The organism is Alphaproteobacteria bacterium (assembly GCA_040905865.1).
Classification (GTDB): Bacteria; Pseudomonadota; Alphaproteobacteria; order UBA8366.
In genome coordinates this window covers 169703-210255 of record JBBDQU010000085.1, presented here as the reverse complement: position 1 = coordinate 210255, position 40553 = coordinate 169703, and the positions used below count along the sequence as shown (strand labels likewise).

The 40553-nt window shown below is 62.0% G+C and carries 42 protein-coding genes (1 of these 42 cut by a window edge); 6 read left to right on the top strand and 36 right to left on the bottom strand.

The annotated features are described in order from the left end of the window. Positions 1-92 precede the first annotated feature (92 nt). The 21 genes from pnp to WD767_20935 form a co-directional block, all read right to left on the bottom strand. Positions 93-2234, bottom strand: a complete 2142-nt coding sequence (pnp, locus tag WD767_21035; GenBank protein MEX2618578.1) for a polyribonucleotide nucleotidyltransferase — start codon at positions 2232-2234, stop codon at positions 93-95. 195 nt (positions 2235-2429) lie between these two features. Next, positions 2430-2699: a 30S ribosomal protein S15 gene (rpsO, locus tag WD767_21030; protein MEX2618577.1), complete on the bottom strand. Its 270-nt coding sequence runs from the start codon at positions 2697-2699 to the stop codon at positions 2430-2432. A 16-nt stretch (positions 2700-2715) separates the two neighbouring features. Further along, positions 2716-3642 carry a tRNA pseudouridine(55) synthase TruB gene (truB, locus tag WD767_21025; GenBank protein ID MEX2618576.1) on the bottom strand — a complete coding sequence of 309 codons (927 nt, stop codon included), beginning with the start codon at positions 3640-3642 and terminating at the stop codon, positions 2716-2718. Then, positions 3632-4033 (bottom strand): 30S ribosome-binding factor RbfA, encoded by a 402-nt coding sequence (gene rbfA, locus WD767_21020; protein ID MEX2618575.1) that lies wholly within the window; start codon positions 4031-4033, stop codon positions 3632-3634. The genes truB and rbfA overlap by 11 nt, the downstream gene beginning before the upstream one ends. A 70-nt stretch (positions 4034-4103) precedes the next feature. Then, on the bottom strand, positions 4104-6638 hold the full coding sequence (infB, locus tag WD767_21015; protein ID MEX2618574.1) for a translation initiation factor IF-2: 2535 nt from the start codon (positions 6636-6638) through the stop codon (positions 4104-4106). Beyond that, on the bottom strand, positions 6631-7275 hold the full coding sequence (locus tag WD767_21010) for an RNA-binding protein (protein ID MEX2618573.1): 645 nt from the start codon (positions 7273-7275) through the stop codon (positions 6631-6633). Before WD767_21010 ends, infB begins: the two co-directional genes overlap by 8 nt. 16 nt (positions 7276-7291) lie before the next feature. Then, positions 7292-8902 carry a transcription termination factor NusA gene (gene nusA / locus WD767_21005; protein MEX2618572.1) on the bottom strand — a complete coding sequence of 537 codons (1611 nt, stop codon included), beginning with the start codon at positions 8900-8902 and terminating at the stop codon, positions 7292-7294. A 27-nt stretch (positions 8903-8929) separates the two neighbouring features. Then, complete coding sequence (rimP, locus tag WD767_21000) at positions 8930-9424, bottom strand: ribosome maturation factor RimP (protein MEX2618571.1); 495 nt, start codon at positions 9422-9424, stop codon at positions 8930-8932. Positions 9425-9547: 123 nt separating this feature from the next. Then, positions 9548-10174, bottom strand: coding sequence for a tRNA (guanine(46)-N(7))-methyltransferase TrmB (locus WD767_20995; protein MEX2618570.1), 627 nt, complete (start codon positions 10172-10174; stop codon positions 9548-9550). 96 nt (positions 10175-10270) lie between these two features. Beyond that, on the bottom strand, positions 10271-11461 hold the full coding sequence (metK, locus tag WD767_20990; protein MEX2618569.1) for a methionine adenosyltransferase: 1191 nt from the start codon (positions 11459-11461) through the stop codon (positions 10271-10273). Positions 11462-11611: 150 nt separating this feature from the next. Further along, on the bottom strand, positions 11612-12073 hold the full coding sequence (locus WD767_20985; protein ID MEX2618568.1) for a helix-turn-helix transcriptional regulator: 462 nt from the start codon (positions 12071-12073) through the stop codon (positions 11612-11614). An 89-nt stretch (positions 12074-12162) separates the two neighbouring features. Next, positions 12163-13737: an apolipoprotein N-acyltransferase gene (gene lnt, locus WD767_20980; GenBank protein MEX2618567.1), complete on the bottom strand. Its 1575-nt coding sequence runs from the start codon at positions 13735-13737 to the stop codon at positions 12163-12165. Further along, on the bottom strand, positions 13730-14662 hold the full coding sequence (locus WD767_20975; GenBank protein MEX2618566.1) for a hemolysin family protein: 933 nt from the start codon (positions 14660-14662) through the stop codon (positions 13730-13732). Before WD767_20975 ends, lnt begins: the two co-directional genes overlap by 8 nt. A gap of 3 nt (positions 14663-14665) precedes the next feature. Beyond that, the gene (gene ybeY / locus WD767_20970) at positions 14666-15166 is read right to left on the bottom strand and encodes an rRNA maturation RNase YbeY (protein ID MEX2618565.1); all 501 of its coding nucleotides are present in this window, start codon (positions 15164-15166) and stop codon (positions 14666-14668) included. Beyond that, on the bottom strand, positions 15163-16128 hold the full coding sequence (locus tag WD767_20965) for a PhoH family protein (protein MEX2618564.1): 966 nt from the start codon (positions 16126-16128) through the stop codon (positions 15163-15165). The genes ybeY and WD767_20965 overlap by 4 nt, the downstream gene beginning before the upstream one ends. Before the next feature lie 14 nt (positions 16129-16142). Then, positions 16143-17513 (bottom strand): tRNA (N6-isopentenyl adenosine(37)-C2)-methylthiotransferase MiaB, encoded by a 1371-nt coding sequence (gene miaB / locus WD767_20960; GenBank protein MEX2618563.1) that lies wholly within the window; start codon positions 17511-17513, stop codon positions 16143-16145. A gap of 259 nt (positions 17514-17772) precedes the next feature. Further along, positions 17773-18183: a Fur family transcriptional regulator gene (locus WD767_20955; GenBank protein ID MEX2618562.1), complete on the bottom strand. Its 411-nt coding sequence runs from the start codon at positions 18181-18183 to the stop codon at positions 17773-17775. Between the two features lie 180 nt (positions 18184-18363). Further along, positions 18364-18786, bottom strand: a complete 423-nt coding sequence (locus WD767_20950; protein ID MEX2618561.1) for a MucR family transcriptional regulator — start codon at positions 18784-18786, stop codon at positions 18364-18366. A 208-nt stretch (positions 18787-18994) separates the two neighbouring features. Next, positions 18995-19492: a GNAT family N-acetyltransferase gene (locus WD767_20945; GenBank protein MEX2618560.1), complete on the bottom strand. Its 498-nt coding sequence runs from the start codon at positions 19490-19492 to the stop codon at positions 18995-18997. After that, entirely contained in the window at positions 19489-20169 is a 681-nt protein-coding gene (gene tsaB / locus WD767_20940) for a tRNA (adenosine(37)-N6)-threonylcarbamoyltransferase complex dimerization subunit type 1 TsaB (GenBank protein ID MEX2618559.1), read from the bottom strand. The genes WD767_20945 and tsaB overlap by 4 nt, the downstream gene beginning before the upstream one ends. Then, on the bottom strand, positions 20166-20771 hold the full coding sequence (locus WD767_20935) for a malonic semialdehyde reductase (GenBank protein MEX2618558.1): 606 nt from the start codon (positions 20769-20771) through the stop codon (positions 20166-20168). Before WD767_20935 ends, tsaB begins: the two co-directional genes overlap by 4 nt. A gap of 76 nt (positions 20772-20847) precedes the next feature. Between WD767_20935 and WD767_20930 the strand changes: the two genes are divergently transcribed. Further along, on the top strand, positions 20848-21909 hold the full coding sequence (locus WD767_20930) for a polysaccharide deacetylase family protein (protein ID MEX2618557.1): 1062 nt from the start codon (positions 20848-20850) through the stop codon (positions 21907-21909). A gap of 31 nt (positions 21910-21940) precedes the next feature. Here the strand turns inward: WD767_20930 and WD767_20925 are convergent, their stop codons facing one another. The 3 genes from WD767_20925 to WD767_20915 all read right to left on the bottom strand — a co-directional run bounded on the left by WD767_20925 (position 21941) and on the right by WD767_20915 (position 24467). Continuing rightward, positions 21941-23008: a glucosaminidase domain-containing protein gene (locus WD767_20925; protein ID MEX2618556.1), complete on the bottom strand. Its 1068-nt coding sequence runs from the start codon at positions 23006-23008 to the stop codon at positions 21941-21943. Between the two features lie 90 nt (positions 23009-23098). Next, a complete protein-coding gene (locus WD767_20920; protein MEX2618555.1) occupies positions 23099-23659 on the bottom strand; it encodes a NifU family protein in 561 nt (186 codons plus the stop codon). A gap of 304 nt (positions 23660-23963) precedes the next feature. Beyond that, on the bottom strand, positions 23964-24467 hold the full coding sequence (locus WD767_20915) for a universal stress protein (protein MEX2618554.1): 504 nt from the start codon (positions 24465-24467) through the stop codon (positions 23964-23966). A 220-nt stretch (positions 24468-24687) separates the two neighbouring features. On the opposite strand from WD767_20915, the gene WD767_20910 reads away from it, so the two are divergent. After that, positions 24688-25020 carry a metalloregulator ArsR/SmtB family transcription factor gene (locus tag WD767_20910; protein MEX2618553.1) on the top strand — a complete coding sequence of 111 codons (333 nt, stop codon included), beginning with the start codon at positions 24688-24690 and terminating at the stop codon, positions 25018-25020. 10 nt (positions 25021-25030) lie between these two features. On the opposite strand, the gene WD767_20905 is transcribed toward WD767_20910, so the two are convergent. The 4 genes from WD767_20905 to WD767_20890 all read right to left on the bottom strand — a co-directional run bounded on the left by WD767_20905 (position 25031) and on the right by WD767_20890 (position 29977). After that, positions 25031-26203 (bottom strand): MFS transporter, encoded by a 1173-nt coding sequence (locus WD767_20905; protein MEX2618552.1) that lies wholly within the window; start codon positions 26201-26203, stop codon positions 25031-25033. Positions 26204-26344: 141 nt separating this feature from the next. Continuing rightward, entirely contained in the window at positions 26345-27916 is a 1572-nt protein-coding gene (locus WD767_20900) for a DUF87 domain-containing protein (GenBank protein MEX2618551.1), read from the bottom strand. 115 nt (positions 27917-28031) lie between these two features. Next, on the bottom strand, positions 28032-28556 hold the full coding sequence (locus WD767_20895) for a UGSC family (seleno)protein (GenBank protein ID MEX2618550.1): 525 nt from the start codon (positions 28554-28556) through the stop codon (positions 28032-28034). Next, positions 28553-29977 carry a thioredoxin family protein gene (locus WD767_20890; protein ID MEX2618549.1) on the bottom strand — a complete coding sequence of 475 codons (1425 nt, stop codon included), beginning with the start codon at positions 29975-29977 and terminating at the stop codon, positions 28553-28555. Before WD767_20890 ends, WD767_20895 begins: the two co-directional genes overlap by 4 nt. A gap of 237 nt (positions 29978-30214) precedes the next feature. Between WD767_20890 and WD767_20885 the strand changes: the two genes are divergently transcribed. After that, positions 30215-32173, top strand: a complete 1959-nt coding sequence (locus WD767_20885; GenBank protein ID MEX2618548.1) for a PAS domain-containing protein — start codon at positions 30215-30217, stop codon at positions 32171-32173. A gap of 149 nt (positions 32174-32322) precedes the next feature. Here WD767_20885 and acs read toward each other — a convergent pair whose 3' ends face one another. The 8 genes from acs to WD767_20845 form a co-directional block, all read right to left on the bottom strand. After that, entirely contained in the window at positions 32323-34263 is a 1941-nt protein-coding gene (gene acs, locus WD767_20880; GenBank protein MEX2618547.1) for an acetate--CoA ligase, read from the bottom strand. Positions 34264-34349: 86 nt separating this feature from the next. Next, positions 34350-34700, bottom strand: coding sequence for a Rieske (2Fe-2S) protein (locus WD767_20875; GenBank protein ID MEX2618546.1), 351 nt, complete (start codon positions 34698-34700; stop codon positions 34350-34352). A 3-nt stretch (positions 34701-34703) separates the two neighbouring features. Next, positions 34704-35117, bottom strand: a complete 414-nt coding sequence (locus WD767_20870) for an EVE domain-containing protein (GenBank protein MEX2618545.1) — start codon at positions 35115-35117, stop codon at positions 34704-34706. A 13-nt stretch (positions 35118-35130) separates the two neighbouring features. Further along, positions 35131-35424 (bottom strand): YciI family protein, encoded by a 294-nt coding sequence (locus tag WD767_20865; protein MEX2618544.1) that lies wholly within the window; start codon positions 35422-35424, stop codon positions 35131-35133. Positions 35425-35448: 24 nt separating this feature from the next. After that, on the bottom strand, positions 35449-35751 hold the full coding sequence (locus WD767_20860; GenBank protein ID MEX2618543.1) for a YciI family protein: 303 nt from the start codon (positions 35749-35751) through the stop codon (positions 35449-35451). Positions 35752-35942: 191 nt separating this feature from the next. Further along, positions 35943-36947, bottom strand: coding sequence for an NAD(P)H-dependent glycerol-3-phosphate dehydrogenase (locus WD767_20855; GenBank protein ID MEX2618542.1), 1005 nt, complete (start codon positions 36945-36947; stop codon positions 35943-35945). Next, positions 36944-37987 (bottom strand): tRNA (adenosine(37)-N6)-threonylcarbamoyltransferase complex transferase subunit TsaD, encoded by a 1044-nt coding sequence (tsaD, locus tag WD767_20850; GenBank protein ID MEX2618541.1) that lies wholly within the window; start codon positions 37985-37987, stop codon positions 36944-36946. The genes WD767_20855 and tsaD overlap by 4 nt, the downstream gene beginning before the upstream one ends. Beyond that, the gene (locus tag WD767_20845; protein MEX2618540.1) at positions 37984-38307 is read right to left on the bottom strand and encodes a hypothetical protein; all 324 of its coding nucleotides are present in this window, start codon (positions 38305-38307) and stop codon (positions 37984-37986) included. Before WD767_20845 ends, tsaD begins: the two co-directional genes overlap by 4 nt. A gap of 140 nt (positions 38308-38447) precedes the next feature. Here WD767_20845 and hemC point away from each other — a divergent pair, with 140 nt between their 5' ends. The 3 genes in view from hemC to WD767_20830 are tightly spaced (each overlapping or abutting the next) and all read left to right on the top strand, a layout consistent with a single transcriptional unit that may run on beyond the window. After that, positions 38448-39362 carry a hydroxymethylbilane synthase gene (hemC, locus tag WD767_20840; GenBank protein MEX2618539.1) on the top strand — a complete coding sequence of 305 codons (915 nt, stop codon included), beginning with the start codon at positions 38448-38450 and terminating at the stop codon, positions 39360-39362. Next, the gene (locus WD767_20835) at positions 39362-40111 is read left to right on the top strand and encodes a uroporphyrinogen-III synthase (GenBank protein ID MEX2618538.1); all 750 of its coding nucleotides are present in this window, start codon (positions 39362-39364) and stop codon (positions 40109-40111) included. The genes hemC and WD767_20835 overlap by 1 nt, the downstream gene beginning before the upstream one ends. Further along, positions 40108-40553, top strand: the 5' portion of a protein-coding gene (locus WD767_20830) for a mitofilin family membrane protein (GenBank protein ID MEX2618537.1). 928 nt of this gene lie beyond the right edge of the window; only the first 446 of its 1374 coding nucleotides appear in the window; its start codon is at positions 40108-40110; its stop codon lies beyond the right edge, outside the window. Before WD767_20835 ends, WD767_20830 begins: the two co-directional genes overlap by 4 nt.

Sequence of the window (40553 nt, the reverse complement as noted above, 5' to 3'; positions counted from 1 at the left end):
TCAAAAGGAAAACCCCGCCGGAAATCCGACGGGGTTTGTCAGCGGTCTGGGCGGCGAGAAATCTCGCCGCCCTTTGATCTTGCGATTTCAGCCTATCGCCGGCCGCCGCCTTCGCGCGGCGTCTCGCCCAGGTCTTCGCCGGTTTCCTGGTTGACGGCGCGCATCGACAGCTTGACCTTGCCCCGGTCGTCGATCGCGAGGACCTTGACCTTGACCGTCTGGCCTTCGCTGACGACATCGCCGACCGAACCGACGCGTTCCTTCGCCAGTTCGGAAATATGAACCAGGCCATCGCGGGCGCCGAAGAAGTTAACGAAGGCGCCGAAATCCATGATCTTGACGATCTTGCCGTCATAGATGACGCCGACTTCCGGTTCGGCAACGATGGAGTGAATCCACTTCATCGCCTTTTCGCCCGCTTCCGCATCGACGGCGGCAACCTTGATGGTGCCGTCATCCTCGATATCGATCTTGGCGCCGGTCACTTCGCAGATTTCGCGAATAACCTTGCCGCCCGCCCCGATGATGTCGCGGATCTTGTCGCGCGGCACGGTCATGGTCGTGATGCGCGGCGCATGTTCCGACACGCCCTGCCGGACCGACGTGATCCCGGACTCCATTTCATTCAGGATGTGTATGCGGCCCTGCTTCGCCTGCGCCAGGGCAATCTTCATGATCTCCTCGGTGATCGAGGTGATCTTGATGTCCATTTGCAGGGCGGTAATGCCGAGTTCCGTACCCGCGACCTTGAAATCCATGTCGCCCAGGTGATCCTCATCGCCCAGGATATCCGACAGGACGGCGAATTCGTCGCCTTCCTTGATCAGGCCCATGGCGATACCCGCACAGGATCGCACCAGCGGCACACCCGCATCCATCAGGGACATGGACGACCCGCAAACGGTTGCCATCGAGGAGGAGCCGTTCGATTCGGTAACTTCCGAAACGACGCGGAGCGTATAGGGGAAATCCGCCTTGGACGGCAGCAGCGGGTGAATGGCCCGCCATGCCAGCTTGCCATGCCCGATCTCGCGGCGTCCCGGCGTCCGCAGGAACGATGCCTCGCCCACCGAATACGGCGGGAAGTTGTAATGCATCATGAAATGCTCGCGGTATTCCCCTTCGAGCGCATCGATAATCTGCTCGTCCTGGCCGGTGCCCAGCGTGGTGACGACGAGCGCCTGGGTTTCGCCGCGGGTAAACAGCGCCGAACCATGGGCGCGATCCAGAATGCCGACTTCGGCTGCAATCGGCCGGACGGACCTGGTATCGCGACCGTCGATCCGCATGCCGGTTTTCAGGATGTTGCCGCGAACGACGTCTTTCTCCAGCTTCTTCATCAGCCCGCCGGCAAGCTGGGCGTCGTAATCGTCGCCCATTTCGTTGGCCAACGCCTTGAAGGCGGTTTCCTTGGCCGCGGACAACGCCTCAACCCGGTCCTGTTTGACCGTGATGGCATATGCATCGCGGATGGATGCTTCCGCCAGTTCCTTCAGGCGGGACTTGACCGAGGCTTCGGCGTCCGCCGGCGGCGGCACGTTCCAGGGTTCCTTGGCGCAGGTTTCGGCCAGCTGGATAATCAGGTCGATGACCTTCTGGAATTCGCGGTAACCGAACATGACGGCGCCGAGCATCACGTCCTCGTCGAGTTCGGATGCCTCTGATTCGACCATCAGCACGCCTTCCTGCGTACCGGCGACAAGGAGGTCCAGCGTGCTGTCCGGCAACTGGTCGGCGAGCGGGTTCAGGACATATTGCCCGTCGATATATCCGACACGGGCGCCGCCAAGCGGGCCCAGGAACGGAATACCGGAAATCGTCAGCGCCGCGGCGGCGCCGATCAGCGCGGGAACATCCGGGTCGTTTTCGAGGTCATGCGCCAGAACGGTGCAGATCACCTGGGTTTCATTGTGAAACCCTTCGGCGAACAGCGGCCGGATCGGCCGGTCGATCAGCCGGGAGGTGAGCGTTTCCTTTTCGCTCGGTCGGCCTTCGCGCTTGAAAAATCCGCCGGGAATCTTGCCGGCCGCGAATGTCTTTTCCTGGTAATTGATTGTCAGCGGGAAAAAATCGATCCCGACTTTCGGCTGTTTCTGGGCAACGGCGGTGCACAGCACCTTAGTGTCGCCATAGGTTACCAGCACGGCGCCATCGGCCTGACGGGCAATCTTGCCGGTTTCGAGAACGAGGCGCCTGCCGCCCCACATCATTTCCTTCTTCTTCACATCAAACATCTATCGTCCTTCACATACGGTCATACGAGAACCGCGACCACGGACCCATGCCCATGGCCGGTTTACCAATGGCGCCCCGCCGCGAAAGCGCGACGGTGTGGCGCCAGGGGTCTGGTTCCCGAAACTGGTTCATGCATTCTTTCTGGAACGGGCGACATAGCGCATGACATATTTGCGCCCGTCCTGCCGGCGCTGTTAACGGCGCAGCCCCAGCCGGTTAATGAGCGCTTCATAGCGCTCCTGACTCTTGCGTCTGGTATAGTCAAGCAGACGGCGCCGTTGTCCGACCATGATCAACAGGCCGCGGCGGGAATGAAAATCCTTTTTATGCGTCTGCAGGTGTTCCGTCAGATTGCGGATCCGTTCCGTCAGAACGGCAATCTGCACTTCGGGCGACCCGGTGTCGCCAGATTTCGTTGCGAACTCGCCAATGAGTTCCTGTTTCTTTTCAGCCGTAATCGACATCGATTACTCCTTGAAATTAGAGGTTCAACACGCGGAAGGGCTTCACCTCACCAGCCGCATAATGTGCAAGCGCCACCGGTTTGGTTTTTGTTTTGGCCAAGACCGTATCGCCCTGATTGAAATCGGCGATACGCTGAAGGTCCACCTTCTGCAACAGGGATACCGCCCGGCCGTTACGCAGCAGGGCGGCTTCCGATTCGGTTACAACCAGCGCCGGGATGTCGTCCAGCGCGGTTTCAACCGGTAATAGCTTTTCGTCACGGGCGGCAATTTGCCCAAATGACTCCAGTTCGTCCAGCGAAATCGCATCCGCCTCGGTAAACGGCCCGACCGCCGTGCGGCGCAGGGCGGATACATGCCCGACGGAGCCGACGGCACGGGCGATATCGCGGGCCAGGGCGCGCATATAGGCGCCCTTGCCGCTGGTGACGGAAAAAACCGTATGGTCCCCGTCCGGCATATCCGCGATATGGATGTCGAAAATGTCGATAGGCCGCGGCGCGAGGTCGACCGGCCTGTTATCGCGGGCAAGATCGTATGCCCGGTTGCCATTGATCTTGATGGCGGAAAATTTCGGCGGCGTTTGCTGGATTCGCCCCCTGAAGGCGGAAAGGGCCCGTTCGACATCGGCATGGGCCGGCCGGACATCGCTGTATTCGATCGGGTCGCCCTCGATATCGTCGGTATCGGTTTCAATGCCCCAGCGCAGGGTGAAATGGTACGATTTCGTACCGTCCATGACATGGGAAACGGTCTTTGTCGCTTCGCCGAACGCAATCGGCAGCAACCCGGTCGCAATCGGGTCCAGCGTGCCGCCATGACCGGCCTTGCGCGCGTCGAAAAGCCACTTTGCCCGGTTGACCGCGCCGGTGGAGGTAATGCCGCAGGTCTTGTCGAGGATGAGCCAGCCGTTGACGATCCGGCCCTTCTGCCTACGACCCATCGTCGTCCCTCTCCCGCTGCAAATCCTGCGCGACCTTCGGATGCCGCAGCAGGGCGTCGATACTGGTCGCCCGATTGAAACTCTGGTCGAGTTCGAAGGACAGGCGCGGCGCATGCTTCAACCGGGTCTCGGCGGCCAGGGCGCTGCGCAGGAAGGGCGCGGCGCGGCGCAGGGCCGACACGATTTCATCGGCTTCGTCGCCGCCAAGCGGCATGACATAGGCCGTCGCATTCTTGAGGTCCGGGCTGACCCGGATTTCGCTGACCGTGATGGAGACGTCCTGCAGAACCGGATCGCGCAGCACGCCGCGCGCGAGCACGTCGACGAGCGCATGACGCAGGGATTCGCCTACGCGCAACTGCCGTTGTGATGGGGATCTGTTTTTGCGCATATTATCCAAACCCGCGCGCCCCGAAGTTCGGGGCAACGCGACGGGCGCTGAGATTGCCAAAATGCGGGGCCTATAGCTCGCGCTGAATTTCTTCGACTTCGTAGCATTCGATGACATCGCCCTGCTTGATGTCGTTGTAGTTCTCGAACGCTATGCCGCACTCATACCCGTTCTGCACTTCGCGGACATCGTCCTTGAAGCGCTTGAGCGTCTTGAGCGCGCCGTCGAAGACGACGACGTTGTCCCGCAGGAGCCGTACCTTGGTGCCGCGGCGGATATAGCCCTCCGTGACGTAGCAGCCGGCGACCTTGCCGGTCTTCGTGATATTGAAGACCTCGCGCAACTCGGCGTAGCCGATAACCTTTTCCCTTATTTCCGGCGCCAGCATTCCGCTCATCAGGCCCCGCATGTCATCGATCAGGTCATAGATGATCGAATAGTACCGGATATCGACATGTTCCTGTTTGGCGAGGGCCCGGGCCTGCGGGTTGGCGCGGACGTTAAAGCCCAGGATGATCGCCTGCGACGCTCCGGCGAGCGCGACATCGGATTCGGAAATCCCGCCGACGCCGGAGTGCAGGATGGTGCATTTCACCTCGTCCGTCTCCATACCCCTCAGCGACGCGGAGATGGCTTCGACGGAACCCTGAACGTCGCCCTTCAGGAGGATCGGCATCGACGCCGCCTCGCCATCCTTGATCCGGTCGAACATCTGTTCGAGCGTTCCTCGCGAACCGACCGCAATCTGCGCGTCGCGCGCCTTGCGCTGCCGGTATGCGGTTATTTCGCGCGCCCGGGATTCATCCCCCACGACGGCGAAATCGTCGCCCGCGGCCGGTGCGCCCTGGGCCCCCAGAACCTCGACCGGCATCGCCGGGCCGGCTTCCTGCACGTTTTCGCCGTGGTCGTTGATCAGGGCGCGGACACGGCCCCATTCGGCGCCGGCAATGAACACATCGCCGACGCGCAGGGTGCCGCGCGTGACCAGCACGGTCGCGACCGCGCCGCGGCCATGCTCCAGCCGGGCCTCGACAACCGCGCCCTTGGCTTCGCGGTCCGGATTGGCGCTCAGTTCCATCAGTTCCGCCTGAAGCACAATGGCTTCTTCCAGCGCATCGATATTGGTGCCGACGGTGGCGGAAATCTCGACGTCCTGAACGTCACCGCCCAGCGTTTCGACAACGATGTCATGCGACAGCAGTTCATTTCGAATCTTGTTCGGATCGGCATTCGGCCGGTCGATCTTGTTGATCGCGACAATGATCGGAACACCGGCGGCCTTGGCATGATGGATGGCTTCAACCGTCTGCGGCTGCACGGTGTCATCCGCCGCGATAACCAGCACGACAATGTCGGTGACGCTGGCGCCGCGGGCGCGCATGGCCGTAAACGCCTCATGGCCCGGCGTGTCCAGGAAGGTAATCATGGCGCCTGTCGACAGCTTTACCTGATACGCGCCGATATGCTGGGTAATTCCCCCGGCCTCTCCGGAGACGACATTGGCCTTCCGAAGGGTATCGAGCAATGAGGTCTTGCCGTGATCGACATGGCCCATCACGGTGACGATCGGCGCCCGGGGCATCAGCGATTCCGCAGTATCGACTTCACCTTCGATACCGATTTCGACATCCGATTCCGCAACGCGGCGGATCTTGTGGCCGAATTCCGACACGACGATTTCCGCCGTGTCGGCGTCGATTGTCTGGTTCGCGGTCACCATCACGCCGGATTTCATCAGCGTCTTGATGACATCGACCGTCCGGACCGCCATTCTGTTTGCCAGGTCCGATATGGAAATGGTTTCCGGAATAATCACATCGCGGACGAACTTGCTCGAATCGGAATCCGCCAGCATTTCCCGCGAGCGCTGTTTTTCCCGTTCGCGGGCCCGCTTCAGGGAAGCGATGCTCCGCGCGCGCTCCAGCGTTCCGCCTTCATCTTCCAGCGCCTGCGTAATCGTCAGTTTGGACGAACGCCGGCGCGGCTCCTGCCGGGCCCGCAATGTCTGGGTGCGCTTGGCATCCGGCCGGGCCGCGGCCGCGCGACGGCCCTGTTCCTCGTCGGATTCGTCTTCATCGATAACCGGCTTGCGGGGCTCTGCCGGCCGCGTTTTTTCGGGTACCGGCGCCACAACGTCCAGCACAGGCGCAGGAGATTCCGGTTCGTCCGGTTTTTCAGCGGCTTCCTTCTTCGCCTTTTCTTCGGCGACGCGACGCGCTTCCTCTTCCAGCAGGCGTGCGGCTTCCCGCGCCTTGGCGGCCTTTTCCTCTTCCAGCCGCTCGCGCTCACTCTGTTCGGCGGCGCTGTGCAATGCCCGCAGCCGCGCCGCGCGTTCACTTTCAGTCAGATGACTCTCGCCCGGCGGAAGCATTGGCGCCGGCTCGCCCTGCAGGGACAGAGTCTGCCCGCGCTTCTGTACTTCCTGCATGCCGCCGCCCACAGCGCGCTCGAACGTGCGCTTGCGCTTCACCTCGACGGTAACGGCTTTCGTCCGGCCATGGCTGAAGCTTTGCCGGACCTGACCGGTCTCGACAGTTTTCTTCAGTTCCAACCGGCTTGGCTTGTTCAAGCTCAGTTTAACGTCGGGATCTTTGCTTTCACTCATCGTCTTCCTCGTTCTCCGGCACCTGCCGGAAGCCGGATAGCCTTACGGTATTCTGGGTCAGCTTCGTCGCCAATCCGCCTGACGCTACGGCGACATGCACCGATCTGTCGCGGGCAAATGCGACGCCTAATTCTTCCGCCCGCAGCACGGTGACCACCGGAACGCCGCGAGTCATCCGCTGCAATTTCTCACGACCGTCCGCGGCGCCGTCAAGGGCCGAAAACAGCAACGCCGCCTGCCCCTGCTGCAGCCAGCTGCGGACTTTTACAAATCCGGCTACCGCCTGTCCCGCACGGCGTGCGAGTCCCAACAAGTCCGTGCATTGACGAACCAGAAGACTTTCAATCCTTTCCGCCAGCCGATCATCCACAATGACGGCGCGGCGCGCCGCACGGTCGAACAGCCTTCGTTCACATGCCGTCTTAATGCTAATTCGGTCCGCGCTCAACCAAATTCCGCGTCCGGGCAGCCGTCCGGTGATGTCCGGCACGATGGAATTGTCCGGTCCGACCACGAATCGCAGCAATTCGACCATCGGTTTCGAGACGTTGGACGCGATACAGCGACGGTGCGATTCCGCCATGATGTCGGGCGCTCCGCCATCGCCCGGTGAATCAAGTATCTGTGCTGCGGCCATCGTGGCGATACCTGATTCAGACCTCTGCCCGCTCGTTTTGCAGCGCGCGTTCTTCCTGGGCCTTCTCCTCGGCGGCCAGCTTTTCCAGCTCCGCGTTGCGCAATTCTTCCTCGGTAAACCATCCCGCGGCTATCCGGGCCTGCATGATCAGTTCATTGGCTTCCGCTTCGCGCATTTCGAACGACGCGAAATAGCCATCCTCCGGATCCGTCAGTTCGTCGGATGCCAGGTCGGCAAAATCCTCCATCGTCTTGACGCCGTTTTCGCCAAGCTTGATCAGCATTTGCGGCGTCAGACCGGGCAGGGCGACCAGATCGTCCGTCACGCCGAGTTCGCGGCGGCGATCGGTCAGACGGGCACTTTCCGCTTCCAGGAAATTCTGCGCGCGCAACTGCAACTGGGCCGCCAGGTCGTCATCGAAGCCTTCGATGCTCGATACGTCCTCAACCGGAACATACGCGACTTCCTCGACGGATGAGAATCCCTCCGTCACGAGTAGATGGGCAATAACCTCATCGATATCAAGGGCCTCGATAAACCGGGCGCTACGCGCCAGAAATTCCTTCTGGCGGCGTTCCGATTCCTCTTCTTCGGTCAGGATATCGATATCCCAGCCGGTCAGCATCGACGCAAGGCGGACATTTTGGCCCCGCCTGCCGATTGCCAGGCTCAACTGTTCGTCGGGCACCACGACTTCGATCTTGTTCTGTTCCTCGTCGAGGACAATTTTCGCCACTTCCGCCGGCGCCAATGCGTTGACGACGAATGTTGCCGGGTCCGGCGACCAGGGAATGATATCGATCTTCTCGCCCTGCAGTTCCGACACGACCGCCTGAACCCGGCTGCCGCGCATGCCTACGCAGGCGCCGATCGGATCGATGCTGCTGTCGTTCGAATGGACGGCGATCTTGGCCCGGCTGCCCGGATCGCGCGCCACGGCGTCGATTTCGATGATGCCGTCGTAAATTTCGGGCACTTCCTGCGCGAACAGCTTGGCCATGAACTGAGGGTGCGTCCGCGACAGGTGAATCTGCGGTCCGCGCAATTCCGGCCGGACGTCGAAAATATAGGCGCGGACGCGTTCGTTGCGGCGGAAATGTTCGCGCGGCAGGAATTCGTCGCGACGCATGACGCCTTCGGCGCGCCCCAGGTCGACAGTGACGTTGCCGAATTCCACCCGCTTGACCAGGCCGTTGACGACTTCGCCGATACGGTCCTTGTATTCCTCGAACTGGCGCTCCCGCTCCGCTTCACGGACCCGCTGGACGATAACCTGCTTCGCTGTCTGCGCCGCGATACGGCCGAAATCTATCGGCGGCAGCGGATCGACAAGGAATTCGCCAATCTCGGCATCGGCCTTGCGTTCCCGGGCCCGGTCGAGAGTAAGCTGGGTTGCTTCGTTTTCAACCTCCTCGACGACTTCGAGATACCGGGCAAGCTGAATGTCGCCCGTCTTGCGGTCGATGGTCGCGCGGATATCGTGCTCCAGACCGTATTTCGACCGGCCGGCCTTCTGAATGGCCTGTTCCATCGCCTCGAGAACCTGTTCCCGGTCGATGCCCTTGTCCCGCGCCACCGCATCGGCGACCTGCAGGATTTCCATGGTAAGCTGCGCTACGTTTTCCATACGTGAATCGCCCTGTCTTCTCGTGAGTTAATGTTGAACGTCACCGGCGCCAGCCAGCGCCAGTAATTCATCCGTGAGGATCAGCTTGGCGCGATCGATTTCGGCAAAGGGCAGTTCGACAACTGTCCCGTCGACGTCGATTCGTACCGTATCGCCATCCAATCCCGCGAGTTTACCGCGAAACCGCCGCCGGCCGTCGATCAGGCGACGAAGTTCGATCCGCGCCTCAAGGCCCGCGAACCGTTCGAAATCCTTTGGCCGGGTCAACGGCCGGTCCAGTCCCGGCGAACTGACTTCCAGCGTATAAGCGCCGCTGATCGGATCCTCGACATCAAAAAGCGCCGACAGTGTCCGGCTGATTGTCGCGCAGTCCTCCACGACAATCGGTATTCCATCCAGCCGTTCGGCCATGACCTGAAGGGTCTGTCGCTGCGATCCGGTAATCTGCACACGCACCACTTCATACCCCAGGTTTTCGAGCGGGGCGGCGATCATGTCCTCTATTCGTTTGGACGCATCCATCAGGCAGTCCCGAGCAGAAACTAAAATGGGCGGGCCCGCGGGCCCACCCAATATAACAGCCGATTAATCGGTGTATGGGAATAACGCTACTTATTTAGGCGATATTCCCGGATTTCTCAAGGGTTATCCGCGACTATTTCTCCGGAACCGCAGATAGGCGCATCGATCTCCGTTCGCCAGCGCCTTTTCCTCGTAGCGCGTGCGCTTCCAGTCGGGCGGCGGGACGCGCCAATCCGCGGCGCGGCGCGCCAGCCATTCGAATGCGTCATGTGCGAGGGTCTCGAGAAGAATCCAGCGCACATATTCGCTATGGTCGCTGGCGATACGCAATTCCGCACCGTCCTGCAGCACGCGCGCCAGGGAATCGAGATTGTCACGGGAAACGAACCGCCGGCGGTTATGCCGCAATTTGGGCCAGGGGTCCGGGAACAGAACGAAACAGCGGGCAATGGACGCCTCCGGCAGGGCGTCCAGCAAAATACGCGCATCATCGGCAAAGATGCGGATATTGCGCGTATTCTCCCGGTCCATTTCATCGAGCAGCGATGCGACCCCGTTGACGAAGGGTTCGCAGCCGATCAGGCCGATATCCGGGTTGTCGCGCGCCTGCGCGGCGATATGTTCGCCGCCGCCGAAACCGATTTCCAGCCAGACCCGGCTGGCCGGCGGATCGAACAGTGCCCCGATATCGCCCCGCGCCGCCGCCAGCACAGGCGGACCGACGGCGACCTGCGGCAGCAGCGTTTCCACAAGCCGCCGCTTTCGCGGCCGCAGCCTGCGCCCGAAGCGCCTGCCGTAAAAGATCCGGCGTGCTTCGTCGTTACCGGAAGGCAATTTGCGCCGGTATCAGGTCAGCGCGGCCTTCAGGGGTTCGACCAGATCCGTCCGCTCCCATGAAAATGCGCCATCCGCGGTGGCTTCACGGCCGAAATGGCCATACGCCGATGTCGGCACATAAACCGGCCGGCTCAGATTCAGATGTTCGCGGATGTTGCGGGGGCTGAGATCCATCGCTTCCTGAATGGCGCCCGTCAATTTGTCATCATCGACGGTACCGGTGCCCTGCGTATCGACATAAACCGATAGCGGCTTCGATACGCCGATCGCATAGGCGACCTGAATCGTGCAACGCTCGGCCAACCCTGCCGCGACGACGTTTTTCGCCACGTAGCGGGCGGCGTAGGCGGCTGACCGGTCGACCTTTGACGGATCCTTGCCGGAAAATGCACCACCGCCGTGCGGCGCGGCGCCGCCATAGGTATCGACAATGATCTTGCGCCCGGTCAGGCCGCAATCGCTGTCCGGACCGCCGATGACGAATCGGCCGGTCGGATTGACATAGAAACTGGCCTCGGGACACATCCAGCCGGCGGGCAGGACGCTCTCCACGAAGGGGCGCACGATCTCGCGGACGTCGGACTGTTCCAGCCCTTCGTCATGTTGCGTCGAGACGACGACGGATGTCGCGCGGACCGGCTTGCCGGCCACGTATTCCAGTGTCACCTGGCTTTTCGAGTCCGGGCCGATACCCGATATCTCGCCGGAATGCCGCGCTGCGGCGAGCCGGCGCAGGATTTCGTGGCTGTAATGAATGGCGGCCGGCATCAGGACGGGCGTTTCACGGCAGGCAAAGCCGAACATCAGCCCCTGGTCGCCGGCGCCTTCATCCTTGTTGCCCGCGGCATCGACGCCCTGGGCGATATCGACCGACTGGCCATGCAAATGGCATTCGAACGAAAGTTTTTTCCAGTGAAACCCGGATTGTTCATATCCGATATCCCTGATGGCGGCCCGCGCCAGCGCTTCGAGCTTCCCCGCATCGACTTCGCCCGAGGCGCTGACGATGCTTGAGGGGCCGCGAACTTCGCCCGCCAGTACTATCCGGTTTGTCGTGCACAGCGTTTCGCAGGCAACGCGCGACAATGGGTCCTCGCCAAGAAACAGATCGACAACTTCGTCGGAAATCCGGTCGCTGACCTTGTCAGGATGACCTTCGGATACGGATTCGCTTGTGAATAGAAAATCGCCTTTTGTCAAGATTCTTCCCCGATTTTGTGATTTCAGTTGCCGTTGGATACGCTAACCGGCCAGCGAAATCAAACGCGGTCGTCCCGGCACATGAAAAACGACGCCGCCGGAACGAGCGGAATCAGGCTCGCGCGGCCCGTATCCGTTGTCTTTTGCGGATCAGGCCTCGCTTGTGTCAGCCAGGGATTTTGTCAGGTCGAACAGCCGTTTGCGCACGGCGGGATCCTTGATTCGATAATATGCCCGGACAAGTTCCAGCGTTTCGCGCTTGGCCAGAGGATCCGCTTCGCCGCTATCCCCGGCAGGCGCAATCGATTCCGTTCCGGGACCGGATGTGCTTTCGGAAATTTCCGGGGGCATGTCGTCAAAGAAAAACGAAACAGGGACATCCAGGACACGGGACAGGTCGAAAAGCCGGCTGGAGCCAATCCGGTTGGCGCCGCGTTCGTATTTCTGGACCTGCTGAAATGTCAGACCGATAGCATCGCCCAGCTTTTCCTGACTGATACCCAGCAGGGTCCGGCGCAGGCGTACCCGCTTTCCGACATGAATATCAACAGGGTTAGGACGACCGGTGCCGTATCCTGTCTGGACTTCTTCCGCCCTGGCATTCGCTTGCATCTTAGAATATCTCCAATAATTTACGGCCCGCAATATGGCAGGAGTATTTCCCGCGTCAAGGCCCGGATCGATCCATTTTTACGTGAAATCTATAATGTTTTCCTAAATCGCAGGGATACATATGTAGCGAGAACGCAAAAAAGCAACCCAACATAAAGCGCGGTGCCGTGACGTGTGTAGAATGTTGTCCCTTGAATGCCGGACGGCAGGCGCGCGTCGATCGTTCCGGCCTCGCCCAGACCCAGCCGCTGCAGAATTCTGCCATAGGGGTCGATGACGGCGGATATGCCCGAATACGCCGCCCGAATCATGGGCAGCCCCTCTTCGGCCGCCCGCACGCGCGCCTGGGCCAGATGCTGGTGCGGGCCCGAGGATTTTCCATACCAGGCGTCGTTGGTCAGGTTCAACAGCCATGCCGGCCTGTCTTCGGGTGCGACAATATGGCCCGGAAAAATAACCTCGTAGCAGATCAGCGGACCGACCGGCGGCAGGCCCGGGAGCCGTAATGTCCGGGGGCCCGGCCCTGGCGTGAATCCCGTACCGCCGGCTGTAAGTTTCGGAAGCGGCAGGTACTGCGACAGCGGAACGTATTCGCCAAACGGAACCAGGTGGAACTTGTCGTAATGGCCGATAATTTGTCCCGCCGCATCAATGACGATCATCGCGTTCATGAGGCGATACGGATTAACTTCATGGCGCGGGGCGCCGGTCAGCAACAGGCCGCCCTGCGGCACGACCGTCGCCAGCAGCCTGCGCAGTTCAGGCGCATTGGACAGGAAGAACGTCGCCGCGGTTTCCGGCCAGATCACATGAGAAACCCAGTCCGGGCGATCCCGCCGGCTCAGGTCGAGGAATTGCCGCAGGTTCCGCTGCTGGTGTTCCGGCGCCCATTTTTCCGTCTGCGGGATACTGGACTGCACGATCCGGATGCCCACGCCGGTGCCGGTGCCGGCATCCATCCCGTCGGGCAACCGGGCGCCGCCGACGATCCAGACGACGACCGGCACGACAAGCGCAACGGCGGGCGCGATCCACCGCCGGCGCCCTGACGGATCGGCTATCGCGGCGGGAAGACAGGCGGTGACGATGACGAAAAGGCCGACGCCATAGGCGCCGATCAGCGAGGCTAGCTGCAGCATGGCATCCGAACCCGTCCAGCCATAGCCGATCAGGTTCCAGGGCAATCCCGTCAGGAGATGGCCCCGCAGCCATTCGGCGCACGACCAGGCCAGCGCAAACAGCAGCGCGCGCTCCAGGTTGTTTCGGCCTTTCCAGGCGACGAGCGCCGCCAGACCGGTATAGATCGCCAGGACGGCGGGAAGGCCCAATACGACGAAGGGGAGCATCCAGGCGAATTTCGCGGCGAATACAAGCAGTGCGTTCCCGATCCAGTACAGCCCGATCGCAAAAAAGCCGAAACCGAACCACCATCCGGTAAAGAATGCGGCACGGCGCGTCGCCGCGCCGGCCAGTATCCAGAGCAGCGCCGGAAAGATCAGGAAATTCAGCGGAAACAGGTATACCGGCGGCAATGTCAGTGTCAGGACGCAGCCGAGACAGAAAGCCGCCATGTATCGCCGCCAGCCCGAAATTGCGGCAAACCGGAAGGCGACGGCGGCGGGGATTGTCCGGGCGGCCGCGCCGCCGGCAACCGGGTCAGTCATCCGCCACGTCGGCGGTTGGCAGGTTCCGGACTCGCAGCCGCTTGATACGGCGCGGATCGGCATCGAGTATTTCAAACTCGACGCCAGAGGGTTCATGAACGATCAGTTCGCCGCGCGTCGGGACTCGGCCCGTAAGGGAAAACAGGAATCCGCCAAGCGTGTCGATATCCTCTTCGCGCTCCTCGTCTGTCAGAATAGTGCCGACTTCGGCTTCGAACTGCTCGACGGTCACCCGCGCATCGGCGATGAGCGACCCCTGCGCGCCCCGGATCAGTTGCGGGCCCACCTCGGCGTCGTGCTCGTCCTCGATTTCACCGACAATCTGCTCGACCAGGTCCTCAATGGTGATCAGGCCGTCGATCCCGCCATATTCGTCGATCACCAGCGCCATGTGCAGATGGGTCATCTGCATTTGCAGCAACAGGTCGAGAACCGGCATCGATGGCGCGACGAACAGGATTTTCCGAAGGATCTTGCGCAGACTGAAATTCGCGCTGTCCGCCATTTCCGGTAGCACATCCTTGATGTGCACCATGCCGACCACGTCGTCCAGCGTCTCGCGATAGACCGGCAGGCGCGAGTGTCCTTCCTTGTTGATCTGGGAGACGAGGCCTTCCAGCGTTTCGTTTATGTCGACGGCGCCGATATCGGCGCGCGGAATCATCACGTCATAGGCGCTCAGGCCGCTCAAATTGAGAATGTTGGCGATGAGGGCGCGTTCGCCCGGATCGATGGCCTCGACCCGTTCCTCGTGTTCTTCGATCAATTCCTCGAACGTGTCGCGCAGGGTCGAATCGGCATTCTTCTGGATACGCCACGGCAGGATCTTGTCCAGCAGGCTCGGTCGCCTTTCCGCTTCCAGCGCTTCCCTTTCCGGCGTGGCGCCGTTTGTTTCGATTATCGTCGGCCTGGCGTCGTCGCTCACGCGTCATGTCTCCTGCGCCGGAATGGTAAAGGGATCGGAAATGCCCAGTTCCGCCAGGATTGAAATCTCCAGCGCCTCCATCTTCCGGGCGTCCGAAGGAGTCTGATGGTCGTGACCCAGCAGGTGCAGCAACCCGTGAACACACAGGTGGGACAGGTGGTCCGCCAGACTTTTGTTCTGTTCGGCGGCTTCGCGCGCCATTGTCTCATAGGCCAGAACGATGTCGCCCAGCAGGCACGCCGCATCGTCGGGGCCATTTTCGCCATCTGCCGGAAACGACAGCACATTGGTCGCCTTGTCCTGGCCGCGATAGGTGCTGTTCAGTTCCCGGACGAAGCTGTCGTCGCCAAGCACGATGCTGACTTCCGATTCACGGTTCGTGTTTCCCGCGTTGCGCCAGGCCATGCCGGTGGCGCGACGCGCAACCGCTTCCGCGTCGAACGGCGCCGCGCCCCAGGCCGCAGTTCTCGTCGCTATGTCGATCAGCAGCAGGTCTCGCGTCATTTTGCCTTACCCGACTCCGCGGCGTCATAGGCGCGGATGATCCGCGCTACCAGCGGCGGGCGGACAACATCGGCATCGGAAAAGCGGACAAATGCGATTCCCGGAACGTCCGCCAGGGTTTCGACCGCATCGCGCAGGCCCGGCCGGGTGCCCGGCGGCAGGTCGACCTGGCTCAGGTCGCCCGTGATCACCATGCGGCTGTTTTCGCCAAGCCGTGTCAGAAACATCTTCATCTGCGTCGCGGTGGTGTTCTGCGCCTCGTCCAGGATGACAAAGGCATTGGTCAGCGTCCGTCCCCGCATGAAGGCAAGGGGCGCGACCTCGAATTCACCGCTGGAAAGCCGGCGCACCACCTGATCGCCCGGCAGCGTGTCATGCAGCGCGTCGAAGAGCGGCCGCAGGTACGGGTCGATTTTTTCCTGCATGTCGCCAGGAAGGAACCCGAGCCGCTCGCCGGCTTCGACGGCCGGGCGCGACAGGATAATGCGGTCCACCTTGCCCGCGCTGAACAGTTCCACGGCGGCACAGACCGCAAGATAGGTTTTGCCGGTACCGGCCGGGCCCAGCGCGAACACCATGCTGCTTTCCCGCATGGCCTGTATGTAACGGGCCTGGGCGGCGGACCGCGCGGCAATCCGCTTGCGATGCAATTGGATCATGGTGCGGTTGTCGGCGCCGCCATCGTCGGAACGGGCTGTCTGCGCCATGCGGACCGCGGCGTCGACATCGCCCTCGTTCAGCAATTCGCCGTCGCGAACCTGACTGTAAAGACGGCGCAGCGCGGCGCCCGCCGTGGTCGCGGCGTCGGACGGACCCGATATCGCGATGCGGTTCCCGCGGGCGACCAGGGACACGCCGAGTTGCTGTTCGATCCTGACCAGATGCTTGTCATGCGCGCCGAACACCAGCGGCAGAAGGTTGTTGTCGTCGAACTGGATATGAACCGGGTTCGCGTCGTCCATCCGGCTGACTGTAGTCAAGCACTGACCCTTTCGCTGGCAACCGCCTCGGTAACAATGTCACCGCGCAGGCTTCTGTTGTGAACGGCGGCGATGCGGCATGCGGTGACGGATCCGATCAGCCGGTCCGGGGCTTTGGCATACACGGATTGCATATAGGGGGACCGGCCCTGAATCTGCCCGGGGAAACGCCCCTTGCGATCGAACAGGACGGGCATCACGGCCCCGGCCGTACCGTGGTTAAAGGCTTCCTGCTGCGCCAGGAGCAGTTGCTGCAACATGGCGAGCCGTTCTTCCTTTACCGGCTCCGGAACCTGGTCGTCGATGCCGGCCGCCGGTGTCCCGGGCCGGACGCTGTATTTGAAAGAATAGGCCTGGGCGAAGGTGACTTCCCGGACAAGGCGCAGTGTATCCGCGAAATCCCGGTCCGTTTCGCCCGGAAACCCGACGATGAAATCCGACGACAGGGCGATATCCGCGCGCGCGGCGCGCAACCGCTCGATGATCCGAAAATAAGCCGCGGCGGTATGCTGGCGGTTCATTGCCGCCAGGATGCGGTTGGACCCGGACTGCACGGGCAGGTGCAGGTACGGCATGAGCTGCGGAACATCGCGATGCGCCTGGATCAGATCATCGTCCATGTCCCGGGGGTGGCTCGTCGTGTAGCGGATGCGCGCCACGGCCGGCACCGCATCCGCCAGGTGACGGATAAGCCGCCCGAGGCCCCATTCCCGCCCGTCCGGGGCGGCGCCGTGATAGGCGTTGACGTTCTGTCCCAGCAGCGTGATCTCCCGGCAGCCGCCGGCGGCGAGACGCCGGGCTTCGTCGGTGATCGCCGCGACAGGCCGCGACTGTTCGGCGCCGCGCGTATAGGGGACGACACAGAAGGTACAGAACTTGTCGCAGCCCTCCTGCACCGACAGGAAGGCAGCCGGACCCTGCGACGCGGATTCCTCCGGCAGGTGGTCGAATTTGTCTTCCTCGGGGAATTCGGTGTCGACGACCCGCGTGCCCGACTTTTGCATCACCCGCGCGATCAGTTCCGGCAGGCGGTGGTATGTCTGCGGGCCAAAGACCATATCGACGCAATCCGCCCGCGCGATGATTTCAGCGCCTTCCGCCTGGCCGACGCAGCCGCCGACGGCGATGATCATCCGTTCGCCCGCGGCTTCGCGGTCCTGCTTCAACAGGCGCATCCGGCCGATTTCCGAATAAACCTTTTCCGCCGCCTTTTCGCGGATATGGCATGTATTCAGGATGACCATATCGGCGCCGGCCGGGCTGTCCGTCGATACATAACCATGCGGCGCCAGAACATCCGCCATCCGGACGGAATCGTAGACGTTCATCTGACAGCCGTATGTTTTGATAAAGAGCCTTTTCACCAGGCTAGTATCCCGACCGCATCGTCGCGGCAGGCGTGTCGTTTAATCCGGTCAATGACTTAAAACCATAAGAAACGAAATTTCTTCCAGAAAAGGCGTCAGAACGATCCGATTGAAACATCCCGAGCACTACAGCCGGTCCACGCCAGCGTGTCGTTAATAATAACACCGGAAATGGCAAAAAAACAAGATTTTGCAACACGTGGCGATTCAGCGCCGGCTCCGTATCGAATTCCCGCTCCGCCAGGAGGAGGGCGGCTTGTCACTTCTTGATGCGTGTCCCGTACAGCTCCAGCCGGTGATCCATCAGACGATAGCCCAGTTTCTTGGCCACCCGCTGCTGCAGGTCTTCGATTTCCTCATTGTTGAACTCGATGACCTCGCCGCTTTCGATATCGATAAGGTGGTCATGATGGTCTTCCGTGACTTCCTCGTAGCGCGCCCTACCGTCGCCAAAATCGTGACGGTCCAGGATATTCTGCTCCTCGAAAAGGCGGACGGTACGGTAAACGGTCGCAATACTGATCCGGGAATCGAGCTCGGAGGCCCGTTTGTGGACCAGTTCGACGTCAGGATGATCGTCGGATTCGCCCAGGACCTGCGCAATGATGCGCCGCTGCCCAGTCATCTTGAGGCCCTTTTCCTGGCATAAATCCAAAATTCGGTTCTGCATCGCCCCTGCTCACTTTGACGCGCCGGTGGTTACGGCATTGATTGTCGTGATCCAAAGCCGATCGGGAGAAATCGGCGTCGCCGACCGCCCCAATCCGCTGCACGCACCAATTATATAGTACTTAAGGGCGGTTCGGCCACTTTCGAAGTGCTGAATTTGGCGACAAACGACCATTAATTGCTACTTGTCGCGTGGCCGGGTCCCCAGACCGATGGCCTTTGCCAGCGAACTGCGCTGATTGGCGTAATTCGGGGCCACCATCGGATAGTCGCTCGGCAACCCCCAGCGTTCACGGTATTCGTCAGGCGTCATGTTGTACGCGGTCTTGAGGTGCCGCTTGAGCATTTTCAGGCGCTTGCCGTCTTCGAGGCAGATGATGAAATCGGGCGTGATGGATTTCTTGATCGGAATGGCGGGCGTCAGCCGCTCCCCATTCGTGTCCGTGTCCCTGCCGACATTCGACAATGTCTTGTACACCTGCTCGATCAGTGTCGGCAGATCCGACATCGTTACCGAGTTGTTCGATACGTGTGCGGCAACGATTTCAGAGGTCAGCTCCAGTAAATCGCGCGCGTTGATATCGGAATTGCTCGTGTCGGACATTGCCAGATACCCTTGTGACTGCGGGGTTAAATCGAAAAATTTATGGTTGCATTGCTCACTATAGTCGCGAAAACACTATTCTTTCGCCACTATACATCCGGAAAATCGTGTAAAAATATCGTTACTTGTTAATTGCCAAAGTAACATTGCGAAGGCTCATGTATCAAGGCTTATATACGGACTCTACTTGGTAATATTTAGCAATAATTCAAGAGTTTGAGGCATCCGTCTTTCCTATCGAAAGACGCATCACTATCGCATCGACACAGTTTCCGTCGTCGCGTTTATAGTAATCGGACCTGTGGCCGACGGTTTTGTACCCGGCTTGTTCGTATAATGCCCGTGCCTGGGGATTATCGGCGCCGACTTCCAGAAAAATGGCCCTCGCGCCGCCCAGCGACGCGATGCGCCGGGTGCCTTCCATCAGCGTTTCCCCGACCCCGAGCCGCCGGTACAGGGAAACGACGCCGACACTGAATACTTCCGTTTCGTCGAGCACGGTCCGGGCCAGAACAAAGCCGGCGGGCGTCATCGCCTGCGCCCCGCCCATCGTGGCGAGCAGGGCCCAGCTACCCTGGAGCCCGAGATATTGTTCGACCGCTTCCCGGGGCCGGGCGCCGCCGAAGCATTCGCCGTATATCCAGGCGATGGCGTCGATGTCGTCCGCAAGCGCCAGGCGGACGGTGATCTGGCTGTCTTCTGTCACAGGCCGGCCCGTGTCGGCAACATGGCGTCCGGCGGCCGAAGGTATAACGGACCCGGCGCCGGTTCGTCGCCGGACAGGCCGGGAAACCGCGACGCCGCGCAGCGCGCCAGAATACCGGCATCGGGAAGCGCCGGGCCGCCGGCGGGCCGCAGGTCGCGGGACGGAACTGCACGTCGAACCGCATCGGCGGCATTGCCGGCGATGGCGATGGCGCCGGCGGGCAGAATGGATTTTATATCGGCGGCAAGCATGGCCGCAGGCGGGCAAAGGGGCGACAGGTCAGATGAAAACAACTGCACGAAGATGTCCTCACGCCGTGAATCGATGGCGACCAGCAGCGGGTCGCCGGTTGCCGGCTGCGCGGCCGCCACGACTTCGAGCGTGGTCAGGCCGATAATCGGCTTGCCGGCGGCGAGCGCCAGCGCCCGCGCGCTGGACAGGCCGATGCGAAGCCCCGTGAAACTGCCGGGTCCCACTGTTGTCGCGATCAGGTCGAGTGTCGCGAAGGCCTGCCGGGCCTGCTCCATGACGTCGCGGATCATGGGCAGCAGGATTTCGGCATGGCCGTGCCGCCGCCGGGTGAACGCATGCGCGGCAAGCGCACCGTTGCGCCACAGGGCGGCCGAACACGCATCCGTTGCCGAATCGATTGCCAGCACCGTTACGGAAAGGGTCACAGCAGTGTGCAGACCTCTTCGAATTCGAAGCGGGGACTGCGCGGGAACAGCGCCGCTGGGTCGCCATAGCCCAGGTTGCAGATGAAATTGGACCGGATCTGCGTGCCCTGAAAAAACAGGTCGTCCACCATGGCATTGTCGAAGCCGGAAATCGGCCCGCAATCGAGCCCGACGGCGCGGCATGCCAGAATGAAATACCCGCCCTGGAGCGAACCGTTGCGCATCGCCGTCATGTCGATGAGCGCCTGGTTTCCGGTAAACCACGGACGCGCGTCTTCATGCGGGAACAGTTTGGGCAAATGGTCATAAAAGGCGTGGTCGTTGCCGAGGATGGCGGTGACAGGCGCCGACATGGTTTTCGGAATATTCCCGCCCAGCAGGGCTGGTTTCAGTTTTTCCCGGGATTCCGCCGATTTCAGGAAGAGGATCCGCATGGGCGAACAATTCGCGCTGGTCGGCGCCATCTTTGCCAGATCGAATGCCGCGCGCAGCAGCGAATCGTCCACGGGCCGGTCCAGCCAGCCGTTATGGCTGCGCGCCTCGCGGAAGATCAGATTGCAGGACGCTTCGTCGAGAACGGGCCGCTTCATCATTGCTGTCATCTCCTCTGCAACCGTATATGGTTGCATACTCTGTTACGCAACCGTCTTGAGAGTTATGCTACAGTCGCATTATATTATGGGCATGTTTAGCCGCACGCGTAAGACCTGCGCAAGGTTCAGACGCCGTGCGCGACTGCTGTTCCCTGCGATCCTGCTTCTGGTATCGGGCGTATCCGAAGCCGCCGCGCCGGATGGCGCCGTCGTTCTCATGTATCACCGGTTCGGGGAAAGCGACTATCCTGCCAGCAGCGTGACCCTGGCGCAGTTTGACGCGCATCTGGCGCTGCTGACAAGCGGACCGTACAACGTACTGCCCGTTTCGGACATTGTTGCGGCCATGCAGGCCGGCACGCCGCTGCCGGATCGGACCATCGGAATAACGATCGACGATGCATACCTTTCCGTCTTTGAACAGGCCTGGCCGCGCCTGCGCAAGGCCGGCCTGCCATTCACGGTCTTCGTGGCGACGCAGACAGTCGACCGGGGCGACGCACCGTATATGAACTGGGACCAGGTCCGGGAAATGAAGGCGACCGGAGTTACCATCGGCGCCCATACCGACGCCCATCTGCACATGCCGCGAACCGACAAGGCGAGAATCGAACGCGCCCTGAAACGCGCTGCGGCGCGGTTCAGGGCGGAACTGGGCCAGGTACCGGCACTGTTTGCCTATCCCTATGGCGAGGCCAGCAGCGCCGTGCGCGACATTGTCATCAAACAGGGGTTTACCGCGGCCTTCGGCCAGCATTCCGGTGCCAGCTACCGGCTGGGTGACCGTTATTTCCTGCCCCGCTTTCCATTGAACGAACAGTTTGGCGACATGGCGCAGTTTCGCCAGCGGATAGACGCCCTGGCGCTGCCCGCAATTGAAATCACGCCGGCGGATCCGTTTGTGGGCGCAAATCCGCCCGCTTTCGGCTTTACCGTGGATGCGCCGGTCGCGGGGCTGGACAGGCTGGCATGCTACCATCCCGAATTCGACGCCGTCAGCATCGAGCGGCTGGGCCGGAGCCGTTTCGAAGTCCGGTTTCCGGGGCCGTTCCAACCGGGGCGGTCGCGGCTGAACTGTACCGTTCCCGGCCCGGACAACCGCTATCGCTGGTTCGGCTGGCAGTTCTATGTCGGCAAGGGCAGGTAAGAGTTCGATCCGTCCGACGGATTGACGCGGGTCAGGCGTCCGGCCGCAGCGCCACCACATTTTCGCCGAGGCGCGCATTGTCGAGCGTACGCAGCTTGTTGCCGGCAATAATCTGCCGCAGCAGCTTCACGTATTCCGACCCCTTTTCTGAATAACGGGATAGGGTTGTGGCAAGCACGGCGCTGTTGATCGGCGCATTCCTTGCGCGCTGTTCGGCCCGCAGTATCCGGAATTCGACATAGGCGCGATGTGTATTGAGGTTGCGCAGATAGGAATTGACGGATTCCTTCAAATCATTGAAAGACCGGATTTTATGGTCCGCGCCGGCCTTGCGCTCCTTCGGCACGATCCCCTTGTAATTCGCTGTTGTCCACTGGCCGAAAGCCGCGTTGCCTTCCAGCGCGAAGCGCGATGTGCCCCAGCCGCTTTCAATCGCCGACTGCGCGAGGGCCAGGGAAGGCGGTACAATATCCACCCGGCGCAGCAGGAGCTGGATGTCGCCGTTCCTGATCTTGTAGTCCTGGAACATCTGATCCAGCCATGCCGCATCCACCGGGTCGATATTGAGGCCATTGTCGAGCTCGTCGCGCAACCGTTCCAGCCGGTGGCGCTGCTGGCGCACCTCGTTGTTGGCTTCCAGCACATAGGGCAGGATAAACCGCAGGAACAGCGCCTTCCGTTCCGGCGTATGCGTCACTTCCTTCAGGTCATGCGGAAACGATGCATGCTGGATCCGCGGGACTTCGATTTCGCCCTTCCGCACGGCATCAAGATTGTAACCGACGGTGGAAAAGACATCCTTGACGCGCGCCACAGAGGCCTTGAATCCCATGTTCGGTGCATTGGCGAGCACCTGGACGTCATCGGGTTTGTCGAGCGACGACGGTTGGCGTGAATGCACCGTCGGTGGGGCCGCTGACGATCGGGCTGCTTCATCGCGGTCCATCACGCGCCATTCGTCCATCAGGTCATACGTCATCGACATGACGCCGACCGTAGCCGCAAGGGCGATTACCGCAATCGATCCGGCGCCGCGTTCGCGGCGCAAAGGAACAACCCGGCACGCCGTAACTGGCGCGATCCGTTCCAACCTGTTCATCCCCTGTGACCTTCCGGTCGCCCCAGACCGCTACCCGTCAACTTTCTGTGCAGGCTTTTCGCCCTTTGCACGTTATCGTTCGCGTTTGCGTTACATTGCGGGTCGTACTTCGACGACTTCCGGAATGTAATGTCGCAACATGTTCTCGATGCCCATTTTCAGCGTCGCCGTCGAACTTGGGCATCCGGCACAGGCGCCCTGCATCTGCAGGTAGACGATGCCGTCCTCGAAACCGTGAAAAATGATATCCCCGCCATCCATCGCAACGGCCGGCCGTACACGCGTATCGATCAGTTCCTTGATCTGCTTGACGATTTCATTGTCGTCATCCGCTGCCGTGCTGGCACCGGTCGTCGGCGCCGCTTCGGTCATGACCGGCGCGCCGGTCGTGAAATGTTCCATGATCACGCCGAGGATCGCCGGTTTCATGACATACCAGTCATTATCCGGCTCCTGGGTGATGGTGATGAAGTCATTGCCGAAAAACACGGCGGCAACGCCTTCGACCCCGAAAAGGCTTTCCGCCAGCGGCGAACGCCCGGCCGCTTTCTCCTTGCTGGAAAAATCCGCGGTTCCCGACTCGAGCACCGTTCGGCCGGGCAGGAACTTCAGCGTTGCCGGGTTCGGTGTCTGTTCCGTCTGTATGAACAATTGCGAATTCCTCTTTCGTTCCAAATTTCGCGTTGTAGAGTTGATCGAAAAATTGGATGACTTCAAGTTAAAAACAATACCCGGAACCGCCATGACGCCGGTCCGGGCACCGGCATTAAGAATAAAGTATGGCCGATATCAAGGGGTTTCCACTCGCGCAAAAGCGTAAAAAATTTTGATAAAATAATGTATAAATTTCGCTGTTTTGCGGTCAGACGCTGCGGTCCGGCAGCGAAAATTGTATCGGTCGGTCGCCAATCGCCGCCAGGCCGGTGGCCAGGGCCAGCCCATGCAGGACGCGGCTTCAGGTAATCGCGATGATCTGTTCGTCGCCCAGCGAACCGGGAACGATGGTGATCGGCACCCTGATCTGTCCGACGCCCTTGCTGACAATGTGCTCGATGATCGGCCCGGGACCGCTGCGTCCGGTGCCCGCCGCGAGGACAACGATCGAAATGGTCGGTTCCTCGTCCAGCAGCTTGACCAGGGCATCAGGGCGATCGCCTTCCCGGATGAAGAATATCGGCATCTTGCCGGACCATTCGTGGACCTCGGACGACAGTTCCTGCAGCAGTTCCTCCGCGGCCTCGCGCCGTTCCTCGCGCATGATTTCCTCGACCACCATCCAGTGCTGGAAATCGGCCGGTTCCTGAACATACAGCAGCGCGACGCGGCCCCCGGTGTTGCGGGCCCGCCGGCACGCGAAATGCAGCGCGACCTTCATTTCGTCACTGTCGTCGACAACGACGAGAAAGATCCGTTCGTCCGGCCCGTTGCTGGTTTCCGGCGCTACGTCCGATCCGTTCATGTTCCGCTCCTGAGGCCGACCCGATTATCCTGCACCGACGGCGCGGGCCCTGCAATAATCGATTTGGCCCGGCGCGCAAAGGTAAATTTCACACACGAAAGTGTAGTTTTATGTTTTTATAACATAAAAAAAGTGTTGAAATTGCCAGCCCACACTCTAGGATGCGAAATAGCATGATGATGGGCGATCCTGCCCATGAACCCCGAACAACGGCCGCGACATGCTCGATAATGCCCAAAGCGTAGCGTCCTTCCTCAAGGCGATGGCCAATGAGAACCGGCTCCTGATCCTGTATCATCTTGTCGATGGGGAAAAGTCCGTTACGGAGCTCGAACTGCTGCTGGGTATCCGGCAGCCGACGCTTTCCCAGCAGCTGGCCCGCCTGCGCGCGGACGGACTGGTTGCCACGCGGCGCGCGGCGAAACTGATCTATTATTCGCTTGCCAGTGACGATGCCTACCGGGTTATCCGGCTACTGGACAGCCGCTTCGGAAGCGCGCCCGGCGGCGACCTGCCGAAACTGGCGCACCGCGAACTTGTTGTCGCCGAATAGCGGCAATTCGTCAGGTCGCAACGACAGGCTTTTCCCGGATCGTGGCGGCGATTCCGCAAGCCATGACGATGGCGGCGCCCAGCGCATAGAAGACGTATTCGATTCCCCAGGCATCGGCAATCAGCCCGCCGGTGAGGGGAACGGTCATGGCGAAGGCCGATTGCGTACCGAACTGCATGCTGACCATCGATCCGCCCAGCTGCGGCGGCGTCATGTCCAGCGCCCAGCTCTGGATGACCGGGCGTACCGAAAAGATGAAGCAGCCGGCCAGGGCCACGGCCACGATCAGCAGCCAGAGCGATTCGATTGATGGCAGGGCGAAGATAACCGCGCAGGAACCGACGAAGCCGATCATCAGGATGGGTTTTCGGCCGATCCGGTCGGACAGGGCGCCGGCAAGCGGTGTCGTTACCGCGCCGCCAACCTGCAGCACCATGATGATGACGCCAAGCCAGAACGGATCATCCATGAACGCCGCGACAAAATACAGCGGCAGGAATGTCCGCAGGCCGGCCTGGCTGGTGCCGCGGAAACCGGACATGATGAGGACCTTCCAGACCTGGGCATCGCTGACAAGCTGACGCATGCCGGAAAGATACATCTTCGTGCCGCCGGCTGACGATTTCTTCCGGGCGGGGGTCTGTTCCGGCGAAACGAAGAGAAAAAACAGCAGGACGGCGGCGACCAGCGGGACGGCGGCCCCTGCCATCGTCGCGCCGTTCCAGCCGAAAATCGCAATGAACAGGCCCGCCGCCACCGGGGCGGCAGCGTCGCCGATGCTGGCGCCGACGGTGTGGAACGAAAGCGCCAGTCCGCGCCGCGCCGCATAACTTTCGGACAGGTAGGATATCGCCGCAGGATGCCACAGCGTATTCATCATCGCGACGACAGATACGAACCCGGCAACCATCCAGTAGCTTGTCGACCAGCCGACCCCCATCAGGCCGACCGCGGCCAGGGCGGTGGCAACGATCTGGCAGGCCCGGCGCCGGCCCGTGATGTCGACGATTATCCCGCTGGGAATATTGGCGATGAAGGCGCTGCCGTGAACGATCGATGCCAGCAGGCCCGTTTCGGTATAGCTGAGGCCGAGCTCTTCCTTGATGAAGGGCAGCACCACGTAAAATATCGCCAGCGCCCAGTGCAGGGATCCATGCGATCCTGCCAGAATGAAAAGCGGCATCCGGGACGGAGCGTCCGTCAGCCGGCCTTGCTCAATTGCAGTCAATTTTTTTCTTTTCCTTGAAACAGCGGCTGCGCCCCGGTCACCGAAGTAACCTTTTTTTCCAGACCCCTGTCAATGTCGCCGCCCGGTCGCGGCCGTTCAGGTCGCCTGATGGCGCCAGCGCTGGACCGTGTCGGCAATGAAATGCGCCTTGTCGTCCGGTTCGCGCCAGCTTTCGGAGAAGGAGGCGACGCCGCTGCGCGGCTGGTGCTCCGGCTCCAGGTCGTCGAAGCGGATCCGCATGGGGATCGTCACCCCTTCGCCGACGACGACAGCTTCCTGCATCCGCAGCGCCGGCAGCGCGTTCATCAGCCCGAGCCCGCTTTCAGGCACCGCGTGGCGGACGAATTCCTGGTCAGGCCCGTTGCTCATCCGCAGCACGAATAGCGTGTTGCACTGCGACAGGATGTCCAGCGACAGTTCCGACGGGCGCTGCGTGACAAGGCACAGGGACACGCCGTATTTGCGGCCTTCCTTGGCGATCCGGCTCATGACCTTCTTGGTCGGCCCGAACCCGCTGTCATCCGCTGCGACATAGCGGTGCGCCTCCTCGCAGACCAGCAGAACCGGCACGGCCTTCCCGCCGGTATTCCAAAGCGCAAAATCGAAGACGGTCCGGCACAGCATCGACACCACCACGTCGATGATTTCCGACGGCACCCCGGACAGATCCAGGATGGTCATCGGCCTGCCGTTCACGGGAATGCGCAGGATCCGGGACAGGATATCGGTCATGTTGTCCCGCACGTCGAGCCCGGAGAACATGAAGGAAAACCGCGTATCGTCCTTCAGCGCCTGGATACGCGCCTGCAGCCGCAGATAGGGGATCGCGATATCCGGCCGGTCGAGTTTCGACATCTGGTCTTCAATACAGCGGTTCAGCGTCCCGAGATGATAGGGTACGGGCGTATCGACGGTGATATGCTCGATGGCGCCGTGTTTCAGCCCGTAGGCGCGCTTGGCTTCCAGCATTGCCGATTTCAGGATGGCGATCTCGCTGTCCCGGTAGGTGCCTTCCCGGCTGACCAGGACGGCGACGCTCTCCTCGAAATTCAGCAGCCAGTAAGGCAGCCGCAGCGACGCCAGGTTGATCTGTTCCGCGATGTCGCCGAAGCAGTGGGCGTATTCGTTGTGCGGATCCAGAAAGATGACATGGCCGAAGGGATGGTCGGTCAGGATCGTGCGCAGGATCAGCGCCGCGGCGCAGGATTTTCCCGATCCGGTCGTTCCCAGGATCGCGAAGTGATGGCCCAGCAGCTTGTCCGTCATGGCGTAGGCCGGCAGGTTACGGTCCTGGTGGATCGTGCCGACGCGAATGGTCTCGACCCCGGGGCGTGCATAGACCCTGCCCAGATCGTCGCCGTTCGCCAGGGTGATCGACGCCTCCAGCGACGGATACACGGAAACGCCGCGTTCAAACCGGCTGCCGTTGACGGTTTCGCCCAGCAGTTCGACATCGAAAAGCCGGCGAACGGTCTGGCCGCCGTCGCCGACGACCAGTTGTGTGCGCAAATTGTCGATCAATCCGAAGACTTCGGCGTCGGCGGCTGGAATCTTGACCAGCGCGCCGAACTGCACGACGGCGCTGTCCTGATCGGCCGCGATGACGCCCGATATCGTTGCGCCGGAAACCGAAATGACGTGGCCGATCCGAATATCCTGGTCTTCCATAAAAATACTGCTCCGGCGGCGCATGCGCCGCCGGGATGGCGGGCGCGGCCCTTAACAGACCACGCAAACCTTTGAAAACCGTTAAAACAGATCGCCTTTATCGGTGCTTCCGGCGCTACCGCCGGATCAGCGCCAGGATGCTGTCAATCGTTTCATCGGCGATGCGGGACAATTCATCCGGTGTCCGGTTCTGGATCGGATGCGGCACCCATGCCAGCCCGGCGGCGAATCCAAGCGCCTTCATCTGCGCGGCCGCGGCTTCATGAAACGCTTCCGAAGCCACGGCGCAGCCCGGAATACCACGGCGGTCGAGTGTCTGAAGGTCATGCAGACTGCACGACGTACAGGAACCTCAATCCGCCAGTCCTTCGACGACCACATCGCAGCGTTCGACGATTTCCTGGATTACCGATTCCGGCGCCGGTTTCGTATGGGTCGGTTTCTCGAAACGCAGGACGTTCAGCCCCTGTCCGGTCAGCCGCTGCTCGACATAGTTCAGGAATTCGGCGCTGCGTTCCTTGGAAATGCTCAGCAGCCCGATCGTGGCCGCTGAAAGGTCTTCGGGCGGCGCCAGTCTTTCGCGCTGGACCGCGGCGGTTTCCGCCGTCGGGTCGCGCATCAGGTATCCTCTTGGAATCATGTGCCTATCTCCTGTGAAACGATTTGAACGTCCTCATTGCGGCGATGGGCGGTCCAGCCGCCGATGATCGCCGAAAACAAGCCGCCTATGCCGCCGGCCCGCACGACCAGCAACCCCCCCGGATGGAACTTGTCGATTATCTCGTCGGCGCGCGACGCATCGATTCCCTCGCCGACGCCGCCCGCCCCCTCGATCACCTCGTGGCCGGGGCGTTTCAGCGCCTGCCAGATGCCGGCCTCGATTTCCTTCCGGCCCCAGCCGCCATCCCTGAAAACCGCGTAGTGATCCGGCGACAGAACCAGGATCGCATGCGACCACTGCGCCAGTTTCGGGTGGCAGACCGACCACAGCGCCAGCGCCAGCGACCGCGCCAGGCTTTCCGGATCGCGGGATTTCTGATCGGCGACGCCCTGCACGCCGTCGCCGTGAAACAGCGTGACCGTGGACGTGCCGGGCGCATGGCCGCGCGCCACATTCAGCGGCACCCAGTCGGGATCGGTTTCGTCCTCGGCAAAGCAGAAGGTGTATTTGCCGGGATTGCCGAAAACGGAACGGTCGATTTCCTGCGGTCGTCCACCGCCGACATTACGGATGATGAGCTGCAGCGCGCGGCCGATGGTGGCGTTGGCCCGGTTGCCCTGGCCCAGCGCGTTGCCCTGCGAGTTCATGCCGATACGCCGGGTCACCGGACCGTTGACGATGACGACAGGGCCCGAAAACCAGAGGGTCGCCAGCAACCCGTGCATCGAGAATTCCGGCTTCAGCACGGCTTCTACGGCGGCCAGCACGACCGGGAAATATTCCGGCCGGCACCCGGCCATGACCGCGTTGATGGCCGCTTTTTCGACGGTGCAGGGGACCAGGTTCGGCGGGATGTCGCCGATGACTTCATCCGGGTTGCGGGTTGTTCCCGCCAGCATCCGGGCAATCCGCAGATCGGTCGGCGGAATGACCGGCAACCCGTCGGTCCAGCCGCGGTCATAGGCGACCTCCGCCGGGTCGTCCATTTCATCGACCTCTATCGCGCGCGAGGCGAAGTGCATATTGCCGAATTTCAGCGCCAGCCGTTCCGGCATGCCGGGCTCAACGGATTTCGATCCGCAGCCGGGGCGGAAGGGCGGCAGGTCTTTGCCCAGCGTTTCGATGCCGGTCACGCGGACCCAGTCTGCGCGGTCCCAGCCTTCGGTCCGGGCGATTTCGCGCCCGTTTTCCAGGTAGATCAGCGTCGGCACGATATCAATTTTGTGCCGCCACGATTCCTCAAGCGACGTATCGTCTCGCGCGCCGCCCGTTGCTTCCGGGAATGTCGGATCGTCCTGCGAATACAGCGTCACGTCGGCAACCGCCTGGAGTTCGGCCAGAACCGGCGCAACCATCTGGCAGGTTTCGCAATCCCGTTTAACGATAACAAGCATTTCCATTGGCTGCGCCACTCCGTAAACCCGCTACACGATCGACCAGCAGCTTGAACAATTCCCGGCCCCTTGGCAACGCCGCCAAACGTTACGCGGCCGGGCCGCTGCTGCCTCTGCTTCCGGAGCCGCCATCGGCCGCACTCTGCCTTAACCCTGTCCAAAATGGCAAAAACAGCTTATAGTTTCCTTATGTCACAAAAACAGCCTATGGTGTCAGGGCCGGGCGGCCTGGACGATCCGAACATGAATAACTACGCGGGTCCAAATGAGTCTTCATCAGACTACGACGCATTGCGGTCGTTCCTGAACGACAGTCCTGTACCGCTGGTCATCAAGCGAGCCCTGGATGGCGCTATCCTTTATGTCAATCCGGTTTTGCTGGACGTTTTCAGGATTTCGGAAGAAGCGTTACTCAAACGCGGACCCCACAGCCTGTATGTCAGCCTGCAGGCGCGCGACAGCGTGGCGCAAATACTGGAGGCGGAAGGCCGCGTGCGCGAATTCCCGGTCCAGATGCGCCGCGCCGACAACACCGTCTTCAATACGCGGATGTGGGCCGCAAGGACACGCTTCGAAAACGAGGACGCTGTTCAGTACTGGATGACGGACATTACCGAACTCTCGACCGGGGTCCCGTCGGCCGATGAGCGCGAAGTCGCGCGGCGTGAACTGGCGGAAGCGCAATTGCGGACACATGAGAGCATGTTCCAGTCGGTTTTCGCCAATATCCCGATTTCGATGACGATGAAGGGCCGCGACGGCCGGTATGTTCATGTCAACCCGCAATTCGCCAAATGGATCGGACGCGGTATCGACGAAATCGTCGGCCAGACGGCGTCCGCGTTGTTCGATGACGCCACCGCCCGGAACATCGCGGCCGCCGATGCCCTTGTCTTCGAATCCGGCGTTGCGCAGAGCCGTGAATTCGATGTCACCCGGCATGATGGCGAGGTGCGGCATCTGCTGTGGGTAAGGTTTCCAATCCGGGCGTTCGACGGCAGCGTCGATACGGTCGGTGTCGCCATGATCGACCTGACAGTGCAGAGACAGCTGGAAAACGAACTGCATCAGTCACAGAAAATGGAAGCCATCGGTCAGTTGACCGGCGGTGTCGCCCATGATTTCAACAATATGCTGAGCGTCGTTCTGGGCAATCTGGAATTGATCGAGGAACTGCTGGATCCGGACGACAAGCTCCATCCTCTCATCGAAGCGGCAATTCGCGGGGCGGAGCGTGGCGCCAGCCTGAACCAGCAGCTTCTGTCGTTTTCGCGCCGCGCGTTCCTGGCGCCGAAGGCGATCAATATGAACGGGCAGGTTCTGGGACTGGTCGAAATGCTGCAGCGCGTCCTGGGAGAAACGATTGAAATACAGGCCAGGCCAGCGGAGAATCCATGGCTTTGCATTGCCGATCCCGCACAGGTTGAAGCCGCGCTGCTGAATCTGGCCGTAAACGCCCGCGATGCGATGCCGGATGGCGGCAGGCTGATGATCGAAACAGCGAATGTGACACTGGACGACAAATATGCCACCGCGCAGGCGGAAGTCACGCCCGGCCAGTATGTCATGCTGGCGGTATCGGATACGGGTACCGGTATGACGCCTGAAGTCAGGAAACGGGTCTTTGAACCGTTTTTCACGACAAAGGGTGTCAACAGGGGAACCGGGCTTGGGCTCTCCATGGTGTTCGGGTTTGCGAAACAGTCGGGCGGCCACGCGACAATATATAGTGAGATCGGCAGGGGAACGACGGTGAAGCTGTACCTGCCCCGGACGGTCGAGCCGGAAACCGCGCCCTATGAACCGGCGGAAGCGATACCGCGGGCGAAGGGCGAAACGGTTCTCGTGGTCGAAGACGACGCGGCCGTGCGCAGCATTGCAGTGACGCTGCTGGCCAACCTCGGATACGGCGTCCTGGAAGCCTGTGACGGGGGAACGGCCATAGCCGTTTCGGCCGATGCGCCGCGCATCGACCTGCTGCTGACCGATGTCGTCCTGCCAGGCGGCATGAACGGGCCGCGCGTTTCAGCCGCGGTGCGCCGCTTCCATCCCGGTATCCGGACGCTTTATATGTCCGGTTACGCGGAAAGCGCCATTATTCACCATGGCCGTCTGGACGACGGCGTAGTGGTGCTGCAGAAGCCGTTCAGGAAAGCCGAACTCGCGCAGCGGGCGCGCGAAGCGCTGGAACATGAAACCTGACCGGCGGCGCCGGTTATAGCACATCAGGATTGAAGGGAACCGCAACAGGTTCCCTTCAATCCTGTGAAGGTGCTTTTTTTCAATAAGATAGATCAGATTCACATGGTTGTTGGATCGCCAGAGGCGATTCCAATCAGCCATGATCTGATCTAGCGGTTCATCCTGTTTTCGATCAGGTCTTCGACCACCGCGGGTTCGGCCAGGGTCGAGGTGTCGCCCAGATTGCTGAACTCGTCCTCCGCGATCTTGCGCAGGATCCGGCGCATGATCTTGCCGGAACGGGTCTTCGGCAGGCCCGGGGCCCACTGGATCAGGTCCGGTGACGCGATGGGGCCGATTTCCTTGCGGACCCATTGCACCAGTTCCTTGCGCAGTTCCTCGCTCGGTTCGATACCGATATTGAGTGTGACATAGGCGTAGATGCCCTGGCCCTTGAGGTCATGCGGGTAGCCGACGACAGCGGCTTCCGCCACGGCCTTGTGGGCGACCAGGGCCGATTCGACCTCCGCCGTGCCCATGCGATGGCCGGAAACATTGATCACGTCATCGACGCGGCCGGTGATCCAGTAATACCCGTCGGCATCGCGGCGCACGCCGTCGCCGCTGAAATACCTGCCGGGGAAGTCCTTGAAGTACGTATCGGTAAAGCGCTGGTGGTCGCCATACAGGGTCCGCATCTGACCGGGCCAGCTGTCGGCGATGCACAGCACGCCTTCGGCCTTGCCGTCCAGCGCCTTGCCCTCGGCATCGACCACCTGCGGGACGATGCCGAAGAACGGGCGCGTCGCCGAGCCCGGTTTCAGGGCGGTTGCGCCCGGCAGCGGCGTGATCAGGATACCGCCGGTTTCGGTCTGCCACCAGGTATCGACGATCGGGCAGCGTTTCTCGCCGACGACATTGTAGTACCACTCCCAGGCCTCCGGGTTGATCGGTTCGCCGACCGAGCCCAACAGCCGGATCGATTTGCGGCTGGTCTTTTCCACCGGTCCGCTGCCTTCGCGCATCAGCGCGCGGATCGCGGTCGGCGCCGTGTAGTAGATATTGACCTTGTGCTTGTCGCAGACCTGCCAGTGGCGGCTGGCGTCCGGATAGTTCGGCACGCCCTCGAACATGATCGTCGTGGCGCCGTTGGCGAGCGGCCCGTACAGGATATAGCTGTGCCCGGTGACCCAGCCGACATCGGCGGTGCACCAGTAGATATCGCCATCGTGATAGTCGAACACGTACTGATGCGTCATGGACGCGTACACCAGGTATCCGCCGGTTGTGTGCAGCACGCCCTTTGGTTTGCCGGTGGAGCCCGAAGTGTAGAGGATGAACAGCGGGTCTTCCGCGTTCATCGCCTCGGCGGGGCAGTCTGCCGAAGCGTCCTTGACGAGGTCGTGGTACCAGACGTCGCGCCCGTCTTCCCAGCCGGTCTTTTCGCCGGTGCGGCGGACGACGACGCATTTTTTGATCGTCGGACAGGATTTCAGCGCGGCATCCGTATTGGCCTTCAGCGGAATCTTCCGGCCGGCGCGGATCCCTTCGTCGGCGGTAATGATGATATTGGATTCGCAGTCATGAATCCGTCCCGCCAGCGCGTCCGGTGAAAAGCCGCCGAACACCACCGAATGAATGGCGCCGATGCGGGCGCAGGCCAGCATGGCGACCGCCGCCTCGGGGATCATCGGCATGTAGATGGTGATCCGGTCGCCCTTCCGGGCGCCGATGGATTTCAGGCCATTGGCGAATTTGCAGACCTGTTCGTGCAGTTCACGGTAGGTGAGCGTCGAATCCTCCTTCGGATCGTCGCCTTCCCAGATGATGGCGGTCTGATCGCCGCGCGTCGCCAGGTGGCGGTCGAGGCAGTTATGGGACGCGTTCAGCGCGCCGTCCTCGTACCATTTCACATGGACGTCCGGCAGGTTGTAGGAAACGTCCTTGACCTTTGTATAGGGCGTGAACCAGTCGAGCCGCTTGCCCTGTTCGCCCCAGAATCCTTCCGGATCGTCAACGGACTGTTTGTACATGGCCAGGTATTTGTCGTTGTCGACATAGGCTGCCGCCGCGATGTCGGCGGGGACCGGATATATGTGTTGTTCCGACATGGTGAATACGTCCTCCCAGGGCGAATTATCGCGTATCTGCGCCACCATATCGTCTCGTGGCGTGCGCAACCAAGTCGATTCTGGACCTATTGCGGTCCCTGGTCCCGAACCGCGACCACGTTCCCGCCGACCACATCGACCGGAAACGGCATCAGGCGGTCACCGAGGCACGGCCCGGCGACGCAGTGGCCGGTTTCAATGTCGAACATCGCACCGTGCATCGCGCACATGATGTGGCTCCTGTCGCGGTTCATGAAACGATCCGGCGACCCGTCGAGCTGCACCCAGGCATGCGGACAGGAATTGAGGTAGCCAAAGACCCGGCCGCCCTTGCGGATGACCATGATTTCCCGTTCGCCGGCCTTTGTCTGGACGATCAGGCCCCTGCCTTCGCCATCCGGAATATCCTCCAGCCGGCAGATCGGGTCGCCTGTCACGATCTAGAGTTTCGTGCCGGACATTTTCAGGATCGTCTTCCACTCCCTGGGCGTTACCGGGCAGACGGACAGACGGGACTGCCTGACCAGCGCCATGTCCTGCAGTTCCGGCGTCGCCTTGATATCGGCCAGCGTGACCGGCTTTTCGACGGATCTGACCGCCTTGAAGTCGACCATGCCGAAACGGCCCGTCTCGTCGGTGTGATCGGGATAATACAGCTTGCACACCTCGACGATGCCGACGATCCGCTTTTCCTTGACGGAATGGTAAAAGAAGGCGCGGTCGCCGATTTTCATCGCCTTCATGTTGTTGGCGGCCTGGTAGTTTCGCACGCCGTGCCAGGGCTCTACACCCTTCCTGAGGTGATCTTCCCAGGACCAGGCGCCGGGCTCCGATTTGATCAGCCAGTAAGCCATTGGAAATCTCCGATCAGGGTTCGTTGTCCTTGGGCCAGCGATGTTCGTAGACATGGATCGTGTGGCGGGCGTAGAGCCCTTGTTTCGTGAAGGGTTCTTCGGCGATCCAGGCCGCCGCCGCGACGGCGTCGGGAAAGTCGACGATGAAGATCGACCCGATCCGCGTTCTGCCGTCGCTGCTGAAATAGGGACCGGCCGTGATCATGCGGTCCTGCGCCGCGCGCAGGTAATCCCAATGGGCCTGCTCGAATGCCGGGCGGCGCGCCAATGCGTCGGGCGCGTTGATATTGTGGATCATATACCACATCGGACCGATAATCCTTGCGCCGCTTTATGCGCCGTCGGCGTTTTCCGGATGCCAGTGCCCCTTGCGCATGCGGGTTACCACGACGCTTTCGAACAGCCCGCCGCTGTTGAACGGATCGCCCGCGGCGAAGGCTTCCGCCTGTTCGCGCCCGTCGACATTGACGATGAACATGCTGCCGGTGGCGGTTTCCCCGTCATCGGTCTGGGTCGCCCCGGCGACGACGATGATACCGGATTGCGTCTTCAGGTAATCCTGGTGGGCCGGCCGCAGTTTCAGCCGCAGTTCCTTGGAATTGGGCTTGTCGACACAATAGACAGCGTAAAACATGGTTCGGATCTCCCCTGTTGGTTCCCGCGGACTTATAGCACATCAGGTTTAAAGGGAACCGGAACAGGTTCCCTTTAAACCTGTGAAGGCGCTATATCTTCAATAAGACAGATCAGATTCACATGGTTGTTGTGGATCGCCAAAGGCGATTCCAGCCAATGATCTGATCTAAGCAATCCGCGAGGGTAAGGTCAATCGGCGGCGCCGGTTTCGCGTGTGAAGGGCCGCGACAGCAATGCCTGGATCGTCCTGTCGATTTCCGCGCCGTGATTCACAACCTGGTCGACAGCCTGGCAGATCGGCATTTCCACGCCGAGCCGCGCCGCCAGGGCGACGACAGCGCCGGCGGAAAACACGCCCTCGGTCACGGCGCGCCGTTCGGACAGGATGTCGCGCAGCGCCCGCCCTTCGCCGAGAGCGACGCCCAGCGAAAAATTGCGCGACTGCATGGCGTTGCAGGTCAGCGTCAGGTCGCCCAGTCCCGACAGGCCCATCAGGGTTTCCGCCCGGCCGCCCTTGGCGACGGCAAGGCGCGTGATTTCCGTAAGGCCCCGTGTGATCAGCGCGGCGCGGCCGTTATCGCCCAGCCGTAATCCGGAAATGATGCCGCAACCGATCGCCATCACGTTCTTGACCGCGCCGCCGATTTCCGCCCCGACGGGGTCATTCGACAGATAGGGGCGGAACCGCGCCGTGCCGATCAGGTCGCTCATCCGCGCGGCGATATCCGTGGTCGCGGCGGCAAGCGTCACCGCCGTCGGCAGACCGCGCGCAACTTCCTGCGCAAAGGTCGGGCCCGACAGAACGACCTGTTCGGCCTGCGGCAGCACGTCCGCCAGAACTTCGCTCATCAGGGCCAGCGTACCCTGTTCGACGCCCTTGGCGCAGATCGCCACCAGCGTGCCGGCGCGCAGGTTGGGCGTCATTTCGCGTGCGACGCTGCGCAGGAACTGCGCCGGCACAACCAGCAGCACGGCCGTGGCCCCGGCCATCGCGGCGGAGAGATCTTCCGTGGCGCTTATCCCGCTGACCAGCGGGATATCGGGCAGGTAGTTCGGGTTTTCCGCGCTGGCGTTGATCGCCGCCGCCACGGCCGGATCGCGCGCCCACAGGATCGTTTCATTTTCTGCCCGCCGGGCGACGCAGGCCAGCGCCGTTCCCCAGGCGCCGGCCCCGATGACGGCGATTCGGCTCATGACGCCGCGTTCCGACGCGGTTCGTCCAGTGGCCATCGCGGGCGCGGCGCAAAATTCAGGTCGTCGGTCAGCCCCAGCCGCAACCGTTCGATCCCGGCCCAGGCGATCATGGCGGCGTTATCCGTGCAGAGCGCTGGGGGCGGCGCGACGAAGCGGAACCCGGTCTCACCGGCCAGGGCCGCCAGGCTTTCGCGCAGCGCCGCGTTCGCCGCGACGCCGCCGGCGACGACCAGCGCACCGCCCGTCCCATGTTCGGCCCGGAACCGGTCGATCGCGCGATGCGCCCGGTCGACCAGGACATCCGCAACGGCGGCCTGAAACGAGGCGGCGGCATCCGCGGCGTCCGTGTCGGACACTGTTGCGTCCGGCAGGCTCCGGATCGTGCGGACGACCGCGGTCTTGAGGCCCGAGAAGGAAAAATCGCAGTCGTCGCGGCCGCGCATCGGCCGGGGAAAGGCGAACCGGGCGGCGTTTCCGCGCCGGGCGGCCCGTTCCACCGCCGGCCCGCCGGGATAGGGCAGGCCGAGCAGTTTGGCGGTCTTGTCGAAAGCTTCGCCGACGGCGTCGTCGAGCGTTCCGCCATATCGCGTGTATTGTCCGGGGCCGTTGACCGACAGCAGTTCGCAATGGCCGCCGGACACCAGCAGCAGCAGGTAGGGAAACGGCAACCCGTCGGTCAGCCGCGCCGTCAACGCATGGCCTTCCAGGTGATTGACCGCCACCAGCGGCAGGCCGTGGACGAGCGCGATGGATTTCGCCGTCATCATACCGACCAGCACGCCGCCGATCAGCCCCGGCCCGCCTGTCGCGGCGATACCATCGAGGTCGGAAAACCCGACGCCTGCCTGGTCCATCGCCCGTTGCACGATGCCATCGATATGATCGAGGTGGCTGCGCGCGGCAATTTCCGGAACGACGCCGCCATAGGGCCGGTGTTCGTCGATCTGCGAAAACACGACGCTGGACAGAATGCGGCGGTCTTCGCTGACCACGGAGGCGGCGGTTTCGTCGCAGGATGATTCAATACCGAGAACGATCATGATGGGGGCCCTTTTACCGTGCGGCAGGCCTGCCAGTCCATGGGCCTGCCGTCCCGTTCCGCCGCAAACCGCTCGGCCAGAAGCCTGCCGACATCGTAACCCCGCAGGACCAGTTCCCGTTCCGCGGCGGAGCCCTTCTCCCTGGCATTGAGATAGCCGGCGCCGATATATTTGCGCGAGGCCTCGAGGTCGCCCAGAAACCGCCGGTGCTGGTTCAGCAATTGCTCGTCCGTGAAGACAGGCGGGTTTTTCGCCGCTTTGACGGCGACCAGCAGGCAAAGGATGAAGATAATGGTGATGGCAGCAATCGTCAGCGCCATGCCGGAAAGGCCCGCTATCTGTTCGGTGATCGGTGACGGGCGGTTTGTAACATGCCCCGTGCGGCATGTCCCTTGCCGGCTTGCGCCCGTGGCGCCGAAAAGCGCTTTGAGGCCGGCCGCGAAGCGGGTACAGAAGGCGCATGACGCAGATACTGAAAATCGGGACGCGCGGGTCGCCGCTGGCGCTGGTGCAGGCAAATGACGTGCGGGATCGCCTGCTGGCGGCGCACAAGGGACTTCAGGTCGATATCGTCGTCATTCGGACGACGGGAGACCAGGTTCAGGACCGTCCCCTGGCGGAAATCGGCGGCAAGGGCCTTTTTACCAAGGAAATCGAGGAGGCGCTGTTCAGCGGCGATATCGACCTCGCGGTGCATTCGATGAAGGACGTCGAAACGCGGCTGCCGGACGGGCTCGGCATCTCCACGATCCTGCCGCGCGAAGACCCGCGCGACGCCTTCATTTCATTGCGGGCGCCGACGCTGGCCGAACTGCCCGCCGGCGCGATTGTCGGAACCTCCTCTCTGCGCCGCAAGGCGCAGGTTAAGTACCTGCGGCCCGACCTGGACGTCGTGCCGCTGCGGGGCAATGTCCAGACCCGGCTGGACAAACTGCATTCCGGTGACGTGGATGCGACCTTCCTGGCCTATGCCGGGCTGCGGCGGCTGGGTATGGCCGATGTCGCGACCCATCTGATGGATCCGGCGGAAATGCTGCCGGCGGTCGCGCAGGGGGCTGTCGGCATCGAAGTCCGGATCAACGATTCCGTCGTCCAGGCGTATCTGTTGCCGCTGAACGACGGGGAGACGGCGCGCCGGGTCCTGGCGGAACGGGCGATGCTGGCCGAGCTGGATGGATCCTGCCGCACGCCCATCGCGGCGCTGGCGGAATTCACCGGGCCGGATACGCTCCGGCTTCGCGGCCTTGTCGCCAGCCCTGACGGGACCACCGTGCACGAGGTCACCCGCGACGGTCCGGCGGCGACGGCGGAGGCAATGGGGGTCGACGCGGGACGGTCGTTGCGCGATCATATGGGGCCCGATTTTTTTGGCTGATGTTGACTGTTTTCAGCCGGGAGGACGCTATTCGCGCGCTCGTAACCAGACCGCTGGAAGATTCGGCCGCCCTTGTCGGCGCACTGGAAGGCCGCGGCATTGAGGTCTTTATCTGTCCGATGCTGTCGATCGTTCTGAATCGCGGGCCTGAACCCGATCTCGCGGGCGTTCAGGCCGTTCTCTTTACTTCGGCAAACGGGGTCCGCGCCTTCGCGAAGGTGGCGCCGCGCCGCGACCTGCCGGTCTTCGCGGTTGGCGACAGGACATCGGCGGCCGCCCGGGAAGCCGGATTCAGCACGGTTGAAAGCGCCGGCGGCGATGTCGACAGCCTGGTGCGGCTGGTGCGCGACAGGTGCACACCGGATTCAGGCGCGTTGCTGCATCCCGCGGGATCGGATGTGGCGGGCGATCTGGCTGGCCGGCTGGGAGCGGCGGGTTTTGCAGTTCGGCGGGCGGTCCTTTACCATGCGCAGGCGGCTACCGCGTTCAGTCCGGAGGTCGCGCTGGCGCTTTCGCAGCACCTGATCGATCTGGCATTGTTGTATTCGCCCCGGTCGGCGGCAACCTTCGTGTCCCTGGCCAGGCGCGCCGGACTTGAAAAGGCCTGTGAAAGGCTAGAGATACTCTGTTTGAGCAAGGCTGTTGCTGAAGCGGCCGATCCGATCATGTGGCGGCGGGTCATGATTGCGCCCCGTCCGGTACAAGACGCCCTTCTGGACACACTCGACGAAAGACTCCACAGGCAATGACCGACAACAGCGATACGTTTGACCAGGACGACCCGTTTCCCGATGCGGCGTCCATCATAGATGCCTTTGGCGGCGTGCGCCCCATGGCGTCAACGCTCGGCGTCGCCGCGACGACGATCCAGGGCTGGAAGAGCCGGGGCAGCGTCCCGCCGCCGCGGCGGCAGGAAGTCCGCGACGCGGCGGCGGCGGCCGGGATCGACCTGGACAACCTGCCGGAGTCGACCGGTGCCGCGGCGCCGACGGAAACGGAAGCGGTGTCGCAAGCCGCTGCTGCAGAACCGGGCGAACAATCCGTGGCCGCCGATTCACCGCCGGAGCCCGCCGCACCGCAGAAGCGCGGCGGCCAGGCTATCGCCTGGCTGGCCCTGATAGTCGCCGCCGGCGCGGGCATCGCGCTGGCAACGCAGCCGAAATGGGCGCCGCTGGTTTACGGACCGTCGTC

What these genes read in the sequence shown, in the direction of transcription:
- pnp (MEX2618578.1), bottom strand. Translation starts at nt 2,234, where the DNA reads ATGTTTGATGTGAAGAAGAAGGAAATGATGTGGGGCGGCAGGCGCCTC.
- rpsO (MEX2618577.1), bottom strand. Translation starts at nt 2,699, where the DNA reads ATGTCGATTACGGCTGAAAAGAAACAGGAACTCATTGGCGAGTTCGCA.
- truB (MEX2618576.1), bottom strand. Translation starts at nt 3,642, where the DNA reads ATGGGTCGTAGGCAGAAGGGCCGGATCGTCAACGGCTGGCTCATCCTC.
- rbfA (MEX2618575.1), bottom strand. Translation starts at nt 4,033, where the DNA reads ATGCGCAAAAACAGATCCCCATCACAACGGCAGTTGCGCGTAGGCGAA.
- infB (MEX2618574.1), bottom strand. Translation starts at nt 6,638, where the DNA reads ATGAGTGAAAGCAAAGATCCCGACGTTAAACTGAGCTTGAACAAGCCA.
- WD767_21010 (MEX2618573.1), bottom strand. Translation starts at nt 7,275, where the DNA reads ATGGCCGCAGCACAGATACTTGATTCACCGGGCGATGGCGGAGCGCCC.
- nusA (MEX2618572.1), bottom strand. Translation starts at nt 8,902, where the DNA reads ATGGAAAACGTAGCGCAGCTTACCATGGAAATCCTGCAGGTCGCCGAT.
- rimP (MEX2618571.1), bottom strand. Translation starts at nt 9,424, where the DNA reads ATGGATGCGTCCAAACGAATAGAGGACATGATCGCCGCCCCGCTCGAA.
- WD767_20985 (MEX2618568.1), bottom strand. Translation starts at nt 12,073, where the DNA reads ATGCAAGCGAATGCCAGGGCGGAAGAAGTCCAGACAGGATACGGCACC.
- lnt (MEX2618567.1), bottom strand. Translation starts at nt 13,737, where the DNA reads ATGACTGACCCGGTTGCCGGCGGCGCGGCCGCCCGGACAATCCCCGCC.
- ybeY (MEX2618565.1), bottom strand. Translation starts at nt 15,166, where the DNA reads ATGACGCGAGACCTGCTGCTGATCGACATAGCGACGAGAACTGCGGCC.
- WD767_20965 (MEX2618564.1), bottom strand. Translation starts at nt 16,128, where the DNA reads ATGGACGACGCGAACCCGGTTCATATCCAGTTCGACGACAACAACCTT.
- WD767_20955 (MEX2618562.1), bottom strand. Translation starts at nt 18,183, where the DNA reads ATGCAGAACCGAATTTTGGATTTATGCCAGGAAAAGGGCCTCAAGATG.
- WD767_20950 (MEX2618561.1), bottom strand. Translation starts at nt 18,786, where the DNA reads ATGTCCGACACGAGCAATTCCGATATCAACGCGCGCGATTTACTGGAG.
- WD767_20935 (MEX2618558.1), bottom strand. Translation starts at nt 20,771, where the DNA reads ATGACAGCAATGATGAAGCGGCCCGTTCTCGACGAAGCGTCCTGCAAT.
- WD767_20930 (MEX2618557.1), top strand. Translation starts at nt 20,848, where the DNA reads ATGGGCATGTTTAGCCGCACGCGTAAGACCTGCGCAAGGTTCAGACGC.
- WD767_20925 (MEX2618556.1), bottom strand. Translation starts at nt 23,008, where the DNA reads ATGAACAGGTTGGAACGGATCGCGCCAGTTACGGCGTGCCGGGTTGTT.
- WD767_20915 (MEX2618554.1), bottom strand. Translation starts at nt 24,467, where the DNA reads ATGAACGGATCGGACGTAGCGCCGGAAACCAGCAACGGGCCGGACGAA.
- WD767_20910 (MEX2618553.1), top strand. Translation starts at nt 24,688, where the DNA reads ATGCTCGATAATGCCCAAAGCGTAGCGTCCTTCCTCAAGGCGATGGCC.
- WD767_20905 (MEX2618552.1), bottom strand. Translation starts at nt 26,203, where the DNA reads ATGCCGCTTTTCATTCTGGCAGGATCGCATGGATCCCTGCACTGGGCG.
- WD767_20900 (MEX2618551.1), bottom strand. Translation starts at nt 27,916, where the DNA reads ATGGAAGACCAGGATATTCGGATCGGCCACGTCATTTCGGTTTCCGGC.
- WD767_20890 (MEX2618549.1), bottom strand. Translation starts at nt 29,977, where the DNA reads ATGGAAATGCTTGTTATCGTTAAACGGGATTGCGAAACCTGCCAGATG.
- WD767_20885 (MEX2618548.1), top strand. Translation starts at nt 30,215, where the DNA reads ATGAATAACTACGCGGGTCCAAATGAGTCTTCATCAGACTACGACGCA.
- acs (MEX2618547.1), bottom strand. Translation starts at nt 34,263, where the DNA reads ATGTCGGAACAACACATATATCCGGTCCCCGCCGACATCGCGGCGGCA.
- WD767_20870 (MEX2618545.1), bottom strand. Translation starts at nt 35,117, where the DNA reads ATGGCTTACTGGCTGATCAAATCGGAGCCCGGCGCCTGGTCCTGGGAA.
- WD767_20865 (MEX2618544.1), bottom strand. Translation starts at nt 35,424, where the DNA reads ATGTGGTATATGATCCACAATATCAACGCGCCCGACGCATTGGCGCGC.
- WD767_20860 (MEX2618543.1), bottom strand. Translation starts at nt 35,751, where the DNA reads ATGTTTTACGCTGTCTATTGTGTCGACAAGCCCAATTCCAAGGAACTG.
- WD767_20855 (MEX2618542.1), bottom strand. Translation starts at nt 36,947, where the DNA reads ATGAGCCGAATCGCCGTCATCGGGGCCGGCGCCTGGGGAACGGCGCTG.
- tsaD (MEX2618541.1), bottom strand. Translation starts at nt 37,987, where the DNA reads ATGATCGTTCTCGGTATTGAATCATCCTGCGACGAAACCGCCGCCTCC.
- WD767_20845 (MEX2618540.1), bottom strand. Translation starts at nt 38,307, where the DNA reads ATGGCGCTGACGATTGCTGCCATCACCATTATCTTCATCCTTTGCCTG.
- hemC (MEX2618539.1), top strand. Translation starts at nt 38,448, where the DNA reads ATGACGCAGATACTGAAAATCGGGACGCGCGGGTCGCCGCTGGCGCTG.
- WD767_20835 (MEX2618538.1), top strand. Translation starts at nt 39,362, where the DNA reads ATGTTGACTGTTTTCAGCCGGGAGGACGCTATTCGCGCGCTCGTAACC.